Here is a 57,310-nt window from a genome sequence, read left to right as displayed (position 1 = left end):
CTAGCTCAGGATGATCATTGACCCCTATGGCAACTGCCATCAGCCAATCTTTGCCGTTGAGCGATCCCAAACATTGAGTGCACAGCTTGTGGCGAGTAATATGGTGAAACTTACGACCCCGATCGGGCAATCGCATAATATAAAACCGAGGAATGCCGTTTTGAATCTGTAGTTGGGCATCGCGATCGTCAAAGGGTTTGCCATCTTCTGAAGCGCTAATCACCTGACCATAGGGTTGAAAGCTTTCGGGCGTAATCAGCGTTGCCTGAAGCCGTTGAAGGGAGTAGGTATCCATCATAAGAACCCGTCTCTAGAAAGACGCTGCCACAGCACATCCTTTGTAGCATTCTTAGCGCTTCACAGGTTTGAGAGGATAGTGTTTGTGGTCAGTGCTGAACGGGGTGCTGACCATAAAACGGAAGCACCTCTGACCAGTTGGGGCGATCGCCTTGTTGCCAGTGTTGGTGGGCGAGTTTAAGCACCGTGGTGACACGCCCACCTTGGTCAGCTTCTGCCTCAATTAATTGATAGGGCACGCTTAAGGCTGAAAGCATCTGCTGCCAAACTGAGCCAGTGAGTACGAGATCTGGAACCAGGGCCGTCAGCCCTGCTGAAGAAGTTTGATAGATTGCGGCGTATAGCTCTCCGCGCTGGGCTGGCATCTGCACGGCGATCGTGCCTTCAGTCTCGGCATGAGTGTAGGCGATCGCGGCTAAACTTGACACTCCAAATAGGGGAATCTGTAATTGCTGTGCCAAAGTTCTCGCAGTGACTACGCCGATGCGCGTTCCGGTAAAACCACCAGGCCCGGTTGCGACAGCGACAAATGCTAGATCTACCCAGGTCTGCGGAGCCAAAAAATCGGACAAATGCTGATGTAGGTGAGTTGAGAGATCGCGTCCTAATTGCCAAACCTGTTGGCGTGAGTCGCCTGTAAAGTTGCTAATTGCCAACCCTAGATCAGGGCTGCTAGTGTGAAGAGCGATCGCGTAGCGTGATTGAGTTAGCAATGCGGGTTTCAAAACGAACGATTTGCCATTTATTGTCGCATTGGGAATGCTATTGGCGAATGGTTAAAAACGCATTCTCAATTTGAAAAAATGACTTCTTTAATTTCACCAAATTTCCCAAACACTTGATCAGGCGTTTGATTAAATGAAACCACCAGTGCTCCCGCGTTTCCTGCCTGTAAGATAATTTGCTGATCAGCAGTCCAGGTTTGGCGAATTCCTTCAGGCAAAACGCCCTCAAACTCAAGCTTTCCATCTACTGTGATTGAAACCCAGGCGCGATCGGTCATTAAGATCGAAACCGTGACGGGTAAGTGAGGAGCCACGATCGTGGCGCTTTGAGACGCGGGTTTTGCAAAATCGTGAGAATAATGGCGGGGTGAAGAAACGGCGCGAAGGACGCTCATTAAAAATATGGGAAGGCTCAACACAATCAGCGCCGCTGGAAATGACCAATTGCTAATTCTCAAATGCTGGCGTGAGGCGAATCGAGCCGCTCCACTTTTTGCAGCAGTCGCTAAGGGTTTTGCTGGCTCAATATCCAACGCGATCAGTGGGTTGACTAAAGTTTCAGCAATGGTTTGCCAGGGTGTCGTCGGCTCAACTGAACGGGACACCTCAAGTTGTGGAGCAGACGATAAATCAGCGATCGCTGACTCTGCCGATCGATAGCGTCGATTAGTCGCACTTTCTAATAGTTTGTCTAAAACTTTCCCTAAGCGATCGCTGACAGAATGAGTGAGATAATCACGCCAGATCCACTGTCCTTCGGTGCCATCAAATAGATCAAAGGGCGACATTTGCGTGAGTAGATGAATGCAAGTTACGCCCAAGCTGTAGAGATCGCTCGAAAACACCGCCTTGCCTCTAATTTGCTCTGGTGCGGTATATTCTGCGCTGCCAATCATCGTTCCGGTTTTCAGCAAAGCCGTTCCGGTAGCAAATTTTGCAGCCCCCAAATCGACTAAAACGAGAGTGCGATCGACCCTACGGCGAATAATATTGGCAGGTTTAATATCCCGATGAATCACATGATGGTGATGAATAAACTGCAAGACTGGCAGCAAATCTTGTAAGAGTTGACGAATTTGATTTTCAGTAAACGCCCCCATCTTTAATTCTTGTTCTAAAGTCTGTCCATCAATCCATTCTTGAACCAAATATTGATGGTGATCTTGTTCTAAATAAGCCAGCAGGGTCGGAATTTGGGGGTGATGTCCTAGCTGCTCTAAGCGCTGTGCCTCGCGCTGGAATAGCTGAGAAGCGGTTTTGAGCAGATTTGCATCCTGCTGCTGCGGAAAAAACTGTTTAATCACACAGCGAGGCTTTAAAAGCTCTGCCTCGTTGACTGCTAGAAACGTTCTGCCAAACCCGCCTTGCCCGATCGGGTTAATCGCCCGGTAGCGGTTTTGCAGTTGCACGATCAAGCCGCAGTGCTGACAGACTTCAGCCTCGCTGCGATTTTGTGGTTCGGCACAAGTGGGGTTTAAGCAATAGCTCATGGCAGCAGGTTGACACGACTGCGTTTATCTTAATTCGGAGGGCGCGATCTCAATCCGTAGAGTTTAGCGATCCAACTATTTTTTCTGCTCGTTCTCAATAATCGCTTGTCGGAACCCTAGCACCACCAGAATATTAGAAAGGGTCAAGAATGATTCTGCACTGCCATGTAACCAGTCTACGTTGGCTAGCTGATCGTGATAGGCAACCTGAGCATAAATGCCTGCGGGAATCGTGACTGCGACAAACACTAGCGTCATATAAAAGCCAATCAGCGCTAGCCGAGGCGTAGCTTTAGACCGGGTGAGAAACCACAGAAATGCCAGGTAGGGAAACAGCGAGAGTCCGAATAAAGTTTCTTTAGGGAGTTGCATGAGAATGAAATCCCGATTTGTAAGTTAAATCCGCCAGTTTTTGTAATTGAAGCGAGTCCTTGATCAATGACACCTCACTAGCTTTCTAACTAACCTGTTGCAGCGATCGGAAGAACCGTAAAAAGGGAACCTTCTTAAATTTAGCTTCAGAAGGCATTTCAAGTTGAGCAATCTGAAATAGTTTATCGGTGCGAGTCAGATAAGACGTTGAGCTAGATTGTCGATTGCGCGGTCGCCGACCATACAACCCCGGTAGCATCAGCACCAAATCTCGCTTGACTTCGTGCCAATAGAGTTCAGGAAACAGCACATAATTATAGTCACAGCGACGAAAGACGCGCTCGATGCGTTGATAGCGATTGAGTGACCAATCTCGCAGCATTTGCCAAGAAGGATGCAAATCGGGTGCCAGAATTAATGGACATGATTTGCGGTATAGCTGCGGCAAATAATCGTGAATCCAAAACTCCATCATCGGGCGATAACCCAAATTTTCACACGCCCGCAATTCTAAAATTTCGGCGCGGCTGACCCCAAACCGATCGAGCAACTCAGTCGGCAAATAACAAATTCCCTGCTCGGCATCTTCTCGCAGGTCGCGCAGAATGTTGTAAAACTGATCGACTACGCCAAACGAGCCGACCGCTTGCCAGTGATGCGGCATCGAAAAGGGCAACACCTGAAAGAATGACCCAGCCAGTTCTTCTAGCATGATTTCAAAATCAGCAATCTGAGCAACCGTCAGATTATCTTGATGATAGGTGGCGATCGCTGCAAGATATCGATCCCATGATTGGATGGATAAACGACTAACGGCATCAGATGGGTCTGTGAACCAGCGATCGTGCATCCGCTCAAATTCCTTTTGGTGAATGCCCGCAGGCTGCACTTGACCCGTTTCCATCACCCATTTCCAGTCGTCATAAAATCGCTGAAATTCTGAGCTACCGGGTTTGAGCAATTCGTCTTCTGCCAGTCGATCTGCCAACCTGATCCAGCCAATTCGTTCAACCCAAGCATCTCTGATCGGTGGCTCAAGTTCCATCACCCAAGCCGCGTTATCTTCATCCTTGAGGGCATCATCGGCGATCGCCTGATAATCAGAGGAACCTACCAGGTGAGAAATGGTCGAAATAGTCATAACGAAACGGCAGATAGATGCGTGGACTGACTTAGAGCGGGTGATGGGTTCATAATTCCCACAATTTATAAAGACTATCGAAGTAAAATCACGGTATGTTTGGAACTTTATCTACGTGTCTTGGATCACGCTAAAGACTGCCTCCACGCGTTGGGAAGCAGAGCTAATGGAACAAGTTTTGCTTGCCCATGAGATTCCTGCGAGAATTTTGGATCTCGGTTCGACCTCCTATTTTGGGATTGGAAGTCCTACCGCTTTACAGGTGCGCCCTCAAGATCAGTGGATGGCGCTGCTGTTGCTCAGCCCGATCGACGAAGAATCTCCTGACTCTGAAAATGAGAAACGTTAACCCCTATAATGAATGCTGGTTTAAATCATAGTTATTGCGGTTTCGAGTCAATTGCCTGAGATCTGTTTTGACAACCAATCATTACCATCAGCGCGGCTGCCAAGCACCATTGTTCGAGCCGATGTGAGAATCTCTTCATTCTTTTTTCTCAGTCTGGTCGATCGCACCCTTCATCCCATATAAAAATATAAATTTTTGCCATGTCACTATTTGATTGGTTTGCAAATCGTCAGAAATCAGGCTCCACCACCCCACAAGGACAGGAACGAGAAATTGCAGACGGGCTGTGGACAAAATGTGAAGCCTGTGGAACATTGACTTACACCAAAGACTTGCGATCGAATCAAATGGTGTGTCTAGAGTGCGATCACCACATTCGCGTCTTCAGCGACGAACGGATTCGTCAAATTATTGATGCTGATACCTGGGTGGCGATCGACGAAAGCTTGCAGCCCGTCGATCCGCTCAACTTTCGCGCCCGCAAAGCTTACATTGACTACATCCGCGACACGCAAGAGAAGACGAAGCTTGCAGATGCCGTTCAAACTGGGCTGGGGCAAATTGAAGGGCACCCGATCGCGCTTGGCGTAATGGACTTCAGATTTATGGGTGGCAGTATGGGATCGGTCGTCGGCGAAAAGCTGACCCGACTGATCGAGCGGGCCACCCAACAGCGTCTTCCAGTGGTAATTGTCTGCGCGTCAGGTGGAGCCAGAATGCAGGAAGGAATGCTCAGTTTGATGCAGATGGCGAAGATCTCTGGGGCGTTGCAGCGACATCAAGAAAATCGTCTCCTCTACATCCCTGTGCTGACTCACCCGACAACAGGCGGAGTCACTGCAAGTTTTGCCATGCTGGGTGACATTATTTTGGCAGAACCTAAGGCAATGATCGCCTTTGCGGGACGGCGCGTGGTCGAACAAACCCTGCGAGAAAAGCTCCCCGACGACTTCCAAACCTCCGAGTATCTGCTGCAACACGGGTTAGTCGATGCGATCGTCTCTCGAACGCAATTGAAGAAGACCCTCGCTCAACTGATTCGCCTACATCAACCGATCGCGCCCACGTCTCCGATCGGGCAGCTACCAAGCATCAAAGCACTCAGCAAGACCGCACCTGACTAAGGATTGTGTAAATTAAGACCAGAATTTGCGTACGGGCATGGCACTGCCGTGCCCATTGCTATTGCAAATAACTGACGTGATTTAATTCACGATCCTAAGTTTCTAGACTGCGATCCCCCGACTCGCCACCAATCTCTGAGATTCGGCAAAGGATTGGGACATCGGCATGATATTGGTATTAAAGAGGGTAATCCTCACTATCAGCAAACATCATCTCTGGGTTTCGCCGATCGAACCATCGCAACTCTAAAAGCTGCGGTGAGCTTTGCAATCTGTTGAAAAATTCCCGATAACCGATGCCTTGTCTGCTGACAGCCACCCCTGCACAGGTAGCCGTCAACGCTTGAGTGCCGAGGTCGCAATTATAGAATCCATGTGTTGTGTTGTGATGCCGATAACTGAGCCACATTTAAGGAGAACTATGCTTAAAAAATACGTTTGGCTTGCTATAGCCACTGTGTTCTTTGCGTTTCAAGTCTTTGTTCAAGATGCCAGTGCCGCAGAGCTAGACAAAGCCATTCGGACGGTGCCCCTCAACGAGGGCGGCGACACCACGGTTTTGAGCCTCAAGCAAGTCAAAGAAGGCAAGCGTCTGTTTCAATATGCATGCGCTCAGTGTCACGCTGGAGGAGTCACCAAAACTGACCCAAACGTTGGTCTTGACCCTGAGTCTCTGTCGTTGGCGACCCCTAACCGCAACAATATCGACTCACTGGTGGACTATATGAAAAACCCCACCAGCTACGACGGCACCATCGAAATTGCTGAGATGCACCCCAGCCTCAAGAGCAAAGATAACTTCCCTGAAATGCGGAATCTGACAAACGATGACTTAGTGGCGATCGCGGGTCACATCTTACTGCAACCCAAAGTGGTGGGCGACAAGTGGGGTGGCGGCAAGATCTACTATTAAACCCTGGTTTCTGCTGACCACTGCTGTTTTCTCATCCAGAGTGATCGAATGCTGAAGATGCTGAATCGATTTTCGTGGATTCGAGGGATCTATCTCTTTGCGCTCGTCTGGCTAGGAATAGCGCTGGTCAGCCCCTCGGCTCATGCCGCAGATGCTTATATCGCTCGTTATCTGCAAGTGACCGAACCCATTTCTTTAGAGCGAGATGATCAAGGGAAAACCCGATCGTTTAGCTTGCAAGAATTGACCGCCGGGAAGAAACTGTTTGAGCAAAACTGCTTAAGCTGTCACGTGGGAGGCGCGACGTTGCCTGACCCCTTGGTGCCGCTGTCGCTCAAAGCTCTGCAAGGCGCAAAGCCTCCGCGTGACACCATCAATGGTCTCGTCGCTTATTTGCGTCACCCAATGACTTATGATGGCAGCGAAGAAACCTTCTCATGCCGGAAAGTCCCTGAAAAGTGGCTCTCTCAGGCTGAAGTAGAAACCCTAGCAGGATTTGTTTTAAGAGCGGCTCAGAAGGCACCCGGTTGGGGCACTGATCAGTTTTAACGACCAACCACTCGGTTAGGAGATCCGCCTTCAGAAAATCCTCTGTCAGGGTAACTACTGGTTTAAAATGTGGATCAATTGGAAAAACTAGAATTCCAGAGAAGAATATGAAACTTGTTGCTTCTGTTACGCGCCGTCTCTCTCTGTTGCTTTGCACCGTTCTATTGGTGGTTGGCAGCTTCTTTCTAACCGCTAGCCCTGCCTCTGCTGAAACCTACACCGTCAAGATGGGAACTAACAAAGGGTTGGTGTTTGACCCCAAAGTGGTCACCGTTAAGCCTGGTGACACCGTTAAATGGGAAGTGGGTAATCTGCCTCCTCACAACGTGGTCTTTGATGTCAGCAAAATTCCGACTCAAGACAAAGCTCTGGCAGATAGCTTGTCACACAAAAAACTAGAAAGCGGTGGCAAGTCATTTGAACTGACCATCCCCGCTGATGCTCCGGCAGGTGACTACTCCTACTTCTGTCTGCCGCATCGTGGCGCTGGCATGGTGGGCAAGGTTGTGGTTGCTGCCTAATTTCTCAGTCCCTTGACGAGATTTGCGGCTCAGGTTCTCCTCATTCAAGCGGTTGATTGGAAATGCCTGGTAAAGCCTTAGAATGGTTCTATATCAGTACATTTGTCTATAATCTGCGTTTGATAGGGGAGAACTGCTTTGCGAAAATTGCTGACTGTGATGCTGGCGATCACAATCTTGACATTCACGTTTAGCCATCCTGCTTTAGCCGCCAAGCCTGATGGTCAACAAATTTTTAATGCCAACTGTTCGGCTTGTCACATTGGTGGCAATAACGTCATTATTGCTAATAAAACTCTGCGAAAAGAAGCACTAGAGAAATATGGAATGAAGTCTCTAGCCGCCATTAAAACTCAGGTGACTCATGGTAAGAATGCGATGCCAGCCTTTGGCGGTCGCCTTCAAGAAGATGAAATTGAAGCAGTCGCCAATTACGTATTAAACCAAGCTGAGAAAGGCTGGTAGCTTACAAAAATTGCTGAATTAAACTCAAAAACCTTCCAGAAAAACTGGAAGGTTTTTTGTGGTCAAAAATTCAGTCGTTGACTCAATAGGCGGGAGCGAATCTGAGCCAAGAACTGGGTTAAAGCCACTTTCTAGAGCGTTTTGGCATTGACAAGCCGCGAGAAGAGTGAAAATCGTCTTGGACGCGATCGGTAAGGCGGCGAGAAACTTGGCGCACAACTTGACGAAGAATCCGATCTCCCGTTCGTTGAATGATGGGATCAGGCAAAGCGTGGATAAATCGCGGAAACTGAATCGTCACCGTTAAATCTAACTGCCACTGAACTTGAGTCATTTTAGCCGAGGCAGACGCGCTCTTAGTCGCGGGATGAACCCCTTCTACGAGTTCCAGCGCTGCCCGGAAATCGACATCATAGCCCGATGTAGAATACCCTGGAACCGGAACCGTCTCGATTCGATAGACTCCATCATCTTGAGGCAAGAGATCCAAGCCAACTTTGGGTTCTACCTCATAGCCAAAAGCCCCAAAACTGCCAATGATCAACGCATAGCTGTTGCATCCGATCGCGTCTACCTGCATAGGATGAGCGCAGCGACGAAACCAGGCAGAATGCTCGTCTAAATAATCAGCAACACTCTGGATGTCAGCATACATATCCATGCTGTCTACAAAGTGGGTGTGAAACTGAGTTGGCTCGATCGCGATCTGAGGTCCATCTGCGGAGGGCGAGTTGAGATCTGGGTGGGGCAGTCGTGGGGAAACGGCTTGAATAAATGGACGATTCGCGATGCGAAGCTCTAAAGGATCGGTCGGTTGGGACTGCATGCACACTTCTCTTGCGTTGGTTGCCTTACATCTATTTCCAGAGTTCCCTGAGGATATTCAATCCTTCACAGCAAATCAGCGGCTCCCCCGAAAGTTTATTGAATCTAAATCTTTTAGTGAAAACATGCAGTTCTCTCGGATGCTCAATTTAGAGAATATCTGGGGTTTTCTCAGTTGCCAAACCCTGAGTTCAGTAATTTCTACAGGACTTTTAAACCCATTACGGTTTGGTCAGTTGAAGAAATAGCAACATTGCGTAATCTATCTTAGAATTCATGGCAAACACAATGGTTGATTCAAATCACAAAGGCAGTTGCCAGTCAGGTTTGAGACGAGCTGGCTAGAGTCCTACCTTTACTAGATGTCAGGATAGCGACAAGTTTGCTAAATATCCAGTAGCAAACATTACTAAATATAGAGAGAATCTTCATGAAAGCATTTGTTGCCGGGGCAACCGGAGAAACAGGACGGCGAATCGTGCAGCAGTTAGTCGATCGCGGCATTCCCGTCCGGGCATTGGTTCGCGATCCTCAAGCGGCACAGGCTATTTTGCCAGCGGGCGTTGAGCTGGTGACAGGTGACCTGATGGATGCAGAAAGTTTGAAGACGGCGATCGCCGACAGCACGGTGCTATTTTCTGCCACGGGTGCCCGTCCCAGTTTTGATCCGACGGGCCCTTATAAAGTGGATTATGAGGGCACAAAGAATCTCGTAGAGGCTGCCAAAGCGACGGGGATCGAGCAATTTGTGATGGTGTCTTCGCTGTGCGCCTCGCAGTTTTTCCACCCGCTTAATCTGTTTTGGCTGATTTTGGTATGGAAGAAGCAGGGGGAAGAATACATTCAGAACAGTGGGTTGACTTATACGATCGTGCGTCCAGGTGGTTTAAAGAATGAAGACAACGCCGATGCGATCGTCATGTCGTCTAAAGACACGCTATCAGAGGGCAGCATTCCTCGCACTAAAGTCGCGCAAGTTTGCGTAGAAGCCGTTTTTCAGCCGAGTGCGCGCAACAAAATCGTGGAAATTGTCGCTAAACCCGATGCAGCAGAGAAGCCATTCGAGGAGCTATTTGCGGCAGTGGCTTAGATATCTAGAAATCAGACCAGCCTTCGATCGTTAAATTAGGAACCGATCGAGGGCTGCTTTCAATTCCTCAATTTCGCTCTCGATATTGCCTTCTTTGGCGGCACGAGCAATACATTGAGTCAAATGCTCGTCTAAAATCATCCGAGCCACTCGATCGAGGGCACCTCTCACGGCGGCAACTTGAACTAGCACATCAGGACACGGGCGATCGCTCTGCACCATCGTTTTGATGCCGCGAATGTGCCCCTCAATGCGAGAGAGGCGATTTACGACTTTGCGCTGTGACTCCTCGGTGTGAACGTGCGGATGAGACGCAGAGCCATAAGCATGAAGATGATCAGGATCAGAGTGAGGATCTAGCTCTTGACTGCGAGGACGATCGGAGGTGGTCATAACAATGCGCCTCTAAACCAGTTTTCTAGGGGTATTCACGATCTTAAACTACAGATCGAGGTTTCCGAGGTTGCCAGCTACTGAACTACACGGATTTACTCAGTAATTGGCAAAATAGATTTAACTGTTGTAGACAGAATTGGCGATCGTGACGGTGCGATCGTTCGTAGTTTCAAACGTTATGAGTCAAGCTATGCAACGTCACCAATCTTCTAGCTTTTTTCGTCGAGTGCAAGGGAGCGTGCTGTCGATTTTTCTGGTTTTAGGGTTGAGCCTCTCCTTTCCGCTCCCGTCTCAAGCCGTCCCGCTTTTGGGAGTCGCAGACTCTATTCAACCTGCCGGAGAAACCGCAGCGCTACCCAAAAAAGCGATTCAGCCAGGGAGCTTTGTCGCCGAGGCAGTCAAACTCGTAGGAGCTGCCGTCGTTCGCATTGACACAGAGCGGACAGTGACTCGTCGAGCGACGGTTGATCCCATCTATGAAGATCCCTTCTTCCAGCGCTTTTTTGGAGACGGAGCAATTCCTCAAGCTCCTAGAGAAGAACGGTTGCGGGGTCAGGGATCGGGATTTTTGATTGATAAGAGTGGGGTGATTTTGACCAACTCTCATGTCATCAACGGAGCAGACAAAGTGACGGTAACTCTTAAAGACGGGCGCACCTTTGAAGGAAAAGTGCGCGGTTTTGACGAAGTGACCGATCTCGCGGTGGTCAAGATTAGCGGCAATGATAATCTGCCTGTGGCTCCTCTGGCTGACTCAGATCAGGTGCAGGTGGGTGACTGGGCGATCGCGGTTGGCAATCCTCTCGGTTTAGACAACACAGTGACTCTGGGCATCGTCAGCACCTTGAAGCGATCGAGCGCCCAAGTCGGCATTCCTGACAAGCGGATTGACTTTATTCAAACCGATGCTGCGATTAATCCTGGCAATTCTGGTGGGCCGTTGTTGAACGATCGGGGTGAAGTGATTGGCATCAACACCGCTATTCGTGCCGACGCGATGGGAATCGGCTTTGCAATTCCGATTAACAAAGCCAAGTCGATTAAAGACCAACTGGCACGAGGCGAAACGATTCCCCATCCCTATTTAGGGGTGCAGATGACGACGCTGACTCCAGAAATCGCCCAACAAAACAACAGCGATCCCAATTCGGCATTTATGGTGCCCGAAGTAAATGGAGTGATTGTGATTCGGGTGTTGCCCAATACGCCTGCGGCAGTGGCAGGGTTGCGTCGGGGCGATGTGATTACTCAAATCGATGGGCAAGCAGTCGCCAAGGCTGAACAGCTACAGGCTGTGGTCGAAAACAGTCACTTAGGACAGACGCTCAAAATTCAATTAAGGCGGGGTGATCAAACCCAGCAACTTGCAGTCAAGACGGCTGAGTTAAAGAACGCAGGTTAGAGGGTTTTGGCTAGAACGATCGCGAGAGGGCACGACATGTCGTGCCCCTACCTCACTCCGCGCTCTTTTTGTACGGGCATGGCACTGCCGTGCCCTCATGCGGATCTGTCACGTTCGCGAATCAAACTGGCATAACGCTTTTAGATTTGGTAGGGTCTTATGATATTCGCCTGTGCGATCGCAGATCGAGCCGCTTCTTGACTGCTCAGGCACAGAAAATTTTGCTTTCAAGTTGTTCCGAGGATCAGCATGGGTGGACTAAAAGGACGGGATTTATTGAGTTTGGCAGACCTCAGCGCAGAGGAAATCACAGCGCTGCTTGACTTAGCGGCTCGGATGAAGGCTGGAAATGTGACCCCGATCGCCACTAACGGTTATATTCCAGTGCTGGGATTGCTGTTTTATAAAGCGTCTACCCGCACTCGCGTCAGCTTTACGGTAGCAATGGCTCAACTGGGTGGGCAGGTGATTGACTTGGCAGTTAGTTCAACCCAAGTGGGTCGGGGTGAACCGATTACCGACACGGCGCGGGTGCTCGATCGCTACGTCGATATTTTGGCGATTCGCACCTTTGAGCAGCAAGACATCGAAACCTTTGCCGAATATGCAAAAATTCCGATCGTCAACGCCCTGACCGATTTAGAGCATCCTTGCCAAATTCTGGCAGATTTACAGACCGTTCAAGAAACTTTTGGCACACTTTCAGGCTTAACGCTGACCTATCTAGGAGATGGCAATAACATTGCTCATTCTTTGCTGTTGGGATGTGCGCTGGTAGGGATGAATATTCGCATTGCCTCGCCGTCAAACTATCAGCCCAACGACGCGATCGTGCAGCAAGCCAAAACGATCGCCGCCGGACAGTCTGAAGTGATTTTGACCCCTGACCCGATCGCGGCTGCCAAAGGTGCCCAGGTGCTCTACACCGATGTGTGGGCAAGCATGGGGCAAGAAGACCTCGCCGATTCTCGAATTCCGATCTTTCAGCCTTATCAGGTGAATGAGCAGTTGATGACTTATGCAGACAAAGACGCGATCGTGCTGCATTGCCTCCCGGCGCATCGAGGTGAAGAGATTACCGATGGCGTAATGGAAGGCGCTCAATCTAAAATCTGGGATCAGGCAGAAAACCGGATGCACGCTCAAAAAGCGCTGATAGCAAGTCTGTTGGGGTTGGTTTAGCTCAAAGTTTTTTCTCAAAAAGTGTTTTCATAAAGCCACGACAAGCCATGCTGCATTCTCATCTTGACGCTGATAACAACGGTCACAAATCGTTTGAATTACCCGGAGCACGACCGCATTACACGCCCGATCGTCCGGGTCAAGTTGAGCATATTTTTCTAGATCTGGTGCTTGACATTCCTAATCAAAGCTATCGAGGTGTATGTCTAACGCGGCTAAACCCGATTCGTGATGGCATCGATCGTCTGACGCTAGATGCAGTTAGCCTTAACATTCAGTCGGTCAAAGTTGCAGAAGTTGAGCAGCCTTTTGAATATGATGGCGAACAGCTACATATTCGCCTCAAGCAACCAACAAAAATAGGAGAAGTGATTGAACTGGCGATCGCTTACCACGTCGAAAAGCCCCAACGAGGACTCTATTTCGTCGCTCCTGATCAGCACTATCCCGATAAACCGACGCAAGTTTGGACTCAAGGCGAAGACGAAGATTCTCGCTTCTGGTTTCCCTGCTTTGACTATCCGGGGCAGCTTGCCACCTCTGAGATTCGGGTGAATGTGCCTAAACAACTGATGGCGATTTCAAACGGTGAACTGATCGGCACCACGACTCAAAACGATAGCAAAACTTATCACTGGTTGCAAAAGCAAGTTCACCCCACTTATTTGATGACGCTGGCAGTTGGAGACTTTGCCGAATTGAAGGACGAGTGGCAAGGTAAGCCTGTCACTTACTACGTTGCAAAAGGGCGCGAAGCGCAGGCCCGTCTCAGCATGGGCAAAACGCCCCAAATGATTGAGTTTTTTAGTCAGAAATACGGCTATTCCTATCCATATCCCAAATATGCCCAGGTCTGCGTCGATGATTTTATCTTCGGCGGCATGGAAAACACCTCAACCACGCTTCTGACCGATCGCTGTTTGCTCGATGAACGAGCCGCGATCGACAACCGCAGCACCGAAACGCTAGTCGCTCACGAGTTGGCTCATCAATGGTTTGGCGACTTGGTAGTGATTAAGCACTGGTCACACGCCTGGGTTAAAGAAGGCATGGCATCTTATGCAGAAGTGCTGTGGGTTGAGCAAGAATACGGCACAGACGACGCAGCCTATTATCTGCTGGGAGAAGCCCGCAGCTATTTAGACGAAGATGCTTCTCGCTATCGTCGCCCTCTCGTGACGCACGTTTATCGAGAAGCGATCGAGCTTTACGATCGGCACATTTACGAAAAAGGAGCCTGTGTTTATCACATGATTCGGGCTGAGTTGGGAGACGATTTGTTCTGGAAGTCGATCGCCACTTTTCTCGCTGACAATGCTCACAAAACCGTCGAAACCGTAGATCTGCTGAGAGCGATCGAGAAAGCTACCGGACGCAATCTCATGTTTCTGTTCGATCAGTATGTTTATCGGGGCGGGCATCCTGATTACAAAGTCGCTTACACATGGGATGGAGACAGCAATCTCGCCAAAGTGACGGTCACGCAAACTCAGGTTAGTGACAGCAATCTCAAAGAATTGTTTGATCTCAAGATTCCGATCGGCTTTGGCTTTGGCGATGCTGTCAAAACCTTCACGGTTCGCATTCACGATCGCGAACAAAGCTTCTACTTTCCGCTCGAACAAAAGCCAGATTTTGTCAGTTTTGACGTGGGAAATCACCATCTCAAAACTGTGGTGCTGGAGTATTCAATGCCAGAACTTAAGGCGCAGCTTCAGCATGATCCCGATCCAATTTCTCGCCTTTATGCCGTGGAAGCGATCGCCAAAAAAGGCGGGTTAGAAGCCATAAAAATCTTGTCTGAAGCGTTGCAGAAAGATAGTTTTTGGGGAGTCCGGGCAGAGCTTAGCCGAAATCTAGCCAGCGTCAAACTCGACCAAGCCGTCGAAGCCGTGCTGTTGGGACTCAAAGACCCAGAAGCGCGAGTCCGTCGAGCCACCGCAGAGTCTTTAGCGCAAGTCAAAACGCCTGAGAGCTACAAAGCGCTCGAATCCGTGATTGAAAAAGGAGATGCCAGCTATTATGTCGAAGCAGCAGCCCTCCGAAGTTTGGGGAAAGTTGCAGCCTCTGGGCTAGGCGACGCTCCTAAAGAAGAAAAAGTTTTGAAACTTCTTAAAAGCGTACTCAACGAGCGGCAAGGCTGGAATGAAGTGGTGAGGTCAGGCGCGATCGTTGCCCTCAGCCACCTCAAAACCTCTGAAGCAGCTTTAGATTTAGTGTTGGAATATACGACGATCGGCGTTCCGCAACCGCTCCGTCTGACGGCAATTCGTTCGCTCGGAGCAATCTCTAGCGGTCAAACTAACGTCAACTTAGAGCGAATTTTAGAGCGATTGCAGGAGTTGTCGAGAGAGACTTTCTTTTTGACTCAGGTGTCAGTTGCCGTCGCGCTAGGGCAAATGGAGACCACTAAAGCGATCGGCATTTTGCAATCACTCGCCGATCAAACCCCTGATGGGCGGGTGCGTCGCATTGCGGAAGAGTCGATTCAGACGGTGCAGAAAAAAGCGGGTTCTGATCAGGCAGTCAAGCAACTGCGTGAGGAATTTGATCAGCTCAAAAAAGACAATCAGGAGCTAAAAAGCCGTTTGGAAAGCTTAGAAGCAAAGGCTTGACCGTTCATCACGTCAGCTTTACAGATCTATGTCTCTTGGAATACAAGTTGTACTGGCTGCTACATAAATAACGCTCTATGTCCGATAAACTCACACTTCAGTATGTCTTTGGATATAGGTGTGAGGTTTGATGGTTAGCAAGTTAACAATCTGCAAGTCCCTGTTGCTGTCTCCGATCGTGTGGACAGTTTTGTATAGTACCCATTCTCAAGTTGCTCGATCAGAATCAGCGACCCTTCAGAAATTGGTAGAGCCAATCGTAGCCCTGCAACCTGCCACTGCTGCACTTTCTCCAACCGTTTCAACGGCGGCAGGCTCCGTGATCACTCAGCCAGCAGGCTCGATCGTCCAGCAAGTCACCAGTCAGGACAGCCGCCTCAGTCTGGATGCAGTGCAAGATGTGGCGGCATTTGATAAACCCGAAGCCGAAGCTGATTCGTCATTAGAACAAGTCACTTCGGTGTCACAATTGACCGACGTTAAACCCACAGACTGGGCGTTTCAAGCCCTGCAATCTCTCGTCGAGCGCTATGGCTGCATCGTGGGCTATCCCGACAAGACCTATCGGGGCAACCGTGCCCTCACTCGCTTTGAGTTTGCGGCAGGGTTGAACGCCTGTCTCGATCGCGTCAACGAGCTAATCGCCGCCGCAACCGCAGATCTCGTCAAAAAAGAAGATCTGGTAACGCTGCAAAAGCTGCAAGAAGAATTCGCGGCTGAATTAGCCACCTTGCGCGGTCGAGTCGATGCCCTCGAAGCACGAACCACCACTCTCGAAAAGCAGCAGTTTTCGACGACCACCAAGCTATTTGGCAACGTTTGGATCAACGTTACAGGCGCAACTGCCGGAAAAGGAGTGCGGTTTGAAGGCCCTGCTGGCAGCGAAGGGGATGCTTTGGGACGGTTCTTTGCAACCCGCGCCCCGATTACTAGGAGACCCACTACGCTGACGGCTCAAGACCCCAACATTACAATGAGCTTTTTGACCTGGCTGACTCTCTCAACTTCTTTTAGTGGAAAAGACCAGTTGGTGACACAGTTAGCGGCTGGAAATGGCGTTTCTCCCTATAACCAATATGCGTCGGCTGGCTTTTATAATGCATCGGGCGTTCCCTTCCTTGACCAAACAGGCGGCACGGTGAACGGTCGCGCTGACTTTGTGATTCACGATCTGTTCTACAGCTTTCCGCTCAACGATGCGGTGAAGGTGACGATCGGCCCTCGCATCAACTGGTATCGTCACTTTGATGCCAACCGCTTTAACTTTGTCTTTAACTCAGGTGCCAGTTTCGACACCGCTAATAGCACTCAGTCTAATTCCATCGATCGTGGGTCAGGGGCAGTGGTTGAGGTCACTCTCAGCAAACAGTTTCGTCTGACTTTAGGCTATCTAGGTGAAAACACAGAATTCTTGCCGTCGGAGTTTGGCTTCAACACATCGAGCAACCCAAAATTTGGTCTATTTGGCGGCACCAACACAGCCTCAGCAGAACTGATCTTCTCGCCTACCAGCAACATTAATCTGCGTCTGCAATATAATCACTCTCGCATTCAAGCCTATGGTGGGCAGGTCGGAGGGGCGATCGGAGAACCAATTCCTTACGGTTATCTGGATGCGGGCCCTGGTTTCTCAAATGGAGTTGTGGGTGGGGGGCTGAGATATGCGATCGCCGATATGTTTGGCGTAAACTTTGACTGGATGCTAACCCCTGGTCTTGGTGTGTTTGGGCGCTATAGTTTTGCAACTGCCAGACTCAACCCGATCGATCAAAAAGTTAGAACTCAATCTTTCCAAGTCGGCGTTGGCTTTCCTGACTTGGGCAAGAAAGGCGCTTTGGGCACTCTCACTTTCTTGATGCCGATGGATATCACTAAGGGGCGCACTTATTTTGCTTCTGGCGGTGGCGATGGTGGCACGCAATATGAGCTAGAAGCCTCTTACTTCTATCCGCTCAATCAACACGTTGCAGTGGTGCCCACGTTCTACGCGATTTTTAACGCCAATAACTTTAACAGCAACCCTACCGTTTTTGTGGGTAGCTTGCGGACTCAGTTTAGTTTCTAGAAAGTGAATCGACCCGGCGACAATTGCTTGATGATTTCGTCGTTCTCTCCAGTCAGACTGGCGGCAAATCGTCGAGCGATCGCGGGCACGATCGCGAGGGGGTTGCTAAATCCTGAAAAGAGGTGAATACCTTCGATTGAGGGAATTGCACCCACGAGCGGGAGACGATCGCGGCTAAAGGCAATGGTGCAATGGTGCCAAGTTCCGGGCAAATTGCCGACTTTAGGTAAAATGGCACTGATTTTAGTTCGTAGATCGGCTTCGCTTTGAGTGGCATCGATCGTCGCTTTGGGATCAGTTAGCGTTCGGCTCGTTTGTCCGATCCGAATTCTGCCGTCTAAAAACTGGACGGCTCCCGCATCCAAAATCGAGGGCACAGGTTCGTGTCCAGGTTCATTCCAAAGGTCTTCGACTTCAGGTTGAGTTGCGTCGGCTTCGAGCTGAAATCGTTCTGCTTCGGCTGGCATTACCAACGTGCTTAACCTCAAATCGGTGGGAGGTGTTTCGATAATTTCGGCATGGGTGAAGTATTGCTTGACCTGAATCCCAGATTCTTGAAGCAGTTGGCGGGTAATTCCTCCCGTGCAAATCGCAATGTTAGCGGCATGTAAGGGGCCGATCGTCGTGGTCACTCCTGTAATCCGACTGGCACCTTCTTTCACAAACCCAGTCACTTGAGCGATTTTGAGTTCTCCCCCGACTCGCTGCATGGCTTGACTATAAGCCTGAGTCGTCAGTTCGACCTCAATGTGGCCATGACGAACGGTTAGCGCTCCTGCGATCGCTGTTGGGTTCAACAATGGTTCTAACTCGCAAGCTTCTCTAACACTTAGCAAACGAGGCGGAATCGCAAAGCTGGCATATTGCTGTACCAGAGCTTGCGGATCGCTGTGTGCGGCAACGGTCAGCAGCAAATCTAGTTCTCGAAACTGGGTGTCTGCTTCTAACTCAGCTGAAAGAATTCGATGCCGCTCAATTCCTTCAGCGCAAAGTTGACGAGTCAGAGCGGTAGTTCCTGACCAATAAGCGATGCCGCCATAGCTGTAGCGGGTGGCTCCTGTTAAGGGATGGTGTTGTTCTAATAACAGGGTTGAAAATCCTTGTTTTGCCAGCTCGTAAGCAAGCGCGGCACCTGTGATCCCGGCCCCGACCACAATCCAGTCATAAGTTGTCATAAGGAGTTTAAGACTTGAAACTACGGATAGTCTAGGGGGTGAATGGGGCGATCGACCGTCTATTGCTGACATTTTTTATATCGAGAGAGCAATTACCTATAAAGCACTATCTCTAATCGTGATCCACGATACAAAATCACCCTAAAGAGGGATGCTTCAATCGTTTTTTGTAATCAGAGACTTTTGAGCCATAAATTGTCCGTTTAAGAACCACTAGGAGGAAACTTTGAGTCATCAACCTTTTTCATCTCTATCTCGTCGTCAAGTGATCCGAGGTTTATTAGCGGCAGGTGCATTTGGCGCAACCTCACGACTTTGGACGGGCTGCACCCCTTCTACACCAACGGCTAGCAGTGGTGAAGCTTCACCAGGTGCCTCTCCTATATCGGCAAAAGAGTTGGTGATGGGCTTCATCTATGTCGGGCCCAAAGACGATTTTGGCTATAACCAAGCCCACTTTCAAGGAAAGGAAGGACTCGCAAAAGTGGCAGGAGTCAAAACGATCGACCAGGCGAGCGTTCCTGAAACCACTGAGGTGCAGGAAGTCATGCGGAACATGATCGAGCAAGACAAAGCAAATGTCTTATTTCCCACCTCGTTTGGTTATTTCGATCCCCATATACTCAAACTAGCGGCTGAATACCCAGAGGTGCAGTTCTTCCACTGCGGCGGCATGTATGTTGAAGGCAAACACCCCAAAAACGTTGGCAGCTATTATGGCTACATCGACGAGATGCAATACATTTCGGGAATTGTTGCCGCCCATACGAGCAAGACAGGCAAACTAGGGTTTGTGGCGGCGAAACCGATTCCGCAAGTTCTGCGAAATATCAACAGCTTCACGCTAGGCGCACGCAGCGTCAAACCCGCGATCACGACGCAAGTGGTTTTTACGGGCGATTGGTCAGTTCCAGTTAAAGAAGCCGAAGCCACTAACAGCATGGTCGATCAAGGCATTGATGTGATCACCTGCCACGTAGACAGCCCCAAAGTCGTGATCGAAACGGCAGAACGGCGCGGCATTTATACGGGTGGCTACCATGCAGATCAGATTTCGCTTGCGCCCAAAGGCTATTTAACTGGGGCTGAATGGGATTGGACAAGCGTTTACACCAACTACGCCAAAATGATTCAAGAGGGCAAAACCTTGATGAATGGCGGAATTCCTCATCTTCTACGAGGAGGTCTAAAAGACGGGTTTGTCAAGCTGTCTGCTTACGGCCCTGCGGTGGGCGACCCTGCTAAAAAAGACGCAGAAGCCGCAAAAGCTAAACTTATGGATAGCTCTTTAACGATCTACAAAGGCGAACTGAAAGACAACACAGGCAAAGTGCTGCTGCCATCTGGAAAGGAATATGCTCAGAAAGCTGGCGAACTAGAGGCAATGAGCTGGCTAGTAGAAGGTGTGGTTGGCAAAACAGCCTGATGAAGATCTTGGATCTTGGATTTATGGAGGTTTCGGTTTTTTGGTGATCAAACGCCTCTAGAATTGTTGAACCGAAATTCACACTTGGCTCTCTAAATGGGCACGGCAGGCAGTGGACACGGCAGTGCCATGTCCCTACGCAAATTCGGGATTTAATTTAATTCACGATTCTAACCGTCCATCCAAAATCCAAAATCGCAAAGGAGTTCCATTCACGATGACCGTTCCTCACACGGGTTTCGGCGCACGATTGCCAAAGCAAAATCGCTTTGTTTCAGCAACCTGGCTAATGGGTGATTTCTGGGTTAAGCGATCGCGGCTCCTCCAATTAGGGCTGGCAGCCTTTGTCGCGATCGCTCTAATCACGCTGGCTTACCCCTCTCTCGCCTTGCAAGCCACGATCGCGCCCGTGGCTCCTCAATTAGGCGATACCCTCTCGATCGTGGTGCAGTCAAACAGCAACCCGACGGTGACCATGGGGGCTAAAACCTATTCGACGTTTGATCAGGGAAATCGTCGGTTTCGGGCGCTTTTGCCAACCACGCCGCTCGATCGTCCTGGCAAACTGCCGATTCGGATCAACGATGGGCAAGACGTGCAAGAACTGACGGTGAATTTAAAGCGACGATCGTTCCCCACTCAACGCATTTGGCTTCCTCCTGGTAAAGGCGACAACGGCACGGATTTAGAGTTCGATCGTGTGGATGCTTTTAAGCAGATTGTCAGCCCTCAAAAACTTTGGCAAGGAAAGCTACTGCGCCCAAACGCGGGCGAGATCACTACGGGCTACGGCGTACGTCGCTACTATAACGGTGAGTTTGCCAAAGATTATTATCATCGAGGGGTTGATTATGCCGGAAACTATGGGTCTGCCATTATCGCCCCGGCGGCTGGACGGGTTGCCTTAGTGGGTCGTGAATCAGAGGGCTTTAAGATTCACGGGAACTGCATTGGCATTGATCACGGGCAGGGAGTATCGAGCATTTTTCTGCATCTCAGCCGCATCAATGTTAAAGAGGGCGATGTCGTCAAGGCAGGGCAAACGATCGGTGCGCTAGGTGGCACGGGGGCGGCAACTGGGCCTCACTTGCATTGGGGCTTATATGTACAAGGGCTGTCGGTTGACCCAACACCCTGGCGATATGCAGGTTTTCAGTGATGGCTTGGTAGGGGCACGGCATGTCGTGCCCCTTTTTTATGCCTAAAGACGATCGCTGCCTCTGACTTGAGAAGGATTAGTTTACCCTCCACTTTTCACTACAGTTTCAGTGGAAATTTACTAAAAAAGTTGAGAATGATTATGGCGATCGACGATCTTATTAAAAACGCTAAAGAGGCGCTGCCTAATGTCACGCCAACCCCTCCTGACTTAAAGACCCAATCTTCGGTGCATGACCTCAAATCTCGCTTAGAGTGGGGCGAACCTGCACTTACAATTTTGGATGTTCGTCCTCGTGAACTGTTTAACGATAGTCACATCATGGGCGCGATGGATTTTCCGCTCAATGAGTTAGTCGCCCTGGCAAAGAATAGTCTGGAGTCTGGACGAGACATTTATATCTACGGCGCAAACGAGCAAGAGACATCACAGGCGGCTGCGCTGCTGCGCGAGGCAGGCTTTCGGGCGGTTGCCGAACTAAAAGGTGGATTGGCTGAGTGGAAGGCGATCGGCGGTTCGACTGAGGGCGCGGTTGATGGAAGTCAAGAGCCAGGAGAACACGCTTATAACGTGGTTTCTCAGGTGAAACACCACAAAGATACTCAAAAGCTCAATTTCAAATAGCTTGAAATCAGCGTCAAATCTTTTATTTGATCGGGCAGTGGGTAATTAGGGTTGTCCACTGCCCGCTTTTTGTTAAAGGTGATTTTCGCGATGTGTGGAAGATTTAGTCAAAGTCTAATCGGTGACGTGATCGCTGAAGCTTTTCAATTGGTTGAGATTCCTGATTGGCAGCCTCGCTATAATATTGCCCCCACGCAGACGATCCCGGCGATCGTGGCGGCTGAGAGCGGTAATCGTCAGTTTAAACCGCTGCGCTGGGGGTTGATTCCGTCGTGGTCAAAAGATCCGGCGATCGGGGCAAAATTGATTAACGCCCGATCAGAAACCGTGACCGAAAAGCCTTCGTTTCGGTCTGCCTTTAAACAACGTCGCTGCCTGATTTTGGCGGATGGCTTTTATGAGTGGCGCAAGCAGTCGGGCAAGAAGCAGCCGTTCTATTTTCGATTAGAGGACAGTAGCCCTTTTGCTTTTGCGGGTTTGTGGGAGCGCTGGCACGACTCAGAAGATGACAGGCTAGAAACCTGCACAATTTTGACTACAGAGGCAAATCAGACAGTGGCTCAGGTGCACGATCGCATGCCCGTCATCCTGCATGCAGACAGTTACGATCGCTGGCTTGATCCATCTCAGCCTTTGGAATCGCTACAAGCCCTTCTGTGCCCTTATGATAGCAATCTCATGACTGCCTACCCAGTCAATTCAAGCGTCAATAGCCCATGGAATGATACGCCAGACTGCACTGTTCCGCTTGTTGAACCGATGGCAACTTAGCGGATCGCTTCCCGTGGAGAAGGGGCGCTCATTTCACGCACCGCGTCAGGCAGTGTTGCAAAGCGAGGATCGGGGGGAAACGCCATTTCTTCGATCGCGCCCGGCTCTCCGAGCTTCTTAGACTGCCCATCGTTAAATGACACCATGACACCCCCAGCATTGCCAGCCCGGACAACGACTTGCTGATTGGCAGCCCAGGCGCGTTGAGTTCCTTCTGGAAGAACGCCTTCAAACTCAGTTTTGCCATCAGTCACCACTCGCACCCAAGACTGAGCGGTTAGCATCATGCCAACTCGTACCGCTTTTTGGGCCCCAGGCTGCTTCTGGGCGAGGGGCACCTTTGCTACGTTTTGCAATGGGTTTATCGGCCCGATCGGAGTTGGAGTCGTCGGCTGCATCTTCATTTCTGCATTCGCCAGTTCGGGCTGACGCATTGAGCGATTGAGGAAGTAAGACAGCCCATTAACCGCCGAAATGATCAATAGCATGTAGATCAGATAGAGATGCACCGGACGCAGTTGCGCCCCTGGCAAGCTCCGCCAAGACGGACGGTAATCAGGAAGCTTATAAGAGGTCGGAAACGTACTTGCAAATTCGACTCCATCTAAGCCGATCGCGTCAGCATATTGTCGAATAAAACTTTGAATGTAGACAGACTCAGGCAAGCTGTCTATTCTGCCCTGCTCGATCGCCTCTAACAGACGCGGCTGAATTCGAGTTTTACTGGCAATTTGTTCTAAAGAGATCTCTTGCTGCTGCCGCAATTCACACAACTGCAATCCCATCTCTGTTAGCCGTTCTGCCTGGTCTCGATTGGTTTGGAGGGTTTGCTTATTCATCCGCTATGCTCTTGGATTTCTGCTGATGACCTGATAGATGTTAGGTCAATTCGGTCTTTTAAAGATTGGATCTCAAAACTCTCTAAGGGGCGATAGGTGCCACTGGGCAAGAAAGGTCTGCCGGGGGGATTGAGCTGAATAGAGTCGATCGCAGTGCGATGAAGCTCAAGGACGGGGTGCCCCAATTGGTCTGCCACTCTACGAATTTGTCGATTTCTCCCTTCGTTGAGAATGACTTCTAAGAGTGTTTTGGCTCTAGCACAGTTTATCACTCTGACCTGAGCGGGTAGTGTCTGCCGACCGTCTAACAAGACTCCTTGCCGCCACTGCTGTAGCATCTGCTCTGAAGCCACTCCTTCAACCCAAACCTGATAGGTTTTGGGAACATGGTGACGAGGGTGAGTGAGATAGTATGTCAAATCACCGTCGTTTGTTAAGAGTAGTGCTCCTGTCGATTCTACATCTAAGCGACCGACGGGGTGAAGCCCTTGACCTTGACGAATTTTTTCAGGAAGCAAGTCTAAGACCGTTGGACGGTTTTGAGGGTCATCACACGTAGAAACAATGCCCCTAGGTTTGTTAAGTAACAAGTAGAGCAATTGAGGGCGCGCGATCGGCTTCACAATTCTACCGTCTACTGCTACTTCGTCAAGGGCTGGATTTGTTTTTTGCCCCAGATGCGCCACTTCGCCGTTAAGACGCACGCGCCCCTCTAGAATCATTTGTTCAGCTTGACGGCGAGAAGCGATCCCCCACTGAGAAAGAATTTTTTGCACTCGTTCATGCATGGCAGATGCGCCCGATAGATCTTTGAATTTGCGGAACTCAACAGTTTTTACTGAGTGTACTTCTGTATAAATACTAGCGTGTACTGATGTATACATTTATTACACAATCACGTCCTCAGCACAATCTCCTACAGAATTAAGCTCTTTTGCTGAAATCCTCAACTTCAGAATAGGGTAATTGAATCTGTAACCAGGCTCCTCCAGTTTTGGGATCGTTACTTGCGCTAACTGAGCCTTGATGAGCTTCGACAATTTGCCGCGCGATCGCCAGCCCCAACCCACTGCCACTGCTTAACTGAATCGGCTTCGCACTGGCGAGATCTCGCTGGGGATCAGGGTGGCGCGATCGAGAAGGGTCAGCCCGGTAAAACCGCTCAAAAACATGAGGCAACGCTGTCTCTGGAAACCCCTGCCCTGCATCAATGATATCAATCTGAATGTGCTGAGAAGTTCTGCCTGATTTGGAGGATAAATGATTTTGAAGACCCACCCGGACTCGAATTAATGTTTTAAGAGGACTGTACTTGATCCCATTATCAAATAAGTTGAGTAACACTCGGTGCAATCGAGCTTCATCAGCCTCAATGAGCAGGTGTTGAGGGCCTTCATAGCTAAGGGTTAACTCCTTTTCACTTGCAAGCGGCTCTAGACTTAACCAGGCAGCGTGGATCAGCTTGACTAGATCGATCGGCTTCACGTTGAGCCGTTGAACTGGGTTGACCTCTAGTTGGCTGAGATCTAGTAATTCTTGAACCAATGTGCTTAATCGAATGGCTTCCGCAAGGAGGCGATCGACCCAGTTGCGAGTGGGTGGCTCTAACCGCGATTGCAGCGTTTCCGCTACGAGTCGAATGGAGGTGAGCGGGGTTTTTAGCTCGTGAGCGACATCCGATGCCCAGCGATCGCGCTGCTGCGCCAAAGTCAAAGCTTCTTGGCGGTTTTCTAAAAACACCCCCACGTTGTCATCTGCCAAAAGAAAGGCATAGCCCCGAAGCGGAGTTGTGCGCTGATCGGATAAGTTAGCCGCATCGACCGATGTTGGGTAGAACATCCACTCCCGTTGACAAGGCGTTTCAGATTCTCTCGCTTGCTCGATCAACAGATCTAGCTCATAAGAACGCACCAACTCTAGAAGCAATCGCGGCTGAAGCGGGTTGCAGTTGGGAATGCTCAATAGCTGGCAGGCTTGCGAGTTACACAATGTCAACTGGTTTTCTTCGTCTACCTGCAAATAGCCAACCGGAGCGCAGTTGACAATCTGTTTCCAGGTTTCTGACTGACGCTCTAGGTCTTGGTTAGCTTGCCGATAATTGGCGATCGCCATCATTAACTGAGACGAGATAGAAAACAGGGTTCCCCGATCGGCTACGTCTAGACTTTGAGTAATCTGCTTGAGTTGCAAACTTAGTCGGACTCGATAGCAGATGAGCGGCACCAGCCCAATGGCAATCCCCGCTAGAAACCATAGAAGTTTCACAGGCAAAAAAGAATGAAAAATAGAAGATCGGAAACTGGAAATGTGTGACGATCGCAATCTCTAATTTCGACCTTTCAATTTTCGCGCATTCTAGCCGAAGCGGTAGCCAAATCCCCTCACGGTGACTAAATATTCGGGGTTGCTGGGGTCAACTTCTAGTTTCTCCCGCAGCCATCGAATATGGACATCGACCGTTTTGCTATCACCGATAAAGTCGGGCCCCCAAATTTTTTCGAGTAGCTGATCGCGTGACCAAACGCGCTTTGTATGGCTGATGAATAGCTCTAGCAGCTTAAATTCTTTGGGTGAGAAGTTAACTTCTTCTCCACGTACGGTGACGCGGCACTCTTGAGAAAAGACGGTGATGTCTTGAAACTTTAAGGTGGGCGCTTGACCAGAGGTTTGAAACTGCTGATGCCGTCGCAGCAGTGCCCGACACCGGGCCACGAGTTCGCGCATCCCAAAGGGTTTGGTCAAATAGTCATCGGCACCGACTTCTAGTCCGACCACACGATCGGTTTCCGTCCCTTTAGCACTGAGCATGAGAATGGGAATGCTATTACCTTCTCGGCGCACCAAGCGACAGAGATCGAGGCCATTAATATAAGGAAGCATCAGATCTAAAATAATCAGATCGAGCTTGGTGGAATCTGGCGGGTTGGGGAACCTTGACGATGAGTGATTGCTTTTGCCAGTTGCATTTTGAATCAGTTCTAAAGCGCTGCGACCATCTGCCGCTGTCAGCACTTCATAGCCTTCTTCACTCAGGGTCAGCGCGATCGTGTCACGAATCAAGTCTTCATCTTCAACAATGAGCAGCCTACCCAATTTCATATTGGGTTGAGCGTTTTTAGATTCTGCCGTTAACGCGGTTGGCATATGGGTGCTGGATGCAAATTCTTTCCACCCAAATCGTAACATTAATCGGATCGCCAGTATGGATCGATACATTTTCTTTGTTTTTAGAGGTTGCTACCCTCCAAAGAGAGATAACCAGAGCGGGATCACTAGCAAAAGCCCGATCGTGCTTAAAGCAATGCTGCTGGAGGCAAGATCTCGATCGAGATTATATTCTTCTGACAAGATCAGGCTTGCAAAGGCGCTAGGCATTCCTGCCATTAAAACGAGTGATAAACGAGAATCACCAGAGAGTCCTAAAAGGGTGGTTCCCAATGCGACTAAACTTGGCAAAACCATGATTTTGAGCGTTACCGGAATCAGGGCAGTTCTCAGACTCCTCCAGCCTTGAAGCTGACTTAATCGCATTCCCATTAACAAAAAGGATGCGGGGATCACAAACAAAAGTGACGAGTCGATGGCTAATTCTGCCAGATCGGGGAAGGGAATAGACTGAGTAAGATAGCCGATCGTAAAGGCCCAAAGTGAAGGCACCAGCAGCACATCACGGAGCAGTAGCCACCAATGATTGGGTTGAGCTGACCGCCCATAATAACTGGCGATTAAGACCCCAATGCCATAAGTGCCGACGAGATTTTGAGTGACGCTAAAAAAAATCGCCCAACTCATATCGCCTGCATTCAGCAAGGCTGGAATGATCCCCAAGCCCACAAAGCCAGTGTTGCCGAGCATACTAGCAATCACAAAAGTGCCTTGCTGAGGGCGATCGAGCGGGGGAAGCCACGATCGTAACTGTTTTCCCTGATTCTCATGCTCTTGAAAGCCGTCTTGCTTCAGCCAAAAACTTAATGCTTGCAGCGCTGACCAAGCCAAAATTAAGCCAGTTCCCAGAGTTGCCAGCGTTACGGCAGGAGCCAGTCCCGCTTGATGAGAGAAGTCAGTTTGCCGTGCTAGAGCAAAGATTTGCCAGGGAACGCCGACCCAATATAAGCTGCGGCCCAGTAAGTGGGGAAGCGTTTGAGGCACAAATCGAAAAGATAGAATCCCTAGCCCCGTCCAGAAGATCAGAGGCGTATAGGCGTGGAGCAGAGTTTCGACCATGCCAAATTAATAATGGGAATTCCCCACAGATGCCCCCAGAAGCGTTCCTTTTAGATTCTAAATTTTCTTTAATCATTCCACCACAAAAAATGTAATGAAATGGTTAACGCTAACCTTATAGAACTTGCCAATCTTTAATACGCCACTGATTATCTTGCAGCACTAGCGAATAGCGCACTTGCAGGTTGTCGGTTTTGGTGTCTGCGAGTTGTTCACCTTCATAGTATTTAGTCACTTCAGCGATCGTCGCGTTAGCAGTGGCTTGACCAGGATTCGTTGGGCTAACCTCAACTGTATCCACTTTTACAGTGTGTTCATATTGTTTGTACCAGTTTTCTCGCTTTGCTTCTTCAGCATTTTTGCGCCACTCAGCGAGTTTGGGTTCGGCTAAAACTTGAGTCAGTTTCTCAACGGTGTGAGTTTGCCCCATTGCGTCTTTCTTTGCGTCTAACCAAAACTCTAAAACTCGTTGCGCCGTCGCTTGATTCATTTCGCCAGAGAGCGGTGATGCGGCTGTCTGAGTCGGAATCGGGATCACAGGTTGGTCAAGCTGCACCAATAGCTGATCGTCAGTAGATTTAGAGGTGAGAAACTTCACCGATCGAAACAACAAAAAGCCCAGTGCCCCAACCGCAAAGATCCCGAACAAGAGCAGAGGGAGAGGAAGCCCTTTACGACGCTTGGTTTTTGCAGGCTGACCCTCACCGCGACGCGGCGGCAGATCGTCTGCGTCAGGGACGCGATAGCCGTTGTCGAGATTTCCGCGTTGGCGATCGCCGCTCGATCGAGGGCGTTGATCAGAAGAATTTAAGCCCCCTTCGGGTGAGAGATTGGCAATCTGCTCGGCGTTGGGCAGGGTTGCAATGCCAGAGGCGGCTGACAGAGTAGCAGTGGCATTGCGAGACCGATCCACGTCCATCTCGTGAACTTGAGCAGAGCGAATGGGTCGCCCGCTAGAAGTTGCGATTTCAGCAGGTTGAGCCGCGATCGTTTGAGAAACGGCTCCGCGTCGATTCCATTGCTGTTGAGCCGTCCACTCGGCTGACTCAGATTCGGCGGGCAACTCTTCGAGATATTCTTGAACTTGCACGTTGGCAAAGTAGTCTTTGAGGGAGACGTGCTGTTTTGACAGGTCACGGAAGTGCGGGAAAACTTCATCTTGAAGCCAACGTTCGGCATAGAGACACAGCCCTGGCAATAAATCGGGTGCCCCTTGAGAATTCTCCCGAATAAACACAAGAGGTTCATATTCTTGACTGAGGTCTAACGCTCGACTCGCTTCTTCGGTTTGCCCTAATAGCAGCGCACAGACTGACTGTTCTAAATGCACATCTTGCCGACTGCCCAAGCGCATCAGCATCAGTTTTGCTCGACGAATCAGCGCGGGTTGCTGCTCTGCAAAGCCTCGTGCCATCAGTGCGTAAACTGCAAGATAGGTGGCAACCGCCGACGGGCGACGCGCTTCTTCTTCAAATAAGGTCTGCTGTTCTTCGGCAGTTAGATAGCCGCGCAACTGTTGAATGAATCGCAAAAAGTCATCAATGCTTAACCCAGACTGGTCATTTTCTGTGCCGTCGATGCCGCCTCGCTCGCGCAGCATATCTCGCAGCAGCCGCAAACCGTTGCGGCGCTCGATCGAGTCTTGATCAGGCAATGCGAGGAGTTCTAAAATTCGATAGGGGCGCAGCTTGTAGAGGTCTGACTGAATCTCACCCCGAACACTAGAAAATAATCCTTCTCTCAGCAAAAGCTCTTGTCCCGTTTCTAATGCTTCAGCCGCGTTTTCATATTGTGCTTGCTGCCACTGTTCGCGACCTAGCTCAAGACAAGACAGCGCCACCGTCAAGACAATATCAGATAAAACAATTCTGGGGTCGCCAAAGCGTCCATCTTTTAAGTTGGCGTTGCCGCTACTGAGATAAGGGCGACCTAATCTTAGAACTAGTTCATATTCGCCTAGCTCTTGCAAGACCAGTAGCGCCCCGATCAATTGTTTGTCTTGAATCTCAATGCTGGGCGATCGAGCATCCGGGTGGGCGATCTCATCAGTCTGCGCCAGGTCTGGCTGACTGTGATCGACCTCATAAGGGCTGGCTAGAAAGCTGGCATCATAGTTTTGACGTTGCTCTGGTTTTGACAGCACTGAATAGGCTTCATCAAGCAACTGACGACGCGCCGCGATCGCCGCTTCAGAATACTCACGGCGAGGGAGTTGCAGGGCGCGATCGCGATGCGCCTGCTTTAGCTGGTCGGCAGTAGCCTGGATGGGTAGACCCAGAATCCGATAATAATCGAGCGAAATACGCACGGTTGACTTCCCCAGCAGTGAGCAATAATTAAGTGACGAGAACCCGGACAATAATCAGTTGAATGTCATCATACCCCGTAGATGCAAAGTCGGCAGCCTACTCAAGAAAAACTCAGAGATTAAGTATTCTTGGCAACAATCGTTTCTCAACCCTCGTAGAAGCACTATCAGCTTAGTGAAAAAGTAGATTCTTGAGTTTTGTAAGCCTCTGTGATCAGGTTTGACCCTTTATAATTTGATCTGTGACCCATCAGAACGGTATTTTAAACTAAATTATTATTGCTGAACTCTGTGATGCGCTCGATCGTGAAGTGATTTTTAGCATTTGATGAAGAGCGCTTGAGTAGAGAGTCTGTCTTGCACTAATGCCGAAGAACGTTTGCTTCGCGATCATAAATTATCAGGTTCGGATCATTGTCCAGTTTGGGTATTGCAGCAAGGAATCTAAAAGCGCATGGTACAGGAAAGAACGTTTCCGACAATTCAATCAACTTCTGCCCAAGTCACCCAATCAGAAGGGCTGATCCTTTATAGAGATATGATCTTAGGGCGCTTTTTTGAAGACAAGTGCGCTGAGATGTATTATCGAGGCAAAATGTTTGGCTTCGTTCACCTCTATAACGGGCAAGAAGCCGTTTCGACCGGGGTGATTCAAGCAATGCGCCCCGGTCAAGACTATGTTTGCAGCACCTACCGCGATCACGTTCATGCGCTCAGTGCTGGCGTTCCTGCCCGCAACGTGATGGCAGAGTTGTTTGGCAAAGCGACGGGTTGCAGCAAAGGGCGCGGCGGCTCGATGCACTTGTTTTCAGCAGAACATAAATTACTAGGTGGTTTTGCTTTTATTGGGGAAGGCATTCCCGTCGCGTTGGGTGCGGCGTTTCAGTCAAAATATCGTCGTGAAGCCTTGGGCGATGAAAGCTTTGATCAAGTGACGGCTGCATTCTTTGGCGATGGCACTACTAACAACGGTCAATTCTTTGAGTGCTTGAATATGGCGGCACTCTGGAAACTGCCGATTCTCTTTGTCGTCGAGAATAATAAATGGGCGATCGGCATGGCTCATGAACGTGCCACCTCTCAGCAAGAAATCTATAAAAAAGCCAGTGTGTTTGGGCTACCAGGATATGAGGTGGACGGCATGGATGTGCTGGCAGTGAGAGCGATCGCTCAAGAAGCCGTAGCGCGTGCCCGTGCGGGAGAAGGCCCGACACTGATTGAGTGTTTGACTTATCGCTTTAGAGGTCACTCGTTGGCAGACCCCGATGAGCTGCGATCGAAAGACGAAAAAGAGGCGTGGTTGGCTCGTGATCCGATCAAGAAGTTTGCGGCTTACTTGCTAGAGCAAAATCTGGCAGACCAACAAACGCTAAAGGATATTGAGAAAGAAATTCAGGCTGAGATTGATGAGGCGGTTGAGTTTGCGCTAGACAGTCCTGAACCCGATCCAAGCGAGTTGTATAAGTACATTTTTGCTGAGGATTAAGCTTAGTTAGAAAGGCGAAAGGGGAGTGTCTGCTCCCCTTATTCAGAGGCAAACTATCTCTGTTGAGCTTGACGCGTGTTTAGCACATTCATTACCTGAGCTTGAGTCATGCCTGAAGAGATTTTGGGATCATAAAGCATTCGGATTAGCGATCGGTCAATCTCCGAATATTGCGTGACATCTGTCCACGGCTGATAAAACACGCTTTCGGCATATTTGAATGAGTCTTGCATCAGACCCAATGATTGGGTGAGTTCTTCTCGAATCAGGTGCGATCGCTCTTTTTGAGTGACTTTTGTAGTTGTAATTAAAACGTTAGCGTTATAAATTCGGTTGTTTGCGTCCCACCGCGTCCAAAAATATCCATAATTGCCGGGTTGATAGTTTGGTTCTAGCTGACTAAATTGCGATTCGGGTGCAAAATGAATCGTGATATTGGGGTTGCGAACACCTCCGGTGCAGCAAGGCTGTTCGACCAATTGCAAGTGAATTCCACCATTGGTCAACTCATTGACTTCGCTAATCACAGAATTCAGCGTCTTCAAATCTTCAGTCGTGGGCGACCCAAGATATTGAATTCTCACGTCTCCTTGCCATTTGCGAATCTTAGAGGCGCTGCCCGACTGAGAAAACTCAGCCCCTAGTGCAATTTCTAGAAAATAATTGATCTGTTTTGACGTGAACTCTCCACTCGAAGGTCGGACAGGGCGAGTTTCAGGAATAACCGCGATCGCAGGTGAAGGTTGCTTTAAGACGGCTGGGCTTTTCACACTTGGCGACGGAGCGCTGGCGATCGGACTGACTAAATCGCCTCTCACCCAACCCTTAGCACCAAAATGATCAAACGTTACATAATACCAGGTGTAGCCATCAGAGGCTTGGGTTTGTTTGAGAATGTCTACCCGATCGCCCGCATAGCCAGAATAGGCAATGCCTGACTGCGTGGAAGGGTTAAGCCGCACGTTGATCTGGCTAGTGGCAAGATTCGCGGTCAGCATTGCCGGACGGGCCCAAGTGGGCAAAATTACAGCCAGTGAAATGCTAGTCGCGAGAAGAACTCTGGTAAGGGGATAGCGCATCGCAGCACGGGCGAAGGGTTTCAACTGCATGATTTTGGCTTCCAGCGTTTAGGGGTTATAGATGGACGGCTAGGCTAACTCAACCAGCATCGCGGTAGTCTTCTCCAGAGAACTGTACTTTTTACTTGGAGTTCCCCGGTTTTATGCATAAAGCTTGCCGACTTTGAATATAGTGCAATTGTACTATATCGTATCGCGTCTAGTGCTGGCTTTCTTAGTACCTAGTAGTTTTAATACATTAGTGCCTAGATTGATAGCTATTCGCTAAGGGCGATCGCCAATCGGGACATTTCACCAAAATCCTGCAAGAAGTTGCGAACGCAATTGGCAAAAATTTGAGGATCTTCAACGTGAATATTGTGCCCCGTATTGGGAATAACTTTGAGTTGAGCGACTTTACAATCATTCACCATCTCTTGATTGATTGTGATGAACTTACGATCGCGTTCTCCCACCAACAGCAATAGCGGATTTCGATGAATCTTTAGCCGATTCCACAAGCTCGGCTGTTCACCTGTGCCTAGATGACGCAGCGATTTTGCAAGCTCTGATGGTCGATTTTGCAAGCGTTGCTGGACAATTTGCTCAAACTTTGGATGCTGCTGAAACGATCGAAATAACGGCTGCTCATACCAATCAGCTAAAAACGCTGAAAAATCGGATTCTAAGCGATCGGCAAGCTTTGCATCGTGTTGTTTTCGTGCCAAGCGCTCCGATTCAGTTTTCAGTCCGGGAGATGCAGACTCCAACACTGCTTTTAGAAAACGATCGGGAAACTGCAACGCTAAGTACAACGCCAATCGGCCGCCCATTGAATAACCAATTAAATGGCATTGAGAAATATTCAGACGATCGAGAAGATTGACGATTAATTTTGCCGTGTTTGGCATCGTGTAATCTTCTTCATTAACCTGAGTTTTGCCGTGACCTGGCAAGTCTATGCTCAAGCAGCAGAACTGATCTAAAAGTAGCGGCACGATCGCGTCAAAGTCGTCACAACTGCCCAAAAATCCGTGCAAAAACAACACAATAGGTTGACTTCGATCGCCTTGAATTGTGAAATGAATCTGATTGGATAACGATCGTGAGAGGGTACGGCAGTGCCATGCCCCTACCCAATCTGTGTTCTCATGCGGATCTGTTGCGTCAATCAAATCGGTATTAATTTAGGCTAGAAATCTTAGGCTAGAAATCGGTGTAGTTTGCGATCGCGCCCTTCACCCGTTCTAGCACTTCAGAGACGGGCAACGAACCCAACTCACCTGACGCACGAGTCCGAATGCTCAAGGCATTGGCTTCGACCTCTTTGGCACCAACCACCGCCATGACAGGGATTTTTTCTTTCTCAGCATTGCGGATCATTTTGCCCAAACGATCGCCACTCAAATCAACCTCAGCCCGAATGCCAAGAGCTTTCATCTGATCAACAGCTTGCTGGGCGAAGGGCATAAACTCTTCGCTTACAGGCAGCAACCGAGCTTGAATCGGAGCTAACCACAAGGGGAAATCTCCCGCATATTCTTCGATCAGAATGCCGATTAGACGCTCTAACGAACCAAACGGCGCACGGTGAATCATCACGGGACGTTTGCGAGTGCCGTCTTCAGCGACATATTCCAGATCAAACCGTTCGGGTAGGTTGTAATCAACCTGGACAGTGCCGAGTTGCCACTCTCGATCGAGCGCATCGCTAAAAATAAAGTCTAGTTTGGGTCCGTAAAACGCCGCTTCACCGATGCCCTCAAAGTAGTTCATTCCTAGCGTCTCGACCGCCCGACGAATCGCACCTTGTGCTTTTTCCCAAGCTTCATCAGAGCCAATGTATTTATCAGATGTTGGATCGCGGAAGCTCAACCTCGCCTTAAAGTTCTTGAGTTGCAGACTCTTGAAAACTGACAGAATCAAGTCCACCACGTTGAGAAACTCTGAATCGAGCTGTTCGGGCGTGACAAATAGGTGAGAATCATCCACCGTGAAGCCGCGCACTCTGGTCAAGCCACCCAATTCACCCGATTGCTCGTAGCGATAAACTGTGCCAAACTCCGCCAGTCGCATCGGGAGTTCTCGATACGATCGCAACTCACTCTTATAAATCTGAATGTGAAACGGGCAGTTCATCGGCTTCATCACAAAACCTTGTTCTGCGGCGCGAGATTCGTCATCGTCTGCCATCAGCGGGAACATATCTTCTTGATATTTCTGCCAGTGCCCAGAGGTTTTAAACAGATCAACTCTGGCAATGTGGGGCGTAACGACAGGCAGATAGCCGCGCTTAGTTTGTTCTTGTTTCAGGAAATCTTCGAGGGTCGATCGCAGCACCGTTCCTTTCGGAGTCCACATCGGCAAACCGGGCCCGACGAGATCCGAGAAGATAAACAGTCCGAGTTCTTTACCCAGTTTGCGGTGGTCGCGCTTGAGAGCCTCTTCTTTGCGGCGCTTATATTCTGTCAACTGTTCAGGCGTTTCCCAGGCAGTGCCGTATATCCGTTGAAGCTGGGCTTTAGTTTCGTCTCCGCGCCAATAGGACCCAGCGACGCTTTCAAGGTCGATCGCGTCTGCCTTCAATTCAGCAGTGTTTTCCAAATGCGGCCCCGCACACAAGTCCCACCACTGATCGCTCACATGGTAGATCGTGATCGGCTCCTGCAAGCCTTCTAAAATTTCTAGTTTGTAGGGTTCGTTGGCTGCTCTAATCCGGCGTTCGGCTTCTTCGCGACTGACTTCTTCGCGAGTCACAGGCAATTTGCGGTTGATGATCTTGATCATCTCCTTTTTGATTGCCTTCAAGTCTTTTTCGGTAAACGGCTCAGGGCTATCAAAATCGTAGTAAAAGCCATTTTCGATCCAGGGCCCGATCGTCACTTGCGCCTTCGGAAACAATTTCTGCACCGCCATTGCCATGACGTGAGAAGCCGTATGGCGAATTTTTTTTAACGCATCGGATTCGCTGGTGCGAGGCAAATAGATTTTTTCGGGCTGATTAGAAGATTGTTCGGCAGGCATGAGTCGTGCTGGATGATAACTCTATCCATCTTACCGATCCGATCGCGATGAATGTTGCAGAGAGACAATTTCCGAGTAAGATGAGAAAACATTGCGAAATGTAAACAGTTTTAGAGAATCCTGACAATTTCCAAGATGTTTTTGACCTATGTTTAACTCTAATTTGCCAGAGTCAGATTTATTAAAGACTGTTTTAGAGCCTTTGTTAGAAGACTTTCAATATTGGTTTGGGCGATCGCGCACCCTTTTTGAATCTGAAACGATTCCCTTTCTCAAAGACGAGCAGCAAGCAGACATTCTCATGCGGGTAACCCAAGCTCAGAAAGAAGTTAGCACCACACAAACCCTCCTAAAATTGACTGGCGGACAGGTGGGTGTTGAGACTTCTATGCTCATGACCTGGCATCAATTAGTCACAGAATGCTGGCAGGTGAGAATGCGACTGCGCTCAGACAAGTCCGTCTAAAAAGAGATGTGACAAGAACGAGAAATCTGAGAGACTATGAGCGATGATTAGATATAAAGATTAATTTTTAAAGGGTTTGCATAAAACTTTAGGACTGACGATGAGGTTTGCCGCAAAAATATTTGAGAAGACAGGGTTGCCTCAACGTCAATGCAGCTTTGATTTTTACCCATTTAAGTCGGCGTGGTTCAGTAGAGAGGCGCTATGATATTGCATTTGATTTACATTTTGGCTTTCACCCTGCTCGCTTTTTTGGCGATCGGAAATCTGATTCGCAACCTGTTGACGCTAGGGGCTGACTCGCAGCGACACTATGCGCCGAGAAGCTATGATCCCTCTCGCCCCATGTCTTCTCGCACACGGGTGCCTCACCCTGAGTTGCTAGACGACAACGGCAAGCTGATCAACGAGCCGCTTTTAGTCATGCGCTCAATGACCGTAGAAGACGCTCGTGAGCAGCTAGACGCGCTCTATCGGTCGTCTCCGGGTGGCGAACCTCGCGAAGAGGCTTAGAAAGCGTCGATCGTGAGCGGAAAACTCGTTCAATGGGTTCGGTTCCCTTGTCTATCAACAGAGAGCAAGATGCGATAAGTTTGAGAAGTCGCTTTTTGCGGAACTTCTAGACGATCATGACTGAGCAACCCGAAGACAAAAATCAATCTTCTAGCACGCTTCAAAAGGCTGATGAGTCTCCTCAGTCGGAAATTGCTCAAAATTGGTTTGACAAAGCGCGGGACTTTTTGGGGAATGTCCCCTCAACTTTGAGTCAGGCAATCCCAGTGCAGCAGGTTGCACAGACGGTTACCGGATGGTTTAGCGTTGACGAAGCTGAGATTGCTGAGATTCTCAAAAAAATCAGGGCAGAGTTGCCGACGACCGAAGCGCTTTTGATTGGCAAACCCCAAGCGGGTAAGAGTTCGATCGTGCGCGGTTTAACAGGCGTTTCGACTGAAATCATTGGGCAAGGGTTTCGACCTCACACTCAATACACACAACGTTATAGCTATCCGACTGATGATTTGCCACTGTTGGTTTTTACAGACACCGTAGGTCTGGGAGACGGAACCCAGGAAACTAACGAGGTGATTCAGGAGTTAGTTGAAGAGATTGAAGGCAAGGCAGCAAAAGGACGAGGGGAAACACGGGCGAAAATCTTAATTTTGACGGTGAAAATTAATGACTTTGCCACCGATACTCTAAGACAAATTGCGAGTCAGATCCGACAGCAGCATCCTGAAGTGCCTTGTCTATTGGCGGTAACGTGTCTGCACGAGCTTTACCCTGCGGATGTGATGAATCACCCTAACTATCCGCCTGACTATGAAGACGTGAATCGAGCATTTGCAGAATTGCAGCGTGGATTTGAGGGATTGTTCGATCGCGCTGTCCTCATCGACTTCACGCTAGAAGAAGATGAATTTACGCCAATGTTTTACGGCTTAGAAGCGCTGGCTGATTCGCTAGCAGACTTGCTGCCCGAAGCAGAAGCCCGGACGATATCGCAGTTATTGAGCGATCGAGAAGCCGGAAAACAAATTAGCAATCTTTACCGAGAAGCGGGGCGACGCTACATTTTGCCCTTCTCAGTTATGGCGGGTGCTTTGGCTGCGGTGCCGTTACCTTTGGCGACGATGCCCGTTCTCACGGCGCTACAAGCCTCAATGGTGGGACTGTTGGGACAAATTTATGGACAAGTCCTCAGTCCGTCTCAGGCGGGGGGATTGGTGAGCGCGATCGCCGGGGGATTTGTGGCTCAAGCGATCGGGCGTGAGTTAATCAAATTTATTCCTGGTTTTGGCAGTGTGATTGCGGCATCTTGGGCAACGACTTACACCTGGGCATTAGGGGAAACGGCGTGTGTTTATTTTGGAGATTTGTTGGGCGGAAATACGCCCGATCCAAAGCGAATTCAGTCAGTGATGCGAGAATCGTTTGAGGCGGCAAAAGAACGATTCAAAACCGCGAAGAAGTAAATATCTTATTGCTATGAGCTATCGAAATATTATTACGATCGAACCGGGAAAACGGGGTGGGAAGCCTTGTATTAGGCGAATGCGAATTACTGTGTATGACGTGTTGGGCTGGCTGGCGGCAGGAATGTCTCATGCAGAAATTTTAGATGACTTTCCAGAGTTGACAGAGGAAGACATTAGAGCGTGTTTAGAATTTGTTGCCGATCGAGAACGTCGTCTGATTGCGGTGGTGGGTGGTTCTTAAGCGACACCGTAATCTGTGTATGGTCGCCTGTTCACTTAATTCTAAAGTCAGAATTTGGCTCACGAGGGTTTAACAGATGCAGGTACAGCTTTGATTGTAACCTCACTCGAATAGGCAACCCTTGCAGAGCTACCCTCATTATCAGTACGAACCCTGACTATTGCTTGCTGCTAATCGATCGATTCTTCGTGCCGCCCCAACACAAAAAAGAAGTTAACTGACGATCGTACTCACCGAACGCAGTTAACCCGTTGCCTTGAGCGTACTTTTTGGTGTAGTGCTGTTGTTGATCTGGGGTTTGAATCACCCAATCTTCTAAGGCTGTCGCCAATTCTCAGTCTGTAGACCAAGAACTCGATCAAACTCTCGTTGGTTTGCCGTGATCATGAGCAAGCTATGTTGAAGTGCAGTAGCCGCAATCAAGACATCGTAAGCACCAATCGGCTGTCCTTGAGATTTAAGAGCAGCACGAATCTGAGCCGCTTGTTCAGCTTCTACAGATCTGAAGGGGAGAATTGTGACAGAAGATAGAAAACTGGCGATCGTCGGCTCGACTTTCTGGGCACGTTGCGGATTGAGTACCAAGCCATAGCGCAACTCCATGACCGTAATTACAGAAACGGCAATATCAACAGGTGGAGTTTGCTTGAGTCTAGCTTTAGTGCCAGTTTCACCCTTGATGAAATCGCTGATGACGCAAGTATCGAGTAGATATCGCATCAGAATAGCTCCGGTTCACTGGGCGGAAGGAGTTCGTTGCGGTAAGAGTCAAGTGCAGGGAAATCAGGGATTCCTTCATAGGACAAGATAGCCTCCGACCATTGAGAAGTGGAAACAGATGGCGTTTGAATGATCCGACGCAGGGCTTGCAGAATTAAGGTTTGAAGTGGAACATCAGATTGCGCCGCTTGACGGATCAGGTCTTGTTCCAAATCTGGCGGTAGGTCGATCGTGATTTGCATAACTATAAACTCTTTAGCTGGTTTATCTCTCTAGCTTCTGCTCAACACGAGGGGATGTATCTCGGTTAAACAAAAATTTCTTGATTTCGTCATTAAATACTCCACTAGCGACTATAGAGATTAGTGCGACTGTGACAGTTGTGGTTATCGAAAGCCAAAATTTCCAGTCGAATCCTTTCTCAGCATTAGAAGGATATATTTTATTTTCGATATTGTTGCTACCTGTAGTGACGGCTCCATTTACCTTGGAACCTGTAATATGAATGCTTTGATCAACTTTAGGTTCATCTGCCATTTTTTGTGTCCTCAGATCTATTTTGTCAAGCTGATTGTACAACTCCGAGTTAGAAGGCTTTTGACTAGCCACAAGCTGAAGAATTTCTTCTGGTGTTGGAGGTTGCCAAGTTTTACGCCGCATACTCGTTTGAGCATCAAGTAACGTTTTTCTGAGCCAAGCGATGTCCGGTAATTCCTGTATAAGGCGTTGAATCTCAGCACATGCCTGAAGTGTCCCTCGTTCTTTTAGTTGTGACAAAACGCTGTCTCTCAGCCTCGCCATACCATCTCTAGCCGTCACATCATGGACACCGCCATCATTACTGTAGTCTGAATCTTCATCGTAAGGATATTGATGAACTAGCCAAGCGTACAAGTCAGCCAGTTGTGTTTCAGTCAGATTTAGCTGAATCCCATATGAGTGATGGTAGGCAGCCAGTTCGAGAACTTCACGACCAAACGATGAATCTTTCTGAATTAATGCCCAAATGAATGACCAGCTAGATGGATCTGGATTTTCAATAAGCACTTTAGCGGCAATCAGGGTCTTTTCACGTTCATCCTCAGCTAATGGTAGTGGAAAAGAAATTAGGGACTTCGTGAAGTTTCTAGCTTCAGTCAATCCTTGCTTAAGCAGCTTTTCGAGTAGCTGTCCAATACATTTAGGTTTAAGTACAGGATCTTTAGCCTTTGCTAATAAAGCTGACTTTAATCGTTCATCCCAGCACTGCTCAAAGCGATCGATCACAAATAGATAGTCATGCTCCCGATTCTCTTTGTCAATGAGAACTATTAGGGTCTTGATGGATTCTTCAGCAGCATTCAGATAGGCAATCTTGACTAGCTCTAAATAAGAGGCTTCATATTGGCTACTACTAGGGGTAGCAATAATAATAGGTGCCCACTTTTTCCATATCTCAGACGAGAAATACTTTATAGAGTCTGGAGTCTCTTTCAAAATTAACTGTAAAGCTCTGCAACCTGCTAAGGCTGGTCGATCGAAAGTGTTTGTTCCTATCCATTTATAATCTATATCATCTTTTTGTTGAACGTACTTATTTGCACACTCAAGAATTCTTATTCGAGTAGGTTTGCTTGCATCTTGCCATCCAGGAAGGTTAGTTAGATCTAATTCAAACTCATTACTATAGTGTTTACTGTCAAGCTTCAGAGTCATTTCCATATTAAGATGCCACCAAGCAGATAAATCTCCAGACTCTAACTTTTCTAAAAGTAGTAGCACTCTTTCTTTAGGGGATGGCTCTAGCGAGGGAGGGTTTTGTCTGCGATCTTGCATTTCTTGCTTTCTGAAGTGATCAGTTCTCAGTTCCCCAGCTTGAGTTGAATCGAGTTCGATTGGCTCAAAATAAGAGACAAAGGCTTCTTGCAAAACTTTGTTGCTTTGAGTGGCTATGAGGATTGCATCTATCTGCTTTGCATCTTGACGATTAAAGCTCCACTCTACCAGTTGAGTCCAAATTTTCTGATCCTTTTCACAATTGGAATTCTGAAGTTTTTCAAGCATCCAAAAAACGTCTTCTGAAACTAAAACATTTTCAGTCAAGGAACTTAATAGAAAAGGTAGACCTTCTTTTGTTTCTAAACTAGTTAAAACTGCTTGCTCAATTAGGGTGCGTCGTTTTTTGCTGTCGTTCAAAAGCGATGATTCAAATTCTCGCTGTAGCTTGTCATCAGCAGCGATGATGCTCTGATACTCCCTCCACTGCACTAGAGCTACTTTAGTAAAGCTCTCTGCTACTCCAGGCAAGTCAAAGCTTTCCCATGCTTTTAGAAGAATGGCATCTCCAAGTCTTCCAAATGGGTGCCCGAAGCATCTAACACCTTGCAAAGCAAGCCATTTGAGGGCAGCTACTAAATCGTATGGTTGGAGATGTGGAACCAGTTCATAGTAAAGAAACATCTGATATCCTCCTAAAAAATTTCCCTTCTTAGGCGGAGTCAGAGCTTGAAACAATTCTTCTGCTGTCAGATGATCTGACCAAAGTGCCTGAAGAGCATATCCCTTAAGTCGATCGTCTTCATCTTCTAAAAGTTGCCCGACAGCTAGAGGCTTTAGCTTTAACCTTGTATCTACATCGCCAACAGAGCAAATAGCTTTTGCTGCACGAACTCTTAAATGAATCGATTGTGATGAATCAAGAGCAAGATTTGCTAATTCTTCCTGAAGCTCAGAGATTTCGCAGACTTCAGCGATGTCGATCGCTAGATCTCGCGCATCAATCTGCCTACCGGAATCACAGACATAAGGACGCAATTGATCAGCCAATCCGGGATGCTTGAGCTTCTCATAGTTACGATAGTTATTTCTATCTCGATCAAATAATTTTTCCTCTTCGTACTGTGTCAATAAGTTATCCACAATTGATGATCTGACATTTGCATCAGTCGGCACATCACTTTGCAAAAGAACATCTGGATCAGTTTTGATGATTTCCTGAAAAACATCCAGTCTCGTGTTGGACAGCCATGCGGCAGTTTCATGAAGTTGAGGGATTAGCTTATGATCTAAATCTTCAGATGAAAAGATTAATTTTATTACTTGCTTTAGAGATATTTTGTGCTGTGCAAGATACCAGGCAGCCAAAAACTCAGCGTAGGTTTGGTGTGCCCATCCCATTCGATGCCGTCCACGGGACGAAAATAAACCAGTATCTAAAACTTCCTGAATTGTTTCTCTGGTAATCCCAAATTCCTTTCCACTAGCATTTTCATAACCATGATGCAACGCTTGAAGAAGTACATCTTCAGTGGGCACATCTCCTTGATCAACTTCAGTCCATACAGCAAATCGATTGGCAAAGATTGTGATAGCCGCAATTCGAGCCGCAACAATTAGACGTTGGTCACTATCGAGGTTGCCTATTTGGCTTGAACTTCGACGACTCAGGCTAACTTCCTCGCAGAGAAGTTTGCATCCCTCAAGATAGAGTTCATGAAGTTTCTGATTAGAAGGGAATTGACCATCGTGACGACGGTAAGTATTCAGTAGAAATTCCAGAGTGATTGGTTTTATTGCTAGGGGTACAACATCCTTTTGTCCAACTTCCTTTAGAAAATCATCAGTTGAAAATCTCTCAGCTTTCGCAGCTTCAATAACGTCTACACGACGAAGCGGAGCTAGTTCATAAATTTCAACCTGATTTTCTTGCCAAAGCTTTTTCAATCCTTCTTCTAGGATTTCCGGAAATACAAATGTCCGACACGTTAGGCGAAGGTGAAGACGATTAATATGATTCCGATACTTCTGTTTCTTAAGCTCATCAATTAAACCTGTCGATAGAGTTGGGATACTCAAAAGTCCCTCATCCAGGCTATCCAGAAATAAATAGAGGTGATAAGTATTCCCTAACCAATCAATAAAAGTTTCATCCTTGAATAGATCATTTTTTAGATTCGTACAGGATCGGAGATTAAGTTCTAAGACTTGGCTAGTATCGCAAACCTTATTTTCTGTAAAGATTTTTAGGCTTTCTAATTCCTGAGACTTTCCGATACCTGGCTCCCCTAATAAAACCAGGCATGGAACATCAGCAATCGCCTCTGATGTCACTAGATCCGGATTATATGCCTTGCCCCATTCTGCGTCTGGATCGTACAAATAGCCACCATCAGCCAGGTTAATACTACCTGACCGAGGGCACCAGAACCGTTTCCAGTCATATTTCTGCTTCGACATTTTGAATAGCTATGAGGGCAAGACTTTTTTCAAGGATAACTTCATTCAAAACTCTTGTTACTGCTTGATTAAATGCCAGCTTCGATTTCAAAGACTGACAGATCTCACTCGAAGCTTGAAATTTTGTTTTCGTGCGGCTCCCTAAAATCTTGACTTCACATAGGTGGACAAACGATCGATACCTCGATCGATCGTCGTCATATCCGTCGCATAAGACAGCCGAATGTGATCATCTGCCCCAAACGCAACGCCAGGAATCGCCGCGACTTGCTGTTCGCTTAACAGTCCATCGCAGAATTCAAGCGACGACATCCCTAATTTGCTGATGTTGATGAAAATATAGAAAGCACCATCAGGCTTTAAACACGTTAAACCAGGAATCGTATTCACCAGATCAAAAATGACTTGGCGACGTTCGGCAAAGGCGAGGCGCATCTGCTCAACACAATCTTGTGGGCCTTCGAGAGCGGCGATCGCCCCATATTGAGCAAACGTACACACGTTAGAGGTGCTGTGTCCTTGAATCATGCTGACAGCTTTGAGGATTTCTAACGGAGCCGCTAAATAGCCCACTCGCCATCCTGTCATTGAGTAGGCTTTTGCAAATCCGCTACTGATAATGGTGCGATCGAACACTTCAGAACTGACTGCGCCAATGCTCAAATGTTGGGCACCGTCATAGAGCAGCTTTTCGTAGATCTCATCGGAGACAACGAGAATATTTTTTTCGACCACCACTTCAGCGATCGCTCGAACTTCTTCTGGGGTGTAAACCATCCCCGTCGGGTTTGAGGGCGAATTGAGGATAAATAGACGAGTTTTGGGTGTGATCGCTTGTCGTAATTGGTCGGGCGTAATTTTATAGCCGCTTTCTGCCGTGGTCTGGACGATCACCGGAGTTCCTTCTGCAAGCTTCACCATTTCGGGATAGCTCACCCAAAAGGGAGCCGGAATAATCACTTCATCGCCTGCTTCGATCAGCGCCATCATCAGGTTATAGAGCGAGTGCTTGCCACCATTGGTGACGATGATGTTTTCAGCGCTGTAGCCGAGTTGATTATCGGTTTGCAGTTTGTGGGCGATCGCCGCTCTCAGAATCGGCTCTCCCACTGCCGGGCCGTAGCGAGTTTTGCCTGACTTGAGGGCATTTACTGCCGCTAACTTGATGTGATCTGGCGTGTCAAAGTCTGGCTCTCCGGCACTAAAGCTACAGACATCGATTCCGTCTCGCTTCATTGCTTTTGCTTTTGCATCGATCGCCAACGTCAAAGAAGGAGTCACTTGCTTAACCCGTGCTGCCAGCTTCATAGGATTTTGAGTTATGAGTTTTGAGTGCGTTGAGACACCAGAAATCACGTCGAGACAATTTGCCGTAACGTCTGTATCTCAGTCTTAAATCGTAATAGTGGATTCTAACCCAAAACTCAAACCTTAAGAGTTGTTGTGTCACGCGATCGTGACATCGGGCGATAGATAAACATCCTGAATTTGATGAAATAGCTTCACGCCTTCCTCAAAAGGACGCTGGAATGTTTTGCGCCCAGAGATCAAGCCGCTTCCGCCCGCTCGTTTGTTGATCACGGCGGTGCGAATCGCTTCGGCAAAGTCGGCTTTTCCTGATGCGCCACCTGAGTTAATCAACCCGATGCGACCTGAGTAACAATTGAGAAGCTGATAGCGAGTCAAATCGATCGGGTGATCAGTCGTCAGATCAGAATAGACGCGCTTGTCGGTTTTGCCGTAACTTTTACCCGTCGCTTGGGCAACTGCGCCATACCCGTTGTTAACTTCGGGCAGTTTTTGTTTGATGATGTCAGCTTCGATCGTCACGCCCAAATGATTTGCCTGACCCGTCAAATCTGCCGCTAAGTGATAGTCTTTATCTTGCTTAAATGCGGGATTGCGGAGATAGCACCAAAGAATCGTTGCCATTCCTAATTCATGGGCACGAGCAAACGCGCGGCTGACTTCTTGAATTTGCCGACTCGACTCAGGCGAACCGAAATAAATCGTCGCCCCGACTGCCACCGATCCCAAGTTCCAAGCCTGCTCGACGGAGGCAAACATAAACTGATCAAACTGGTTAGGGTAGGTCAGCAATTCGTTGTGATTAAGCTTAGTGATCAAAGGAATCTTGTGAGCATATTTACGAGAGACGCTGCCCAAAACGCCCAAGGTTGTGGCGACTGCACTACAGCCTGCCTCGATCGCCAGCTTCAAAATATTCTCACTGTCAAAATAAATCGGATTCGGAGCAAACGATGCGCCCGCAGAATGCTCAATTCCCTGATCGACGGGCAAGATTGACAGATATCCTGTGTTTGCTAAACGTCCAAACGAGTAGAGTTGTTGAAGACTGCGAAGCACTTGCGGAGAGCGATCGCTATAAGCAAAAGTTCGATCGATAAAATCTGAACCGGGTAAATGCAATAGATCTTTAGAAACTTTTGCCTGGTGGGTCAGCAGGTCTTCTGCTTCGTCACCTAACCAGGATTCGATCGATTGAGGTGCAGAGAGTGTAGCCGTCATTGCAAAAACCCTCGATTATAAGGATGAGTCAGATCTTTGACATCTTTTAATTTAGCGTCTGCGTCAAATTTTGCTTGTGCCTATAAGCGGATCTTCAGATTTTGAGTATGGGATTATCGTGTCGATCGGCGTGGGTAACTTTGGCGGCAGGTGAATTTGATCGAGCGATCGAGTTTTATAGTCACCTTTTCGATCAACCTACTTCGCTTATTCCGAATGTTTACGCTGAGTTCCAGCTTCCTGGCTTGCGACTGGGAATTTATAAACCCAAACCAAATGAACCGATTCTTTCGATCGCGTTTCCTGCGATCAGTTTATGTCTAGAGGTTAAAGATTTAGAAGCGGCGATCGAGCATCTGACTCAACTCGGCTATCCTCCACCGGGAGAGATTCTCATCTCATCTCACGGCAGAGAAATTTATGCTTATGACCCCGATGGCAATCGGTTGATTTTGTACCAGCGATCGTGACGCTCTAGACAACTTCCATTGTTGCCATTTCTCGAATTGCCCTCATCCTCTCGTAAAATTAACGTCAGTTCAACGAGTTTTTTCGCTTCGTTGTCAGCGGCTTCTGCCCCCTAAATCCCCCATTCTGGAGGACTTCAAGCCAAAATTTCCGATTCAAAGTCCCCCAATTTGGGGGATTTAGGGGGCACGATGGACTGGTAACGAAGTCGTCGAATTCACGTTAAGATCACGGGTTTTTCTCAGAAGGCAATAGCGCTTTGATTTGATCCACAAAAACTTGGTGATCAATCACGGGCTTTGAGATATAGTCATCTGCACCGCTTTGGCTGAGAAACTTTTCTCGATCGCCCTCCATTGCATAGGCAGTCAACAAAATCACAGGCACGTTCATCGTGAGCGGGTTTGCCTTCAAAAGACGGGTGATCTTGATGCCATCCATCATTTTGCCTTCATAGACACTGCGCGTTAGCGAGACATCCATCAAAATCAGCGCCACCTCTCCCGATTGGGCAATTTGCAGCACTTCTGTTACGTCTTCGGTATGCCTGACTGCCAATCCGCCTCGCTTGATTAAAACCTTTGAAAACACGCGAACATTCGTCGGATCATCCTCCACGATTAGAATAGTAGTCACTAAAAAGTCCTCTCTGTAGGGTGATCAGCCAAAAAAATTACCTTCATAACTTGCTAAAATTAACTTAAAGTAGTACTACTGTATTTGCATCGGAGGGTTGACCAAAACCTCGGAGGTTTGCGAGTCCTAAGCGATCGGTCACGAATTAGGCAAGAGTGCCAGCACTTGATCGACAAAAGATTGATGATCAATGACAGGTTTTGAGATGTAACCATCGGCACCACTCTGCTGGAGAAAGCTTTCTCGATCGCCCTCCATGGCGTGAGCCGTCACTAGCACGATCGGCACCGTCGCCGTTTGGGGGTCTGCCTTCAAAAGCTGAGTGAGTTGAATGCCATTCATCGGCTTACCCTGGTAAACACTTCTAGACAGCGACACATCCATCAAGATGATATCCGCTTCTCCTGCCTGGGCAATTTGAATCACTTCTGCCACATCTTCGGTATGTTTGACGGCTAACCCGCCCCGACTGGTCAGAATCTTGGAGAAAACACGAGCATTGATCAAATCATCCTCCACAATTAAAGCGGTCTTCATAAGCGCTATCCTCTCTGGGCGAGTCTCACGGGGTCACGGGGCTGTGGTCAAACACAAGGGCTAATAACGCTGCTGGGAGCGCAACTGTGATAAGAGTGACTACACTGAAATTAAAACAAATTTTTGTAAAGTTCGGAACGAAGGGACAAGGCTCATGGCGAATCAGTTAAACATTCTTCCAGCAGGACAGGTGATTGCGACTGCCCTGCATACGGAGATGCAACAGTCGTATTTAGAATACGCCATGAGCGTGATTGTTGGGCGGGCACTGCCTGACGTGCGAGATGGGCTTAAACCTGTCCACCGTAGGATTTTATACGCAATGCACGAGTTGGGGTTGACCCCCGATCGCCCCTATCGTAAATGTGCCCGCGTGGTGGGTGACGTGTTGGGCAAATATCACCCCCACGGCGACCAGTCGGTTTATGATGCGCTGGTTCGGTTGGTGCAAGACTTTTCGAGCCGATATCCGTTGCTGGGTGGTCACGGAAACTTTGGCTCTGTCGATAACGACCCACCTGCGGCAATGCGATATACCGAGACGCGACTGGCGGCGATCGGAAACGAGTCTTTACTAACTGAAATCGGAGAGTCAACAGTCGAGTTTGTCGGCAACTTCGACAACTCGCAGCAGGAACCCACCGTGCTTCCGGCTCAGTTGCCGATTTTGTTGCTGAATGGCAGTTCGGGCATTGCAGTCGGCATGGCAACAAACATTCCGCCGCACAATTTAGGCGAAGTGGTGGATGGGTTGGTGGCTTTGATCGACAATCCCGATTTGTCAGATGCTCGGTTGTTTGAGTTGATTCCGGGCCCAGATTTTCCGACTGGAGGCGAGATTCTAGGAATCGAAGGCATTCGCGAAGCATACACCACGGGTCGGGGCAGCATTCCCGTGCGCGGAGTTGCCAATATTGAAGAACTCACCGTCGGTCGAGGCAAACATCGACGGACGGCGATCATCATCACTGAGCTACCGTTTCAGGTGAACAAAGCGGCGATGATCGAAAAAATTGCCGAACTGGTGAACCAGGGCAAGATTGAAGGCATCGGCGACCTGCGAGACGAGAGCGATCGCGACGGCATCCGAGTGGTGGTTGAGTTGCGTCGAGATGCCAATCCGCAAAAAATTCTCAGTGCGCTCTATCGGCAAACGGCTCTGCAAAACAACTTTGGCGCAATTTTGCTGGCGTTGACGGGCAACCAACCCAAGCAGATGACCCTGCGAGAGTTATTACAAGAGTTTCTCAGCTTTCGTGAAACCACTCTGACTCGCCGCTATAATCACGAGCTAGAAAAGGCAGAAACTCAGATTCATATTGTCGAAGGTCGCTTAACGGCGCTGTCTCACCTGGATGAAGTGATCGACATTTTGCGAAATGCGCCCGACGGCACGACCGCAAAAGTGCAGCTACAAGAGCAGTTGGATCTGAGCGATCGCCAAGCTGATGCCATTCTCTCAATGCCGTTACGCCGACTGACTGCGATGGAGCGTCAAAGTCTGCAAACCGAATTTGAGGAACTGACGACTCAAATGAAGGAATTGCGGAGAGTGTTGGGCGATCGCCGCGAACTGCTCAAAGCGTTGAAAAAAGATCTGCGAGCCTTGAGAAAGAAATATGCTGACGATCGCCGCACCCGCATCATCGGCGTAGAGCCACCCAAAGAGGAAGCTAAGAACACTAGAAACAAGGCCGATAAAGTAGTCGAACCTCAAAGCTCAAAACCCAAAACTCAGAACTCTGACTTTTCTCTCACACTAGACTATGAGGAAGAAGCTCAAGAAACAGTCGTCGAATTAACCCATCGAGGTTATGCGCGACGAATGGCACCTAAAGTCTACGATCGACTGAATCGCAATCGCACTGATAACGAGCCAACGATTAACCTAGAAGACGTTGACGAGTTTGGAGTGCAGACGCAATTCACAACGACTGCACAAACGCTAGTAGTGATGACTCGCAGTGGCAAAGCTTATCCCGTCAAGGTGTCTGATATTCCTCAAGTGTCAGGCAAATCTCGCGGCACACCGCTGGTTACTCTGCTTCCGGTTACCGCCCAAGGAATGCCCGACTCGATCGCCGGGAGTTTCATTCTGCCGGACGATCTCGATGATCAATATCTGCTATTGCTAACCGAGCAAGGACGGCTAAAACGCTTGCCACTCTCAGAGTTTGCTGATCTCACGGGTCGAGGTTTAACGGCGCTCAAACTGAGAGAAGAGGATCAGCTTTTGTTGATCAGTTTGACTCAAGTGGGTGAACAAGTGGTGATTGCTACTTCAAGCGGTCGGGTGCTGCGGTTTGAAGTCAACGATGAGCAAGTGCCGATCGCGAGTCGCACTTCTCAAGGCAATGCAGGAATGCGAATTAGCAAAAAAGAAAAAATTGTTGGTTGGGCGATCGCGACTACAGACGACACATTTTTAATGGTGTCAGAGCAAGGCTATGCCAAACAAATGGCGATTAAGTCGCTGCGTCGCGCCAACACTGGAGAGATTGGAGTTCAAGCCTTCCAGTTCACCACTAAAACAGATGCTTTGATTGGCACGGTTGCAGTGCTGCCAGAAGCGCTAGTGTTTTTGTTGACGAATGAGAATCACCTGGCAAGGGTGGCAGTCGAGTCAATCAAAGTCGGCACAAAAGACGGCAAGGGCGATCGCATCGTCAAGCTTGATAAATCTGAGCAAATTATCGGAGTCAGTCTGCCGATTTTGTTAAGCGATCACGTTGAAGACGGCGAGGAGTAGAAATCACGGCATTGCAAAATGAGGGGATGAAATGGTTGTAGGGGTAGCGCCCCCGTGCCTACCCCTGACGGAGGGCAACCACGGGGGAATTGCCCCTACCTCAATCATTCCTCTAGATAGCAAGGGCACAACACGATAAACTGAAGAACTGATTCTCCGTTCTGCTGCTGGATATTCAAACTCATGGCATCGTTTTTATTAGAAGTTGGCACAGAAGAACTCCCTGCAAGCTTTGTCGATGAAGCGCTGGCGCAATGGCGATCGCGCATTCCCAAACTTCTTGCCGACCATTATTTAAACCCAGACGCGATCGCATATTACGGCACGCCTCGCCGTCTCGCGATTGTGATCAAAGGCTTACCGCTCCAGCAGGCTGACCAAACAGAAGAAGTCAAAGGGCCACCCGCTCAAGCTGCTTTTAAAGCGGGAAAACCGACTAAAGCGGCAGAAGGGTTTGCCCAAAAGCAAGGCGTTTCACTTGATGCGTTAGAAATCCGCCCAACGGAGAAGGGTGATTTTGTCTTTGTTCGCAAAGTGATTAAAGGTCGTCCAATTTCTGAGATTCTCACCGAACTGGTTCCTCACTGGATCACGGGCTTAGAAGGCAAACGTCTGATGCGCTGGGGCGATGGCGATTTGAAGTTTTCTCGTCCGATTCGCTGGTTAGTGGTGTTGTTAGATGAGCAGGTGTTGCCGATCTCGATCGTCAGCAATTCGATTCACTATACGAGCGATCGTATTTCTCACGGACATCGCGTTTTGCATCCCGATCCTGTTTCGATTCCCAATCCAGATGTGTATGCTTCAATACTAAGAACTGCGTTTGTTGAAGTTGACTCTGACCAGCGACAAGCCACCATTCAGCAGCAAGTTGAAGCCGCCGCCGCTCAAACCGGAGGAGTCGCGATGATTTCGCCCACTCTCTTGCGCGAAGTCACCAACTTGGTAGAATATCCGAGCGCAGTGGTTGGTAAGTTTGATGCAGAGTTTTTAGAACTGCCATCGGAAGTGATCACGACTGAAATGGAGAATCATCAGCGCTATTTTCCGGTTCGCAAAAGTCAAGATTCTACGGAGCTATTGCCCTTCTTTATTACGGCTTCCAACGGCGACCCAGCTAAGTCCGCGATTATTGCCGCCGGAAACGAACGGGTGATTCGAGCGCGGCTGTCAGACGGCAAATTCTTTTTTGATGCCGATCGTAAAGTCCCGCTTGAACGCTATTTGCCCAAACTTGAAACCGTCACTTTTCAAGCCGATTTAGGATCGGTGCGTGGAAAAGTTGATCGAATTTGTACGATCGCCAATCAAATTACGGATCAGCTTCAGGTCATCGGTGAGCCAAAAGCACATATTCAACGCGCTGCCCTGCTATGCAAAGCCGATCTCGTGACGCAAATGGTCGGTGAATTTCCTGAACTGCAAGGCGTAATGGGTCAGAAATATGCGCTCGACAGCAAAGAGCCTGAAGCCGTTGCGACTGCTATTTTTGAGCATTATTTACCTCGCGGTGCCGGAGATAGTTTGCCGCAAACGCTCACAGGTCAAGTGGTGGGGTTGAGCGATCGTCTCGATACTCTCGTCAGCATTTTTGGGTTGGGCATGATTCCGTCTGGCTCATCTGATCCGTTTGCGTTGCGTCGGGCTGCGAATGCTGTTGTCAATATCACTTGGTCAGCTAATCTAACGATTGATCTCTACCAACTTTTAGAACAGATTGTTAGCGGTTTCTCTAGCAATCATGCTCATGTATTAAAAGTTTCTGCCTCAGAATTGCTGCAACAGTTGAAAGATTTCTTCTTACAGCGTATTCATACATTGTTGAGAGAAGATCACAGCGTTGATTATGATCTAGTTAATGCAGTGGTTGGCGACAACGACCCAGAATATGCAGAACGATCGTTGAGGAATTTATTAGATGTGCGCGATCGTGCCCAATTCCTGCAAGCGATTCGCAACAATGGCAGACTCGCCACAATCTACGAAACGGTGAATCGCGCTTCTCGTCTTGCCGCGCAAGGAACTCTAGATACTAAACAACTGAATCCTGTCGAAGTGGTGTATCCCGATCGATTCCAAAAAGCCTCAGAGCAGACGTTCTATGATGCGCTAGTCACACTCTCTCAACAGGGACAACAAGACTACACCAAACTGGTCGAGTCGCTCAGTCAGGTTGCTCCTGTGGTCAGCAAATTCTTTGACGGTGAAGACAGTGTTTTGGTGATGGATTCTGACCCGGCTATTAAACAAAATCGCCTCAACTTACTGGGTGTGTTGCGAAACCATGCGCGAGTTTTGGCAGATTTTGGCGCGATCGTCAAAAGTTAACGAGCACTCTACTGATTTTCCTGATTTCTTCGAGCGTCTTCTCGGCATTTTTGATGCTCTGCAAAGATTTCAGGGAAGCGATCGGTGTCTTCAGGCTTATACCAGTGGATGTTGGGGTCTGCTTTAATTTTTTCAACAATCACACTAATGGCTTCCGTATCATCTCGATGCTCAAGGATATAAGCTCTGAGTTCCTTCCGTGTCATGGCATTAAAATCAGGCTTCATTTTCAAAACTCCATTCCCCATCACGGGTGATGATAATTTCTATTTCTTCTCCTGCCAAGATGCAAATATCTCCTGCCCGCTCATTCAATCTGACAAGATAAATTGGACGGTACAGAGTCGTGAGATTTTGACAAAGGATGAAGCACCGAGCTTCTTGTTTTGAGGTTGGGGATAGCGGTCTTCTCATTCTAGCGGGATTTTTTATTTGCTGGAGTTCAGCATGTCACAATTGAGTGACTGTTAGGAACTGTTAAGCAGTACGATAAAGAATGCAAAATTATTGATCGCAATCAGACTATGCTCCACGCTTATGTAATCGGACTCGGAAAATCAGGCAATGCGGCGGCTCGATTACTCAAGCGCAATGGGTGGCAAATCACAGTCAGCGATCGCGGCAATTCTGATGCGCTACAACAACAGAAACAACAACTCAACGCTGAAGGAATTCACGTCACGCTAGGAGATGATTTTGATCCAGTTTTAACAACGCCCGATTTAATTGTCGTTAGTCCTGGTGTGCCGTGGGATATTCCTGCATTGGTACACGCCAGAGAAATGGAAATCAAAACGATCGGGGAAATGGAATTAGCATGGCAAAACTTACAGTCTTGCCCCTGGATTGGCATCACGGGTACGAACGGTAAAACAACCACAACTGCGCTGATTGCCGCCATCTTTCAAACTGCCGGATTTCACGCTCCCGCTTTTGGAAATATTGGCTATGCTGCCTGTGAAGTTGCGATGTTAGAGCCTCAACCCGATTGGGCGATCGCTGAGTTTAGCAGCTATCAGATTGAAGCCGCTCCGACCGTCGCCCCGCAAATTGGCGTTTGGACAACCTTCACGCCTGATCATCTCAGTCGTCACAAAACCCTAGAGAACTACTTCAACATCAAAGCTCATCTACTTCGTCAGTCTGAACAGCAGATTTTTAACGGAGATGATCCTTACTTGAGGAATCTGGGTGTCAAACAATCCGATCCCGTTTCTGCGAATGCTTGCTGGACGAGTGTTAAAGGCAAATCGGAGCTAGTCGGCAATCCTGACTTAGGTGCTTATATTGAGGACGGCTGGGCGATCGTGCAAAATCTCCCGATCGTCGAAGTCAACACGTTGCGAATGCCCGGATCTCACAACCAGCAAAACCTCCTGATGGCAGTCGCCGCCGCACATCTGGCAGGCATTGAGAAAGCTGCCATTGTGGACGCGATCGCCAATTTCCCCGGTGTATCTCATCGTTTAGAACACATTTGCACTTGGCAAGGCATCGACTTTATTAACGACAGCAAAGCCACCAACTACGATGCAGCAGAAGTCGGATTGTCTGCGGTGAAAAGTCCTGCAATTTTGATTGCGGGCGGTGAAGCTAAAACTGGTGAAGATGCGGCTTGGCTGAATGTGATTCAAGAAAAAGCGGCAGCAGTGTTGCTGATTGGTAGCGCAGCGGCAGCATTTGCTCAACGGTTGGAGCAAGTTGGTTATACAGATTATGAAATTGTGGAGACGATGGAACGAGCCGTGGAGCGATCGCGCGAACTTGCCCAACAGCAGTCTGCCCAAGTCGTTCTGTTATCGCCTGCCTGTGCCAGCTTTGACCAATATCCAAACTTTGAGCAACGCGGGGATCACTTTCGTCAGCTTTGTTTAGAATTGCTCATCGGGTAATTCACACGCAATCTCTAGAAGTGAGGAATCAAAGCGATCTGGTTCATAGTAATTTTCTGAACGCTGCGATCATTAACCCAGCGTCACGCACAATTCCGCCCATTGTGATTGCATTCACCGGACTATGACTTGGAATCACCAAAATTCTCTTAGTCATCTCAGAGATAGCTTTTTATGCCACGATCGACAACATAGTAGGATAACGATGTAAAGCTAGCGGCGGCAGATAACCTCGAACCCAGCACCAGCAGCTTTCGACCGTCCGCTGCGCTGAAGTGTTAGACCGTCTATGACAAGCCCGAAATCTCGATCGCTCCCCAAAGACTTGACCGAGATCGCACTCCATCTCCAAATCTCTCAGCGCTCAACCTTCCACACAAATTATCCAAGTGTTTGCACCGTAACCAAAAGCTCTGAAATCCTGGACTCTAGAAGCCTGATAGAAATACTAGATCCTTGAAGTAGCTGTTGACTTAACTTGCCAACCTTGATTTCATCTCACTAAGTAAATCTTCCGGTATACCCCAACTGTACTTCGCAACAATTTCTTGCATGATTTTAAGCTGAATCGATTGCTTCTCATTAGGAGAACCAATGCTGTAGGCTCTAACAAGACCCTGTGTTAGAACTTGATGATAAATTTCATCAACATTGTGATAAGTGGGAGATGCGTTGTAAGCCGCTTCAAACAAACGACGCGCATTTTCTAAATCCCCCTTTAGAATAGCACGAAAGCCGTTTACCTCGTTGTCCTCAAAACTTGTGTTAATGCTAGCTATCTGTTCTTGGGCAGCTACTGTATTTCCTTGTGAAATTTTTTGTTGAGCCTGTCGAATCTGCTCGTTTTGTTGCTTAAAATTTCCTTCTGTTTTCTTTAACAGTTCCTCCTTTTGACTTAATTCTTGCTCTACTTGACTTAGCTCATATTTACGGTTCTTCAAGTCTCCTTCGATTTTATTTAATTCATGTTGTTTAATATAAATTAGCCAAACTGTAAATCCTAAATACAAGATTGCAGCAACTGTAGGAACAAGCACTGCAATGATGGTACGTCTACGAGCTTTTACTTGGCTGATTTCAACCTTTTCAATAAGAGACTGAAGTTCATCTTGGGAAAAAGACATAATTTTAACCAGATACCGTTTTCTCAATCAATTTCAAAAATACTTCCTTGATTCGTTGCGTTTCAACAGGGTCTATTAGCGAGGAGTTTTGCTGAATTTCTTTCAATAGCGGTCGGGCAGCTTCTAAATTCCTGGCTTTTTCCCTGCGATCCAAGATCTCTTTACCTGGAATAAAGCCCAATCCACCAAAAACACTACCTCCCAATACTCCTGCCAGCTTGTCAAAAGAGCCTTGTACAATACCTGGCAAAATTTGAAAAGCAGCGATCGCAAGTACGACATGAACTATCACAGCAAAAGTCATTTCCTGCGCCGCCTTATAGTGATTTTTGATTAACTGATCTAAAAAAGCTTCGTTTGTCAGCATTGCATCTTACCAAGCAATTCTATGAGGATAAATTGAATAGATAAATCGAAGATTACATTTCAATAAACACTTCCAAGCTCCAAGCGGACTTTAACCGAAAACTTCCTCCCACATGATTACCGCTACCCACAGATAAGCTTTCGGCTGCCACAAGGATTGAGGTCTAACGCTCCCACTCACCGGACGCAGATTGACTTTGCTGCTTAAAGACAATTTGACTTCGTTCCGGTGCAGTGGGCTTGTTAGACCGTCACGACTATGGAGTTCCTTGACGACCTTCTCCTTTTCCATATTCCAAGTAGTGTTCGATTGCTCCCTTGTAGTTATTGGCTCCGTACACCTTTGCTACATCAGGATTGTTAGATAAATAGAATTTAGGATCAAAGTCTGGAGAACCTTGACGACCTTCCGAAACACCATATGTGAGCCAGTGATTTACTGCTGCTGAATAGTTGTTAGAGCCGAAGGCGTTCTGCAAATCGGGATATTTGTTTAGATAGTATTTAACATCAAAAACAATAGAACTCCTCCTACCCTCTTTGATACCATAGGTGAGCCAGTGATCTATTGCAGCCGAATAGTTACTAGAGCCAAAGGCATTTTGAAGATCAGGATACAAACTTAAGTAGTACTGAACATCAAACGCGGGTGAACTTCTACGTCCCTCTTTGATACCATATCTCAGCCAATGATCCCTGGCAGATCCCTGGTTAGTTCCAAAGGCATTCCGAAGATCTCCATATGACATTAAGTAGAAGTCAGCATCAAAAACAGGGTTACTTGCGGTACTTGGATTTCTTATACTGGCAACCCATTGTTCATAACGCCTTTGCTTGTCTTGAGCTTTGTTGAAAGTATCCAGCCATTTGATTTTGACGACACCAGCTTGCACTCCCGTATAGTAAGTGCTTGCAATTCCATAGCAAACTGGTAGTCTGATCGGATCAGGTGGCCCATCAACTCTTCGTGTCTTAAAAGGATCAGTCAATGTTGGAGCAGGCACTTGAATTGAAGTTCTCAGATCGCGTTCACAAGCGGCTCTTAAATCAGAGTAGAATCGCTCATTGCATGATTGCCAATTGGAACCCAATGTGTAATAGCATTTGTCGTGAGTATTACAACCTCCACTGAAATTAACTGATCCCCAGGTATCTCTCATCCATTCAGGATGAGCACTATCCCAACTGCTACAACCATCTGGAGCTTGAGCATAGGGATATTGGGCTGTATCGAAATCAGGGTTATGGGGAATACCATCTACATCAGCATATGCAATGCTTGCATATCCGAAAATACATAGAGTCCAAGTGATGACGCTTAAATGTAATCTCTTCTTCATATAAAGTTCCTCAAAAAACTGAAGGTTGGTGGTCGGGTAAAGGAGTGAGTTTTAGATATATCTCCCTCCCTCCCCTCAGAACCGTGCTTACAACTTTCACTGTACACG

The 57,310-nt window shown here is 48.3% G+C and carries 55 protein-coding genes (1 of these 55 cut by a window edge); 24 read left to right on the top strand and 31 right to left on the bottom strand.

What is annotated here, in order from left to right; translation table 11 throughout:
• From C7B65_RS16575 to C7B65_RS16555, 5 genes are all read right to left on the bottom strand, one after another.
• A protein-coding gene (locus C7B65_RS16575; protein ID WP_073073422.1) for an ureidoglycolate lyase crosses the window boundary here: on the bottom strand, positions 1-298 show its 5' portion. It extends 191 nt beyond the left edge of the window; 298 of the gene's 489 nt are visible here — the first part of the coding sequence; its start codon is at positions 296-298; its stop codon lies beyond the left edge, outside the window.
• A gap of 88 nt (positions 299-386) precedes the next feature.
• On the bottom strand, positions 387-1,010 hold the full coding sequence (gene tsaB, locus C7B65_RS16570; protein ID WP_106254070.1) for a tRNA (adenosine(37)-N6)-threonylcarbamoyltransferase complex dimerization subunit type 1 TsaB: 624 nt from the start codon (positions 1,008-1,010) through the stop codon (positions 387-389).
• A 77-nt stretch (positions 1,011-1,087) separates the two neighbouring features.
• Positions 1,088-2,512: a RodZ domain-containing protein gene (locus C7B65_RS16565; protein ID WP_073073419.1), complete on the bottom strand. Its 1,425-nt coding sequence runs from the start codon at positions 2,510-2,512 to the stop codon at positions 1,088-1,090.
• Positions 2,513-2,587: 75 nt separating this feature from the next.
• Positions 2,588-2,884 (bottom strand): DUF3593 domain-containing protein, encoded by a 297-nt coding sequence (locus C7B65_RS16560; RefSeq protein ID WP_073073417.1) that lies wholly within the window; start codon positions 2,882-2,884, stop codon positions 2,588-2,590.
• An 85-nt stretch (positions 2,885-2,969) separates the two neighbouring features.
• The gene (locus C7B65_RS16555) at positions 2,970-4,025 is read right to left on the bottom strand and encodes a squalene/phytoene synthase family protein (protein WP_073073415.1); all 1,056 of its coding nucleotides are present in this window, start codon (positions 4,023-4,025) and stop codon (positions 2,970-2,972) included.
• A 115-nt stretch (positions 4,026-4,140) separates the two neighbouring features.
• Here C7B65_RS16555 and C7B65_RS16550 point away from each other — a divergent pair, with 115 nt between their 5' ends.
• The gene (locus tag C7B65_RS16550; RefSeq protein ID WP_073073413.1) at positions 4,141-4,374 is read left to right on the top strand and encodes a putative signal transducing protein; all 234 of its coding nucleotides are present in this window, start codon (positions 4,141-4,143) and stop codon (positions 4,372-4,374) included.
• A 200-nt stretch (positions 4,375-4,574) separates the two neighbouring features.
• On the top strand, positions 4,575-5,498 hold the full coding sequence (gene accD, locus C7B65_RS16545; RefSeq protein WP_073073411.1) for an acetyl-CoA carboxylase, carboxyltransferase subunit beta: 924 nt from the start codon (positions 4,575-4,577) through the stop codon (positions 5,496-5,498).
• Positions 5,499-5,676: 178 nt separating this feature from the next.
• Here accD and C7B65_RS16540 read toward each other — a convergent pair whose 3' ends face one another.
• The gene (locus C7B65_RS16540; protein ID WP_073073410.1) at positions 5,677-5,907 is read right to left on the bottom strand and encodes a hypothetical protein; all 231 of its coding nucleotides are present in this window, start codon (positions 5,905-5,907) and stop codon (positions 5,677-5,679) included.
• A gap of 12 nt (positions 5,908-5,919) precedes the next feature.
• Here C7B65_RS16540 and psbV point away from each other — a divergent pair, with 12 nt between their 5' ends.
• From psbV to petJ, 4 genes are all read left to right on the top strand, one after another.
• Positions 5,920-6,411 carry a photosystem II cytochrome c-550 gene (gene psbV, locus C7B65_RS16535; RefSeq protein WP_073073408.1) on the top strand — a complete coding sequence of 164 codons (492 nt, stop codon included), beginning with the start codon at positions 5,920-5,922 and terminating at the stop codon, positions 6,409-6,411.
• A gap of 48 nt (positions 6,412-6,459) precedes the next feature.
• Complete coding sequence (gene psbV2 / locus C7B65_RS16530; RefSeq protein ID WP_223257415.1) at positions 6,460-6,960, top strand: photosystem II cytochrome PsbV2; 501 nt, start codon at positions 6,460-6,462, stop codon at positions 6,958-6,960.
• A gap of 107 nt (positions 6,961-7,067) precedes the next feature.
• Positions 7,068-7,481, top strand: a complete 414-nt coding sequence (petE, locus tag C7B65_RS16525; RefSeq protein WP_073073406.1) for a plastocyanin — start codon at positions 7,068-7,070, stop codon at positions 7,479-7,481.
• Between the two features lie 138 nt (positions 7,482-7,619).
• Positions 7,620-7,946 carry a cytochrome c6 PetJ gene (petJ, locus tag C7B65_RS16520; protein ID WP_073073404.1) on the top strand — a complete coding sequence of 109 codons (327 nt, stop codon included), beginning with the start codon at positions 7,620-7,622 and terminating at the stop codon, positions 7,944-7,946.
• Between the two features lie 118 nt (positions 7,947-8,064).
• Here petJ and C7B65_RS16515 read toward each other — a convergent pair whose 3' ends face one another.
• Positions 8,065-8,772 (bottom strand): DUF1997 domain-containing protein, encoded by a 708-nt coding sequence (locus tag C7B65_RS16515; RefSeq protein WP_073073402.1) that lies wholly within the window; start codon positions 8,770-8,772, stop codon positions 8,065-8,067.
• A 429-nt stretch (positions 8,773-9,201) separates the two neighbouring features.
• Between C7B65_RS16515 and C7B65_RS16505 the strand changes: the two genes are divergently transcribed.
• Complete coding sequence (locus C7B65_RS16505; RefSeq protein ID WP_073073397.1) at positions 9,202-9,861, top strand: SDR family oxidoreductase; 660 nt, start codon at positions 9,202-9,204, stop codon at positions 9,859-9,861.
• Between the two features lie 30 nt (positions 9,862-9,891).
• Here C7B65_RS16505 and C7B65_RS16500 read toward each other — a convergent pair whose 3' ends face one another.
• Positions 9,892-10,254, bottom strand: coding sequence for a metal-sensing transcriptional repressor (locus C7B65_RS16500; protein WP_073073395.1), 363 nt, complete (start codon positions 10,252-10,254; stop codon positions 9,892-9,894).
• A gap of 181 nt (positions 10,255-10,435) precedes the next feature.
• On the opposite strand from C7B65_RS16500, the gene C7B65_RS16495 reads away from it, so the two are divergent.
• The 4 genes from C7B65_RS16495 (at position 10,436) to C7B65_RS16480 (ending at position 17,521) form a co-directional block, all read left to right on the top strand.
• Positions 10,436-11,659 carry an HhoA/HhoB/HtrA family serine endopeptidase gene (locus C7B65_RS16495; RefSeq protein ID WP_244913222.1) on the top strand — a complete coding sequence of 408 codons (1,224 nt, stop codon included), beginning with the start codon at positions 10,436-10,438 and terminating at the stop codon, positions 11,657-11,659.
• A 249-nt stretch (positions 11,660-11,908) separates the two neighbouring features.
• A complete protein-coding gene (argF, locus tag C7B65_RS16490; protein WP_073073394.1) occupies positions 11,909-12,841 on the top strand; it encodes an ornithine carbamoyltransferase in 933 nt (310 codons plus the stop codon).
• 47 nt (positions 12,842-12,888) lie between these two features.
• Positions 12,889-15,456, top strand: a complete 2,568-nt coding sequence (locus tag C7B65_RS16485; protein ID WP_073073393.1) for a M1 family metallopeptidase — start codon at positions 12,889-12,891, stop codon at positions 15,454-15,456.
• A gap of 130 nt (positions 15,457-15,586) precedes the next feature.
• Positions 15,587-17,521: an iron uptake porin gene (locus C7B65_RS16480; RefSeq protein WP_083583026.1), complete on the top strand. Its 1,935-nt coding sequence runs from the start codon at positions 15,587-15,589 to the stop codon at positions 17,519-17,521.
• On the opposite strand, the gene C7B65_RS16475 is transcribed toward C7B65_RS16480, so the two are convergent.
• Positions 17,518-18,696 (bottom strand): NAD(P)/FAD-dependent oxidoreductase, encoded by a 1,179-nt coding sequence (locus tag C7B65_RS16475; RefSeq protein ID WP_073073392.1) that lies wholly within the window; start codon positions 18,694-18,696, stop codon positions 17,518-17,520. The genes C7B65_RS16480 and C7B65_RS16475 overlap by 4 nt on opposite strands.
• 226 nt (positions 18,697-18,922) lie before the next feature.
• Here C7B65_RS16475 and C7B65_RS16470 point away from each other — a divergent pair, with 226 nt between their 5' ends.
• From C7B65_RS16470 to C7B65_RS16455, 4 genes are all read left to right on the top strand, one after another.
• Positions 18,923-20,122, top strand: a complete 1,200-nt coding sequence (locus C7B65_RS16470) for a BMP family ABC transporter substrate-binding protein (protein ID WP_073073391.1) — start codon at positions 18,923-18,925, stop codon at positions 20,120-20,122.
• Positions 20,123-20,339: 217 nt separating this feature from the next.
• Positions 20,340-21,281, top strand: coding sequence for a M23 family metallopeptidase (locus C7B65_RS16465; RefSeq protein WP_223257414.1), 942 nt, complete (start codon positions 20,340-20,342; stop codon positions 21,279-21,281).
• A gap of 141 nt (positions 21,282-21,422) precedes the next feature.
• Positions 21,423-21,905, top strand: a complete 483-nt coding sequence (locus C7B65_RS16460; RefSeq protein WP_073073390.1) for a rhodanese-like domain-containing protein — start codon at positions 21,423-21,425, stop codon at positions 21,903-21,905.
• Positions 21,906-21,995: 90 nt separating this feature from the next.
• The gene (locus C7B65_RS16455) at positions 21,996-22,676 is read left to right on the top strand and encodes an SOS response-associated peptidase (protein WP_073073389.1); all 681 of its coding nucleotides are present in this window, start codon (positions 21,996-21,998) and stop codon (positions 22,674-22,676) included.
• Here C7B65_RS16455 and C7B65_RS16450 read toward each other — a convergent pair.
• The 6 genes from C7B65_RS16450 to C7B65_RS16425 all read right to left on the bottom strand — a co-directional run bounded on the left by C7B65_RS16450 (position 22,673) and on the right by C7B65_RS16425 (position 30,047).
• The gene (locus C7B65_RS16450) at positions 22,673-23,515 is read right to left on the bottom strand and encodes a helix-turn-helix domain-containing protein (RefSeq protein ID WP_073073388.1); all 843 of its coding nucleotides are present in this window, start codon (positions 23,513-23,515) and stop codon (positions 22,673-22,675) included. The genes C7B65_RS16455 and C7B65_RS16450 overlap by 4 nt on opposite strands.
• Positions 23,512-24,303, bottom strand: a complete 792-nt coding sequence (locus C7B65_RS16445) for a pseudouridine synthase (protein ID WP_073073387.1) — start codon at positions 24,301-24,303, stop codon at positions 23,512-23,514. The genes C7B65_RS16450 and C7B65_RS16445 overlap by 4 nt, the downstream gene beginning before the upstream one ends.
• Positions 24,304-24,439: 136 nt before the next feature.
• Positions 24,440-25,780 (bottom strand): PAS domain-containing sensor histidine kinase, encoded by a 1,341-nt coding sequence (locus tag C7B65_RS16440; protein WP_073073386.1) that lies wholly within the window; start codon positions 25,778-25,780, stop codon positions 24,440-24,442.
• A 90-nt stretch (positions 25,781-25,870) separates the two neighbouring features.
• The gene (locus C7B65_RS16435; protein ID WP_073073385.1) at positions 25,871-26,659 is read right to left on the bottom strand and encodes a response regulator transcription factor; all 789 of its coding nucleotides are present in this window, start codon (positions 26,657-26,659) and stop codon (positions 25,871-25,873) included.
• Positions 26,660-26,752: 93 nt separating this feature from the next.
• Positions 26,753-27,739 (bottom strand): AEC family transporter, encoded by a 987-nt coding sequence (locus tag C7B65_RS16430; protein WP_073073352.1) that lies wholly within the window; start codon positions 27,737-27,739, stop codon positions 26,753-26,755.
• A gap of 115 nt (positions 27,740-27,854) precedes the next feature.
• Complete coding sequence (locus C7B65_RS16425) at positions 27,855-30,047, bottom strand: IMS domain-containing protein (RefSeq protein ID WP_073073350.1); 2,193 nt, start codon at positions 30,045-30,047, stop codon at positions 27,855-27,857.
• 454 nt (positions 30,048-30,501) lie between these two features.
• On the opposite strand from C7B65_RS16425, the gene pdhA reads away from it, so the two are divergent.
• A complete protein-coding gene (gene pdhA / locus C7B65_RS16420; RefSeq protein ID WP_073073349.1) occupies positions 30,502-31,533 on the top strand; it encodes a pyruvate dehydrogenase (acetyl-transferring) E1 component subunit alpha in 1,032 nt (343 codons plus the stop codon).
• Positions 31,534-31,586: 53 nt separating this feature from the next.
• On the opposite strand, the gene C7B65_RS16415 is transcribed toward pdhA, so the two are convergent.
• From C7B65_RS16415 to thrS, 3 genes are all read right to left on the bottom strand, one after another.
• Complete coding sequence (locus tag C7B65_RS16415; protein ID WP_073073347.1) at positions 31,587-32,642, bottom strand: DUF2927 domain-containing protein; 1,056 nt, start codon at positions 32,640-32,642, stop codon at positions 31,587-31,589.
• A gap of 227 nt (positions 32,643-32,869) precedes the next feature.
• On the bottom strand, positions 32,870-33,766 hold the full coding sequence (gene menH / locus C7B65_RS16410) for a 2-succinyl-6-hydroxy-2,4-cyclohexadiene-1-carboxylate synthase (RefSeq protein WP_223257413.1): 897 nt from the start codon (positions 33,764-33,766) through the stop codon (positions 32,870-32,872).
• Positions 33,767-33,797: 31 nt separating this feature from the next.
• Complete coding sequence (gene thrS, locus C7B65_RS16405; protein WP_073073345.1) at positions 33,798-35,615, bottom strand: threonine--tRNA ligase; 1,818 nt, start codon at positions 35,613-35,615, stop codon at positions 33,798-33,800.
• A gap of 148 nt (positions 35,616-35,763) precedes the next feature.
• Between thrS and C7B65_RS16400 the strand changes: the two genes are divergently transcribed.
• The 4 genes from C7B65_RS16400 to C7B65_RS16385 all read left to right on the top strand — a co-directional run bounded on the left by C7B65_RS16400 (position 35,764) and on the right by C7B65_RS16385 (position 38,298).
• Positions 35,764-36,081: a DUF2605 domain-containing protein gene (locus tag C7B65_RS16400; protein WP_073073343.1), complete on the top strand. Its 318-nt coding sequence runs from the start codon at positions 35,764-35,766 to the stop codon at positions 36,079-36,081.
• 204 nt (positions 36,082-36,285) lie between these two features.
• Entirely contained in the window at positions 36,286-36,594 is a 309-nt protein-coding gene (locus C7B65_RS16395; RefSeq protein WP_219898611.1) for a DUF2973 domain-containing protein, read from the top strand.
• A gap of 116 nt (positions 36,595-36,710) precedes the next feature.
• A complete protein-coding gene (locus C7B65_RS16390; RefSeq protein WP_073073342.1) occupies positions 36,711-38,054 on the top strand; it encodes a YcjF family protein in 1,344 nt (447 codons plus the stop codon).
• Positions 38,055-38,067: 13 nt separating this feature from the next.
• Positions 38,068-38,298 (top strand): DUF433 domain-containing protein, encoded by a 231-nt coding sequence (locus tag C7B65_RS16385; protein WP_073073340.1) that lies wholly within the window; start codon positions 38,068-38,070, stop codon positions 38,296-38,298.
• 157 nt (positions 38,299-38,455) lie between these two features.
• Here C7B65_RS16385 and C7B65_RS27875 read toward each other — a convergent pair whose 3' ends face one another.
• From C7B65_RS27875 to C7B65_RS16360, 6 genes are all read right to left on the bottom strand, one after another.
• Entirely contained in the window at positions 38,456-38,629 is a 174-nt protein-coding gene (locus C7B65_RS27875; protein WP_181314415.1) for a hypothetical protein, read from the bottom strand.
• On the bottom strand, positions 38,614-39,018 hold the full coding sequence (locus tag C7B65_RS16380) for a type II toxin-antitoxin system VapC family toxin (protein WP_073073339.1): 405 nt from the start codon (positions 39,016-39,018) through the stop codon (positions 38,614-38,616). Before C7B65_RS16380 ends, C7B65_RS27875 begins: the two co-directional genes overlap by 16 nt.
• The gene (locus tag C7B65_RS16375) at positions 39,018-39,260 is read right to left on the bottom strand and encodes a hypothetical protein (protein WP_073073337.1); all 243 of its coding nucleotides are present in this window, start codon (positions 39,258-39,260) and stop codon (positions 39,018-39,020) included. Before C7B65_RS16375 ends, C7B65_RS16380 begins: the two co-directional genes overlap by 1 nt.
• 22 nt (positions 39,261-39,282) lie before the next feature.
• On the bottom strand, positions 39,283-43,233 hold the full coding sequence (locus C7B65_RS16370; protein WP_073073335.1) for an NACHT domain-containing protein: 3,951 nt from the start codon (positions 43,231-43,233) through the stop codon (positions 39,283-39,285).
• A 141-nt stretch (positions 43,234-43,374) separates the two neighbouring features.
• Positions 43,375-44,541 (bottom strand): pyridoxal phosphate-dependent aminotransferase, encoded by a 1,167-nt coding sequence (locus C7B65_RS16365; RefSeq protein WP_073073333.1) that lies wholly within the window; start codon positions 44,539-44,541, stop codon positions 43,375-43,377.
• Positions 44,542-44,679: 138 nt separating this feature from the next.
• Positions 44,680-45,762: a class I fructose-bisphosphate aldolase gene (locus tag C7B65_RS16360; protein WP_073073332.1), complete on the bottom strand. Its 1,083-nt coding sequence runs from the start codon at positions 45,760-45,762 to the stop codon at positions 44,680-44,682.
• Between the two features lie 107 nt (positions 45,763-45,869).
• Here C7B65_RS16360 and C7B65_RS16355 point away from each other — a divergent pair, with 107 nt between their 5' ends.
• Complete coding sequence (locus C7B65_RS16355; RefSeq protein WP_073073331.1) at positions 45,870-46,232, top strand: VOC family protein; 363 nt, start codon at positions 45,870-45,872, stop codon at positions 46,230-46,232.
• 226 nt (positions 46,233-46,458) lie between these two features.
• Here the strand turns inward: C7B65_RS16355 and C7B65_RS16350 are convergent, their stop codons facing one another.
• Complete coding sequence (locus C7B65_RS16350) at positions 46,459-46,866, bottom strand: response regulator (RefSeq protein ID WP_073073319.1); 408 nt, start codon at positions 46,864-46,866, stop codon at positions 46,459-46,461.
• 138 nt (positions 46,867-47,004) lie between these two features.
• Complete coding sequence (locus C7B65_RS16345; protein WP_073073317.1) at positions 47,005-47,403, bottom strand: response regulator; 399 nt, start codon at positions 47,401-47,403, stop codon at positions 47,005-47,007.
• 154 nt (positions 47,404-47,557) lie between these two features.
• Here C7B65_RS16345 and C7B65_RS16340 point away from each other — a divergent pair, with 154 nt between their 5' ends.
• A complete protein-coding gene (locus tag C7B65_RS16340) occupies positions 47,558-50,152 on the top strand; it encodes a DNA gyrase/topoisomerase IV subunit A (protein ID WP_073073315.1) in 2,595 nt (864 codons plus the stop codon).
• 183 nt (positions 50,153-50,335) lie between these two features.
• The gene (gene glyS / locus C7B65_RS16335; protein WP_073073312.1) at positions 50,336-52,480 is read left to right on the top strand and encodes a glycine--tRNA ligase subunit beta; all 2,145 of its coding nucleotides are present in this window, start codon (positions 50,336-50,338) and stop codon (positions 52,478-52,480) included.
• An 8-nt stretch (positions 52,481-52,488) separates the two neighbouring features.
• Here glyS and C7B65_RS16330 read toward each other — a convergent pair whose 3' ends face one another.
• Positions 52,489-52,707 (bottom strand): DUF6887 family protein, encoded by a 219-nt coding sequence (locus tag C7B65_RS16330; RefSeq protein ID WP_073073310.1) that lies wholly within the window; start codon positions 52,705-52,707, stop codon positions 52,489-52,491.
• Complete coding sequence (locus C7B65_RS29640) at positions 52,697-52,894, bottom strand: DUF6888 family protein (protein WP_073073308.1); 198 nt, start codon at positions 52,892-52,894, stop codon at positions 52,697-52,699. Before C7B65_RS29640 ends, C7B65_RS16330 begins: the two co-directional genes overlap by 11 nt.
• 110 nt (positions 52,895-53,004) lie before the next feature.
• On the opposite strand from C7B65_RS29640, the gene murD reads away from it, so the two are divergent.
• Positions 53,005-54,372 (top strand): UDP-N-acetylmuramoyl-L-alanine--D-glutamate ligase, encoded by a 1,368-nt coding sequence (murD, locus tag C7B65_RS16320; RefSeq protein ID WP_073073306.1) that lies wholly within the window; start codon positions 53,005-53,007, stop codon positions 54,370-54,372.
• Between the two features lie 473 nt (positions 54,373-54,845).
• Here murD and C7B65_RS16315 read toward each other — a convergent pair whose 3' ends face one another.
• From C7B65_RS16315 to C7B65_RS16305, 3 genes are all read right to left on the bottom strand, one after another.
• On the bottom strand, positions 54,846-55,496 hold the full coding sequence (locus C7B65_RS16315) for a hypothetical protein (RefSeq protein WP_073073304.1): 651 nt from the start codon (positions 55,494-55,496) through the stop codon (positions 54,846-54,848).
• A 4-nt stretch (positions 55,497-55,500) separates the two neighbouring features.
• On the bottom strand, positions 55,501-55,863 hold the full coding sequence (locus tag C7B65_RS16310) for a hypothetical protein (RefSeq protein WP_073073302.1): 363 nt from the start codon (positions 55,861-55,863) through the stop codon (positions 55,501-55,503).
• Between the two features lie 256 nt (positions 55,864-56,119).
• A complete protein-coding gene (locus C7B65_RS16305) occupies positions 56,120-57,202 on the bottom strand; it encodes a phospholipase A2 family protein (protein ID WP_106254069.1) in 1,083 nt (360 codons plus the stop codon).
• Positions 57,203-57,310 lie beyond the last annotated feature (108 nt).

It is taken from the genome of Phormidesmis priestleyi ULC007, assembly GCF_003003695.1.
Classification (GTDB): Bacteria; Cyanobacteriota; Cyanobacteriia; order Leptolyngbyales; family Leptolyngbyaceae; genus Phormidesmis_A; species Phormidesmis_A priestleyi_A.
This window is presented reverse-complemented; position numbering and strand designations above follow the sequence as displayed.

Excerpts from the sequence above, each read along its gene's own strand:
- C7B65_RS16460 (WP_073073390.1), top strand. The coding sequence starts at position 21,423 with ATGGCGATCGACGATCTTATTAAAAACGCTAAAGAGGCGCTGCCTAAT.
- argF (WP_073073394.1), top strand. The coding sequence starts at position 11,909 with ATGGGTGGACTAAAAGGACGGGATTTATTGAGTTTGGCAGACCTCAGC.
- C7B65_RS16475 (WP_073073392.1), bottom strand. The coding sequence starts at position 18,696 with ATGACAACTTATGACTGGATTGTGGTCGGGGCCGGGATCACAGGTGCC.
- psbV (WP_073073408.1), top strand. The coding sequence starts at position 5,920 with ATGCTTAAAAAATACGTTTGGCTTGCTATAGCCACTGTGTTCTTTGCG.
- C7B65_RS16445 (WP_073073387.1), bottom strand. The coding sequence starts at position 24,303 with ATGCATGAACGAGTGCAAAAAATTCTTTCTCAGTGGGGGATCGCTTCT.
- C7B65_RS16565 (WP_073073419.1), bottom strand. The coding sequence starts at position 2,512 with ATGAGCTATTGCTTAAACCCCACTTGTGCCGAACCACAAAATCGCAGC.
- C7B65_RS16455 (WP_073073389.1), top strand. The coding sequence starts at position 21,996 with ATGTGTGGAAGATTTAGTCAAAGTCTAATCGGTGACGTGATCGCTGAA.
- C7B65_RS16345 (WP_073073317.1), bottom strand. The coding sequence starts at position 47,403 with ATGAAGACCGCTTTAATTGTGGAGGATGATTTGATCAATGCTCGTGTT.
- glyS (WP_073073312.1), top strand. The coding sequence starts at position 50,336 with ATGGCATCGTTTTTATTAGAAGTTGGCACAGAAGAACTCCCTGCAAGC.
- C7B65_RS16415 (WP_073073347.1), bottom strand. The coding sequence starts at position 32,642 with ATGCAGTTGAAACCCTTCGCCCGTGCTGCGATGCGCTATCCCCTTACC.
- C7B65_RS16555 (WP_073073415.1), bottom strand. The coding sequence starts at position 4,025 with ATGACTATTTCGACCATTTCTCACCTGGTAGGTTCCTCTGATTATCAG.
- C7B65_RS16380 (WP_073073339.1), bottom strand. The coding sequence starts at position 39,018 with ATGCGATATCTACTCGATACTTGCGTCATCAGCGATTTCATCAAGGGT.
- C7B65_RS16500 (WP_073073395.1), bottom strand. The coding sequence starts at position 10,254 with ATGACCACCTCCGATCGTCCTCGCAGTCAAGAGCTAGATCCTCACTCT.
- psbV2 (WP_223257415.1), top strand. The coding sequence starts at position 6,460 with ATGCTGAAGATGCTGAATCGATTTTCGTGGATTCGAGGGATCTATCTC.
- C7B65_RS29640 (WP_073073308.1), bottom strand. The coding sequence starts at position 52,894 with ATGAGAAGACCGCTATCCCCAACCTCAAAACAAGAAGCTCGGTGCTTC.
- C7B65_RS16505 (WP_073073397.1), top strand. The coding sequence starts at position 9,202 with ATGAAAGCATTTGTTGCCGGGGCAACCGGAGAAACAGGACGGCGAATC.
- C7B65_RS16360 (WP_073073332.1), bottom strand. The coding sequence starts at position 45,762 with ATGACGGCTACACTCTCTGCACCTCAATCGATCGAATCCTGGTTAGGT.
- petE (WP_073073406.1), top strand. The coding sequence starts at position 7,068 with ATGAAACTTGTTGCTTCTGTTACGCGCCGTCTCTCTCTGTTGCTTTGC.
- C7B65_RS16515 (WP_073073402.1), bottom strand. The coding sequence starts at position 8,772 with ATGCAGTCCCAACCGACCGATCCTTTAGAGCTTCGCATCGCGAATCGT.
- C7B65_RS16310 (WP_073073302.1), bottom strand. The coding sequence starts at position 55,863 with ATGCTGACAAACGAAGCTTTTTTAGATCAGTTAATCAAAAATCACTAT.
- C7B65_RS16450 (WP_073073388.1), bottom strand. The coding sequence starts at position 23,515 with ATGAATAAGCAAACCCTCCAAACCAATCGAGACCAGGCAGAACGGCTA.
- C7B65_RS16330 (WP_073073310.1), bottom strand. The coding sequence starts at position 52,707 with ATGAAGCCTGATTTTAATGCCATGACACGGAAGGAACTCAGAGCTTAT.
- C7B65_RS16435 (WP_073073385.1), bottom strand. The coding sequence starts at position 26,659 with ATGCCAACCGCGTTAACGGCAGAATCTAAAAACGCTCAACCCAATATG.
- murD (WP_073073306.1), top strand. The coding sequence starts at position 53,005 with ATGCTCCACGCTTATGTAATCGGACTCGGAAAATCAGGCAATGCGGCG.
- C7B65_RS16395 (WP_219898611.1), top strand. The coding sequence starts at position 36,286 with ATGATATTGCATTTGATTTACATTTTGGCTTTCACCCTGCTCGCTTTT.
- C7B65_RS16540 (WP_073073410.1), bottom strand. The coding sequence starts at position 5,907 with ATGTGGCTCAGTTATCGGCATCACAACACAACACATGGATTCTATAAT.
- C7B65_RS16385 (WP_073073340.1), top strand. The coding sequence starts at position 38,068 with ATGAGCTATCGAAATATTATTACGATCGAACCGGGAAAACGGGGTGGG.
- C7B65_RS16340 (WP_073073315.1), top strand. The coding sequence starts at position 47,558 with ATGGCGAATCAGTTAAACATTCTTCCAGCAGGACAGGTGATTGCGACT.
- C7B65_RS16480 (WP_083583026.1), top strand. The coding sequence starts at position 15,587 with ATGGTTAGCAAGTTAACAATCTGCAAGTCCCTGTTGCTGTCTCCGATC.
- C7B65_RS16495 (WP_244913222.1), top strand. The coding sequence starts at position 10,436 with ATGAGTCAAGCTATGCAACGTCACCAATCTTCTAGCTTTTTTCGTCGA.
- C7B65_RS16390 (WP_073073342.1), top strand. The coding sequence starts at position 36,711 with ATGACTGAGCAACCCGAAGACAAAAATCAATCTTCTAGCACGCTTCAA.
- pdhA (WP_073073349.1), top strand. The coding sequence starts at position 30,502 with ATGGTACAGGAAAGAACGTTTCCGACAATTCAATCAACTTCTGCCCAA.
- C7B65_RS16485 (WP_073073393.1), top strand. The coding sequence starts at position 12,889 with ATGCTGCATTCTCATCTTGACGCTGATAACAACGGTCACAAATCGTTT.
- C7B65_RS16430 (WP_073073352.1), bottom strand. The coding sequence starts at position 27,739 with ATGGTCGAAACTCTGCTCCACGCCTATACGCCTCTGATCTTCTGGACG.
- C7B65_RS16560 (WP_073073417.1), bottom strand. The coding sequence starts at position 2,884 with ATGCAACTCCCTAAAGAAACTTTATTCGGACTCTCGCTGTTTCCCTAC.
- accD (WP_073073411.1), top strand. The coding sequence starts at position 4,575 with ATGTCACTATTTGATTGGTTTGCAAATCGTCAGAAATCAGGCTCCACC.
- C7B65_RS16465 (WP_223257414.1), top strand. The coding sequence starts at position 20,340 with ATGACCGTTCCTCACACGGGTTTCGGCGCACGATTGCCAAAGCAAAAT.
- C7B65_RS16370 (WP_073073335.1), bottom strand. The coding sequence starts at position 43,233 with ATGTCGAAGCAGAAATATGACTGGAAACGGTTCTGGTGCCCTCGGTCA.
- C7B65_RS16400 (WP_073073343.1), top strand. The coding sequence starts at position 35,764 with ATGTTTAACTCTAATTTGCCAGAGTCAGATTTATTAAAGACTGTTTTA.
- C7B65_RS16305 (WP_106254069.1), bottom strand. The coding sequence starts at position 57,202 with ATGAAGAAGAGATTACATTTAAGCGTCATCACTTGGACTCTATGTATT.
- C7B65_RS16375 (WP_073073337.1), bottom strand. The coding sequence starts at position 39,260 with ATGCAAATCACGATCGACCTACCGCCAGATTTGGAACAAGACCTGATC.
- thrS (WP_073073345.1), bottom strand. The coding sequence starts at position 35,615 with ATGCCTGCCGAACAATCTTCTAATCAGCCCGAAAAAATCTATTTGCCT.
- C7B65_RS16355 (WP_073073331.1), top strand. The coding sequence starts at position 45,870 with ATGGGATTATCGTGTCGATCGGCGTGGGTAACTTTGGCGGCAGGTGAA.
- C7B65_RS16315 (WP_073073304.1), bottom strand. The coding sequence starts at position 55,496 with ATGTCTTTTTCCCAAGATGAACTTCAGTCTCTTATTGAAAAGGTTGAA.
- C7B65_RS16365 (WP_073073333.1), bottom strand. The coding sequence starts at position 44,541 with ATGAAGCTGGCAGCACGGGTTAAGCAAGTGACTCCTTCTTTGACGTTG.